Annotated in this window: 47 protein-coding genes and 3 tRNA genes (1 of these 50 running past the window's edge); 13 read left to right on the forward strand and 37 right to left on the reverse strand. The window is 39.7% G+C overall.

Annotated elements, in window-relative coordinates:
• Nucleotides 1-605: 605 nt before the first annotated feature.
• Entirely contained in the window at nt 606-1,382 is a 777-nt protein-coding gene (locus tag M3O96_RS11395; RefSeq protein ID WP_249720718.1) for a class I SAM-dependent methyltransferase, read from the reverse strand.
• Nucleotides 1,383-1,431: 49 nt separating this feature from the next.
• Here M3O96_RS11395 and M3O96_RS11400 point away from each other — a divergent pair, with 49 nt between their 5' ends.
• Nucleotides 1,432-2,682, forward strand: coding sequence for a GWxTD domain-containing protein (locus M3O96_RS11400; RefSeq protein WP_249720719.1), 1,251 nt, complete (start codon nt 1,432-1,434; stop codon nt 2,680-2,682).
• Nucleotides 2,655-3,431, forward strand: coding sequence for a 23S rRNA (guanosine(2251)-2'-O)-methyltransferase RlmB (gene rlmB / locus M3O96_RS11405; RefSeq protein ID WP_249720720.1), 777 nt, complete (start codon nt 2,655-2,657; stop codon nt 3,429-3,431). The genes M3O96_RS11400 and rlmB overlap by 28 nt, the downstream gene beginning before the upstream one ends.
• Nucleotides 3,432-3,440: 9 nt before the next feature.
• Here the strand turns inward: rlmB and M3O96_RS11410 are convergent, their stop codons facing one another.
• Nucleotides 3,441-5,951 (reverse strand): mechanosensitive ion channel family protein, encoded by a 2,511-nt coding sequence (locus M3O96_RS11410; protein ID WP_249720721.1) that lies wholly within the window; start codon nt 5,949-5,951, stop codon nt 3,441-3,443.
• Nucleotides 5,952-6,206: 255 nt separating this feature from the next.
• On the opposite strand from M3O96_RS11410, the gene M3O96_RS11415 reads away from it, so the two are divergent.
• Nucleotides 6,207-6,635: an Hsp20/alpha crystallin family protein gene (locus M3O96_RS11415; RefSeq protein WP_249720722.1), complete on the forward strand. Its 429-nt coding sequence runs from the start codon at nt 6,207-6,209 to the stop codon at nt 6,633-6,635.
• Nucleotides 6,636-6,812: 177 nt separating this feature from the next.
• Nucleotides 6,813-8,315 carry a trypsin-like peptidase domain-containing protein gene (locus M3O96_RS11420; RefSeq protein WP_249720723.1) on the forward strand — a complete coding sequence of 501 codons (1,503 nt, stop codon included), beginning with the start codon at nt 6,813-6,815 and terminating at the stop codon, nt 8,313-8,315.
• A 164-nt stretch (nt 8,316-8,479) separates the two neighbouring features.
• Here M3O96_RS11420 and M3O96_RS11425 read toward each other — a convergent pair whose 3' ends face one another.
• From M3O96_RS11425 to M3O96_RS11465, 9 genes are all read right to left on the reverse strand, one after another.
• Nucleotides 8,480-9,184, reverse strand: coding sequence for a sulfite exporter TauE/SafE family protein (locus M3O96_RS11425; RefSeq protein ID WP_249720724.1), 705 nt, complete (start codon nt 9,182-9,184; stop codon nt 8,480-8,482).
• A complete protein-coding gene (locus M3O96_RS11430; RefSeq protein ID WP_249720725.1) occupies nt 9,185-9,610 on the reverse strand; it encodes a FixH family protein in 426 nt (141 codons plus the stop codon).
• 132 nt (nt 9,611-9,742) lie between these two features.
• Nucleotides 9,743-11,164 (reverse strand): cytochrome c oxidase accessory protein CcoG, encoded by a 1,422-nt coding sequence (gene ccoG / locus M3O96_RS11435; protein WP_249720726.1) that lies wholly within the window; start codon nt 11,162-11,164, stop codon nt 9,743-9,745.
• Nucleotides 11,165-11,249: 85 nt separating this feature from the next.
• The gene (locus M3O96_RS11440) at nt 11,250-12,197 is read right to left on the reverse strand and encodes a cbb3-type cytochrome c oxidase N-terminal domain-containing protein (RefSeq protein WP_249720727.1); all 948 of its coding nucleotides are present in this window, start codon (nt 12,195-12,197) and stop codon (nt 11,250-11,252) included.
• Complete coding sequence (locus M3O96_RS11445) at nt 12,184-12,375, reverse strand: cbb3-type cytochrome c oxidase subunit 3 (RefSeq protein WP_249720728.1); 192 nt, start codon at nt 12,373-12,375, stop codon at nt 12,184-12,186. The genes M3O96_RS11440 and M3O96_RS11445 overlap by 14 nt, the downstream gene beginning before the upstream one ends.
• A gap of 12 nt (nt 12,376-12,387) precedes the next feature.
• A complete protein-coding gene (gene ccoN / locus M3O96_RS11450; protein ID WP_249720729.1) occupies nt 12,388-14,520 on the reverse strand; it encodes a cytochrome-c oxidase, cbb3-type subunit I in 2,133 nt (710 codons plus the stop codon).
• Nucleotides 14,521-14,522: 2 nt separating this feature from the next.
• Nucleotides 14,523-14,711 carry a cbb3-type cytochrome oxidase assembly protein CcoS gene (gene ccoS / locus M3O96_RS11455; RefSeq protein WP_249720730.1) on the reverse strand — a complete coding sequence of 63 codons (189 nt, stop codon included), beginning with the start codon at nt 14,709-14,711 and terminating at the stop codon, nt 14,523-14,525.
• A gap of 2 nt (nt 14,712-14,713) precedes the next feature.
• Nucleotides 14,714-17,152: a heavy metal translocating P-type ATPase gene (locus M3O96_RS11460; RefSeq protein WP_249720731.1), complete on the reverse strand. Its 2,439-nt coding sequence runs from the start codon at nt 17,150-17,152 to the stop codon at nt 14,714-14,716.
• Nucleotides 17,153-17,214: 62 nt separating this feature from the next.
• A complete protein-coding gene (locus M3O96_RS11465) occupies nt 17,215-17,850 on the reverse strand; it encodes a hypothetical protein (RefSeq protein WP_249720732.1) in 636 nt (211 codons plus the stop codon).
• Nucleotides 17,851-18,117: 267 nt separating this feature from the next.
• On the opposite strand from M3O96_RS11465, the gene M3O96_RS11470 reads away from it, so the two are divergent.
• Nucleotides 18,118-18,786 carry a 3-keto-disaccharide hydrolase gene (locus M3O96_RS11470; protein WP_249720733.1) on the forward strand — a complete coding sequence of 223 codons (669 nt, stop codon included), beginning with the start codon at nt 18,118-18,120 and terminating at the stop codon, nt 18,784-18,786.
• A 13-nt stretch (nt 18,787-18,799) separates the two neighbouring features.
• Here M3O96_RS11470 and M3O96_RS11475 read toward each other — a convergent pair whose 3' ends face one another.
• The 18 genes from M3O96_RS11475 to M3O96_RS11560 form a co-directional block, all read right to left on the reverse strand.
• Entirely contained in the window at nt 18,800-22,288 is a 3,489-nt protein-coding gene (locus M3O96_RS11475; RefSeq protein WP_502798911.1) for a DUF8818 domain-containing protein, read from the reverse strand.
• A gap of 118 nt (nt 22,289-22,406) precedes the next feature.
• Nucleotides 22,407-26,123 carry an ATP-binding protein gene (locus M3O96_RS11480; RefSeq protein ID WP_249720734.1) on the reverse strand — a complete coding sequence of 1,239 codons (3,717 nt, stop codon included), beginning with the start codon at nt 26,121-26,123 and terminating at the stop codon, nt 22,407-22,409.
• Between the two features lie 51 nt (nt 26,124-26,174).
• Nucleotides 26,175-26,438 (reverse strand): CAMCR motif-containing small membrane protein, encoded by a 264-nt coding sequence (locus M3O96_RS11485; RefSeq protein WP_502798912.1) that lies wholly within the window; start codon nt 26,436-26,438, stop codon nt 26,175-26,177.
• A gap of 32 nt (nt 26,439-26,470) precedes the next feature.
• Entirely contained in the window at nt 26,471-27,019 is a 549-nt protein-coding gene (locus tag M3O96_RS11490; RefSeq protein ID WP_249720735.1) for a DUF420 domain-containing protein, read from the reverse strand.
• Nucleotides 27,006-27,674 (reverse strand): SCO family protein, encoded by a 669-nt coding sequence (locus M3O96_RS11495; RefSeq protein ID WP_249720736.1) that lies wholly within the window; start codon nt 27,672-27,674, stop codon nt 27,006-27,008. Before M3O96_RS11495 ends, M3O96_RS11490 begins: the two co-directional genes overlap by 14 nt.
• A gap of 81 nt (nt 27,675-27,755) precedes the next feature.
• The gene (locus tag M3O96_RS11500; RefSeq protein ID WP_249720737.1) at nt 27,756-28,085 is read right to left on the reverse strand and encodes a cytochrome C oxidase subunit IV family protein; all 330 of its coding nucleotides are present in this window, start codon (nt 28,083-28,085) and stop codon (nt 27,756-27,758) included.
• An 18-nt stretch (nt 28,086-28,103) separates the two neighbouring features.
• On the reverse strand, nt 28,104-28,880 hold the full coding sequence (locus M3O96_RS11505) for a cytochrome c oxidase subunit 3 (RefSeq protein WP_249720738.1): 777 nt from the start codon (nt 28,878-28,880) through the stop codon (nt 28,104-28,106).
• A 19-nt stretch (nt 28,881-28,899) separates the two neighbouring features.
• Entirely contained in the window at nt 28,900-29,481 is a 582-nt protein-coding gene (locus tag M3O96_RS11510; protein ID WP_249720739.1) for a cytochrome c oxidase subunit 3, read from the reverse strand.
• A 3-nt stretch (nt 29,482-29,484) separates the two neighbouring features.
• Nucleotides 29,485-30,387, reverse strand: a complete 903-nt coding sequence (gene cyoE, locus M3O96_RS11515; protein ID WP_249720740.1) for a heme o synthase — start codon at nt 30,385-30,387, stop codon at nt 29,485-29,487.
• Entirely contained in the window at nt 30,384-31,466 is a 1,083-nt protein-coding gene (locus M3O96_RS11520) for a COX15/CtaA family protein (RefSeq protein WP_249720741.1), read from the reverse strand. Before M3O96_RS11520 ends, cyoE begins: the two co-directional genes overlap by 4 nt.
• Nucleotides 31,447-33,339 carry a cytochrome c oxidase subunit I gene (locus M3O96_RS11525; protein ID WP_249720742.1) on the reverse strand — a complete coding sequence of 631 codons (1,893 nt, stop codon included), beginning with the start codon at nt 33,337-33,339 and terminating at the stop codon, nt 31,447-31,449. The genes M3O96_RS11520 and M3O96_RS11525 overlap by 20 nt, the downstream gene beginning before the upstream one ends.
• A gap of 16 nt (nt 33,340-33,355) precedes the next feature.
• Complete coding sequence (locus tag M3O96_RS11530; RefSeq protein ID WP_249720743.1) at nt 33,356-34,390, reverse strand: cytochrome c oxidase subunit II; 1,035 nt, start codon at nt 34,388-34,390, stop codon at nt 33,356-33,358.
• A gap of 21 nt (nt 34,391-34,411) precedes the next feature.
• The gene (locus M3O96_RS11535) at nt 34,412-35,704 is read right to left on the reverse strand and encodes a quinol:cytochrome C oxidoreductase (protein ID WP_249720744.1); all 1,293 of its coding nucleotides are present in this window, start codon (nt 35,702-35,704) and stop codon (nt 34,412-34,414) included.
• Nucleotides 35,705-35,706: 2 nt separating this feature from the next.
• The gene (locus M3O96_RS11540) at nt 35,707-36,333 is read right to left on the reverse strand and encodes a c-type cytochrome (RefSeq protein WP_249720745.1); all 627 of its coding nucleotides are present in this window, start codon (nt 36,331-36,333) and stop codon (nt 35,707-35,709) included.
• A gap of 12 nt (nt 36,334-36,345) precedes the next feature.
• A complete protein-coding gene (locus tag M3O96_RS11545) occupies nt 36,346-36,876 on the reverse strand; it encodes a DUF3341 domain-containing protein (RefSeq protein WP_249720746.1) in 531 nt (176 codons plus the stop codon).
• A 3-nt stretch (nt 36,877-36,879) separates the two neighbouring features.
• Nucleotides 36,880-38,244, reverse strand: coding sequence for an NrfD/PsrC family molybdoenzyme membrane anchor subunit (gene nrfD / locus M3O96_RS11550; protein WP_249720747.1), 1,365 nt, complete (start codon nt 38,242-38,244; stop codon nt 36,880-36,882).
• 18 nt (nt 38,245-38,262) lie between these two features.
• Nucleotides 38,263-41,349 (reverse strand): TAT-variant-translocated molybdopterin oxidoreductase, encoded by a 3,087-nt coding sequence (locus M3O96_RS11555; RefSeq protein ID WP_249720748.1) that lies wholly within the window; start codon nt 41,347-41,349, stop codon nt 38,263-38,265.
• Nucleotides 41,350-41,388: 39 nt separating this feature from the next.
• Nucleotides 41,389-42,651 (reverse strand): c-type cytochrome, encoded by a 1,263-nt coding sequence (locus M3O96_RS11560; RefSeq protein ID WP_249720749.1) that lies wholly within the window; start codon nt 42,649-42,651, stop codon nt 41,389-41,391.
• Nucleotides 42,652-43,206: 555 nt separating this feature from the next.
• On the opposite strand from M3O96_RS11560, the gene M3O96_RS11565 reads away from it, so the two are divergent.
• The 3 genes from M3O96_RS11565 (at nt 43,207) to M3O96_RS11575 (ending at nt 43,670) form a co-directional block, all read left to right on the forward strand.
• Nucleotides 43,207-43,274, forward strand: a tRNA-OTHER gene (locus tag M3O96_RS11565).
• Between the two features lie 123 nt (nt 43,275-43,397).
• Nucleotides 43,398-43,470 (forward strand) — tRNA-Cys (locus tag M3O96_RS11570).
• 129 nt (nt 43,471-43,599) lie between these two features.
• Nucleotides 43,600-43,670: transfer RNA gene (locus M3O96_RS11575), tRNA-Cys, on the forward strand.
• Between the two features lie 116 nt (nt 43,671-43,786).
• Here M3O96_RS11575 and M3O96_RS11580 read toward each other — a convergent pair.
• From M3O96_RS11580 to M3O96_RS11615, 8 genes are all read right to left on the reverse strand, one after another.
• Nucleotides 43,787-44,920, reverse strand: coding sequence for a hypothetical protein (locus tag M3O96_RS11580; RefSeq protein ID WP_249720750.1), 1,134 nt, complete (start codon nt 44,918-44,920; stop codon nt 43,787-43,789).
• Entirely contained in the window at nt 44,917-46,050 is a 1,134-nt protein-coding gene (locus M3O96_RS11585) for a hypothetical protein (RefSeq protein WP_249720751.1), read from the reverse strand. Before M3O96_RS11585 ends, M3O96_RS11580 begins: the two co-directional genes overlap by 4 nt.
• On the reverse strand, nt 46,047-47,231 hold the full coding sequence (locus M3O96_RS11590; protein WP_249720752.1) for a hypothetical protein: 1,185 nt from the start codon (nt 47,229-47,231) through the stop codon (nt 46,047-46,049). Before M3O96_RS11590 ends, M3O96_RS11585 begins: the two co-directional genes overlap by 4 nt.
• 158 nt (nt 47,232-47,389) lie before the next feature.
• Nucleotides 47,390-47,992: a hypothetical protein gene (locus M3O96_RS11595; protein WP_249720753.1), complete on the reverse strand. Its 603-nt coding sequence runs from the start codon at nt 47,990-47,992 to the stop codon at nt 47,390-47,392.
• 259 nt (nt 47,993-48,251) lie between these two features.
• Nucleotides 48,252-50,051: a 30S ribosomal protein S1 gene (gene rpsA / locus M3O96_RS11600; protein WP_249720754.1), complete on the reverse strand. Its 1,800-nt coding sequence runs from the start codon at nt 50,049-50,051 to the stop codon at nt 48,252-48,254.
• Between the two features lie 239 nt (nt 50,052-50,290).
• Nucleotides 50,291-51,463, reverse strand: coding sequence for a DUF4934 domain-containing protein (locus M3O96_RS11605; protein WP_249720755.1), 1,173 nt, complete (start codon nt 51,461-51,463; stop codon nt 50,291-50,293).
• Between the two features lie 78 nt (nt 51,464-51,541).
• Entirely contained in the window at nt 51,542-51,760 is a 219-nt protein-coding gene (locus tag M3O96_RS11610) for a hypothetical protein (RefSeq protein ID WP_249720756.1), read from the reverse strand.
• 316 nt (nt 51,761-52,076) lie between these two features.
• Nucleotides 52,077-53,252: a DUF4934 domain-containing protein gene (locus tag M3O96_RS11615; protein WP_249720757.1), complete on the reverse strand. Its 1,176-nt coding sequence runs from the start codon at nt 53,250-53,252 to the stop codon at nt 52,077-52,079.
• A gap of 437 nt (nt 53,253-53,689) precedes the next feature.
• On the opposite strand from M3O96_RS11615, the gene M3O96_RS11620 reads away from it, so the two are divergent.
• The 5 genes from M3O96_RS11620 to M3O96_RS11640 all read left to right on the forward strand — a co-directional run.
• Nucleotides 53,690-54,418 carry a lysophospholipid acyltransferase family protein gene (locus M3O96_RS11620; protein WP_249720758.1) on the forward strand — a complete coding sequence of 243 codons (729 nt, stop codon included), beginning with the start codon at nt 53,690-53,692 and terminating at the stop codon, nt 54,416-54,418.
• A gap of 99 nt (nt 54,419-54,517) precedes the next feature.
• Nucleotides 54,518-55,813 carry a DUF2851 family protein gene (locus tag M3O96_RS11625; RefSeq protein WP_249720759.1) on the forward strand — a complete coding sequence of 432 codons (1,296 nt, stop codon included), beginning with the start codon at nt 54,518-54,520 and terminating at the stop codon, nt 55,811-55,813.
• A 51-nt stretch (nt 55,814-55,864) separates the two neighbouring features.
• The gene (locus tag M3O96_RS11630) at nt 55,865-56,503 is read left to right on the forward strand and encodes an acetyltransferase (RefSeq protein ID WP_249720760.1); all 639 of its coding nucleotides are present in this window, start codon (nt 55,865-55,867) and stop codon (nt 56,501-56,503) included.
• Nucleotides 56,504-56,557: 54 nt separating this feature from the next.
• Entirely contained in the window at nt 56,558-57,535 is a 978-nt protein-coding gene (gene trhO, locus M3O96_RS11635; protein WP_249720761.1) for an oxygen-dependent tRNA uridine(34) hydroxylase TrhO, read from the forward strand.
• Nucleotides 57,528-57,671, forward strand: partial view of a nucleoside phosphorylase gene (locus M3O96_RS11640; RefSeq protein WP_249720762.1) — the 5' portion only. Its footprint extends 726 nt past the window's final position; only the first 144 of its 870 coding nucleotides appear in the window; it begins with the start codon at nt 57,528-57,530; its stop codon lies off the right edge, out of view. The genes trhO and M3O96_RS11640 overlap by 8 nt, the downstream gene beginning before the upstream one ends.

Below are 57,671 nucleotides of genomic sequence, written 5' to 3' on the forward strand. Positions count from 1 at the left end.
TATCTATCGACGGATTTGGGATAATTGTATTAGAAGCCTAGAAAAAAGTCAGAAATAACAATATTTTCAAAAGACTTTAATTGCAAATTAAAAAATTGGATGGTGTAGAAATAAACTCATCTAGCAAGGGCTGACAAACTTCCTCCAAGGATGGCCATAATTATGGCACAACCAAAATACAATAAGACAATAGCTATATTTTTAAATCTTTTAAATTCAAGATGACAATAGCTTTTAAAATGCTTTTCAAAAATTTTTTCAAAATATTTAGCGCTAACTCTTTCGAGGAAAATTGCTATCGGAAATACTACAAAAATGAAAATATTTGGAATCTTCACTATAATTTGAAATAATGAAAATACACTTACCAAAACAAGTGTTATCAAGATTGATGATAGGAAGGAGATCAAATACATTGGATCTAATTGAGTCTTTCCATTAAAAAGAAAGTATGCCCTAAACATAAAATTTAAATAAATTTTCATCTCACAGGCTATTCACAAATTTGTAGAGGGCTTCTGCAATAAAATTTGACCTACTTCTTTTATTCAAGTTTAGATACAAACTTCACCAAGGGTTTATGCGAAATTACATGAAAACTGAGCTTACTTCTTATACAACACATAAAACAAATCCAAACCCTTATCCGGATGATCGACAAGGAGATAATCTTCGTGGCTGATGTCGGTGACGGAAGCGCCCTGCTGTTGGTGGAGTTTGTTGCGGTTCATCCTGTTCAGGATTTCATATGGCCATCGCAATACAAAAGCCGGAAGCCTGTATTGCAGATCCAAAATATCAAATCGCATGATTTTACGGACTGAGGCCCTGTTGGCTTCATGGTAGCTCCATACTTTTTCATTGCCTCCGATTCCCAGTGAATCCACTTTATCAAAAATCCCTTTGCAAAGATCGGTCAGTTGCGTTCCGGTGTATTCCCTGATATGCCAGGGATTGCGCGAAAGGGTATGACGGATATTTGGAGTTGAAATAATTGCTTTGCCTCCGGGCTTTAACACCCGGTATATTTCCTGCAAAAAAAGTCTGTCATTCTGAATATGCTCTATGACCTGAAAGCTGACCACGGAATCATAGGTATTGTCCTTTAACCTTGAAAATGGTGGGATGACAGCCTGTTCGAACGCGGAACCAGGAAACTTCGCAGTCAGGATATCTATGACTTCCTGGATTTTATCGATCCCAAAGTAGCTGTCTACATTCTCCAACAAAACCTCCACTCCTCTTCCTTCTCCGCATCCCACCTCAAGCAGCTTTCCACCGACCAAAGGTTTGGCGGCAATGTATGCTTTGAGCAGACGCTGATGGATGGGATTGTCACTCACCAACTTATCAGAAGCGATTTCCGTTGTATAGGTAGCCATTCAAATTTTGATTAATTTGGGCAAAAATAAGGTTAATTTTTAATACAAGATGATAGGACAAAAAATCAGCAACAAATTAAAGCCAATTACAGGCCTGTTATTATTCCTCTTTTTCATTCCATTATTCACCATCGCCCAACAAACTCTCGAAAATACCAACCAAGCCTTGAGGTATTCACGGTATTCGAGGCTTTCGCTAAAAATCATCCCCATCGAAGAACCGAATAGGACTTTCCTCCTTCAGATGCCTGTCGAAAAGATTGAGGATGAGATTGAATTTGACAATTACACACTGTCTTATGGCGTGGTTTCAAGTTTCCAAGAACCCATCACTGACCAAACCATGATCAAGCTGAACCGGGAAGACCTGATCCGGGAAACCGACTATCACTATTACTTCGAAAAAAGAATCACCATTCCTGAAGGACAGCAAATGGCCATTGCTTTGCTCAAAGCAGTAGACACGCGTCAAGGAGATGAATACTTTTACCACATAGATTTGATCAGTCCTTTCATTTTCGGTCATTCCAATTTTGGGACTTACTACGAAGATAACGTTCCATTTGACCAGAACTTTTTGATCCAAAATGAACCGATTGAATTCAAAGGCAGGGGAATTGTCAATCTTCATACTTTCTTTTATCCTACCACATTTGATGTCCCGATGCCGCCAATGGAAATCAGACCTGCACCCGTCCCACGGGAGGTTAAGGTGGAATATCGGGGCAATTTCTTGGCAAATATCCCGAAAGGATTTCCCGGAATTGGTTATTATTTTATTCAGGCCGACACCAATTCCACTCAAGGGGTATTGTTGAAAACCGTCCACGACATTTTCCCAAGGGTCAAGGATTACGATGAAATGGTGGATATGGTCACGTATATTTCGACAAGGAGAGAACATGAATTGCTCAAAGAATCTCCGGACAAAAAAATCGCTTTGGACCAATATTGGTATACCCTGACCAAGGACACTGTCTCTGCCAAAAAACTGATCCGCGAATATTTTAAGCAGATTGAATTTGCCAATATCCTCTTTACAGATTTCAAAGAAGGATGGAAAACAGACCGTGGAATGGTGTATGTGGTAATGGGACCGCCTAATGAAGTTTATTTTCGTCTTGACAGCGAAACATGGTCTTACGGAACCCCTGAGTCAATTTCAAAAATAACCTTTACCTTTGCGCGGGTCAAAAATATTCTGACACCAAGTTTTTACACACTCAACAGGTCAAGGGCCTTACAGCCCGAATGGTTTAAAAGCATTACATTATGGAGAAACGCGCAGATGGATTTCTGATCAACAAAGGCGAGCAGGAAAAGGATTTTATTTTTGGTACAAGGGCGGTGATGGAAGCAATCGTTGCCCATAAGGAAATTGATAAGATTTTGATTGACAAAGAAGTCAACAATGAACTTGTCAAGGAACTCCTAAAGCTGGCAAAGGACGAGAAAATCCCGGTTGTCCGTGTCCCTGACGCCAAGCTGAACAGGATCACCAGAAAAAACCATCAGGGTGTTGTAGCCCACATGTCTTCCATTGAATATGCTTCTTTGGACAATGTGATTGAAGAATGTTTTTCAAAAGGAATTGCTCCGTTGATTTTGGTATTAGATAGAATAACGGATGTGCGAAATTTTGGTGCTATTGCCCGGACTGCTGATTGTGCCGGCGTACATGCCATCGTGATTCCTGAAAAAGGCGCCGCCCAAATCAACTCCGATGCTGTCAAAACTTCCGCCGGAGCATTGAACCACCTTCCTATTTGCAGGGTCAAAAACCTATATTATACCGTCAAAGACCTTAAAAAAATGGGTCTCCATGTCATTTCTGTCAGTGAGAAAACGGAAAGGTTGATGTATGAAGCTGATTTTTCGATTCCTACTGCTTTGATTTTAGGATCTGAAGAAGATGGAATTTCTCCCGAGCTTACTGGACTGAGCGATGAATTTGTCAAGATCCCCATGTCAGGCAATATAGGAAGTCTCAACGTCTCAGTATCAGCCGGCGTGGTGATTTATGAAGCCATCAGGCAGAGGTCAAAATAGGCGAATCGCCTATTTTGAGTCTGGATCAGCAGCAGGTTTCGCTTTTGGCTTTTCTTCCGGACTGATTTCCCCAGGTTTTTTGATTTTTTCATCGATTAGTCCCGGAAAATTCTTGATATGTAAATCTCTCTGTGGAAAAGGAATTTCAATGCCATTTTCCTTGAAAGATTTGAAAATTCCACGCATGACCTGATCCCGGATTGTTATCCAAATATCTACATCATTGACCCAAAAAAGCACCCTGAAATTGACCGAGTTGTCCCCAAAAGTTTGCAAGAAAACCTTTGGCGCAGGCAAGTTTAAGATTTCATCTGCTGCCAATTGCTCCCTGATCAATTCCGTCACCAAATCCATGTCAGAATCATAAGCAATACCAATAAGGAGTTCTACCCTTCTTGTCTTATCAGAAAGTGTCCAATTGGTCAGGTGATGAGCCAAAAGGTCACCATTTGGAATTATCACTTCAGCGCCATCCCAGTTTTTAATTTTACTGGCCCTTATCCCGATATCTTTTACCACACCTTCGACAGTGCCTACCTGAATGGTATCGCCGATCTGAATGGGTCTTTCAAATGCAAGAATAATCCCGGAGACGAGGTTATTGACGATAGTCTGCAAACCAAAACCAATACCTACAGAGAGAGCACCGAGGATAATGGTGATTTTATCTACAGGAATACCTGAGGCCGCTATCGCCATTAAAAAACCCAAAGTAAAGATAGTCAACCTAATCAGGAGAATGGACGAACCTAACCGTTTGCTTCTCTCGGCACCTTGTTGTTCATCTTTGAGAGAAGCAATATATCCGATGGTATTCGCCAAAAAAGAGGACAGGTAAATGATCAGAATAAACACTGCGATCTGCGAATAGTTAAACGATGCATTCAAAATTTGTCTTGGTTTGTCCAAAAAGTAAAATAGTGATTCAAGAAATGAATCTCTCAGATGCAGGCTTTCCAGGAAGAAATACCCCCATATCAGGATGGCGAGGTAAGTAAAAAACTTGTTAACCCTTTTTTGGATATCATAAAATGCCACTACAGATGTAAATCCTTCCCCTGTCTTTTTGCTGACCTCAATCTGGATATAAATGATTTCTTTGAGAATGATCACAAAAATTATCAAGCTCACGGCATGAAGCAAACTGATAGATCCAACAATTCCGATCATTTTTGACAAACTGAATCTTCCAAATATGTTTGCCACGAATGAAACAGCTTCAAAAATCATATAAATGGCCACCATCTTATTGAGATATGGCGGAATATTTTCCTCTTTTTGTTCTTGTAGTTTGATAATTTTCCATCCCAAGAAAATCCCAAGAATATTAAATACCAATAAATGCCATCTTTCCTGAAAGGCCACTTGCCAATAAAGGTTGCTTAAAACACTGATGAAAAAAAGGAAATAAACCACCATCCAAAGCCTAAAGGCTTTTGAGGAAAGCCGATTTTTAATGAGAATCGTGGAGATGGTGACCAGAATAAATAGAAGCAGCGACAAAAAAACAGCTGGCGGATAGGGATAGAAAAATGGGGAAAGGGCGATTATTACCACCAAAGACGAGAGAAAAGGATGCCGGTGAAGGTATTTTAATCGGCCAAAAATAATCGCTGCAAATTCTTTTTCTACACGGATTTTTTTTATGTTTTGGCGGATATAATAGTGAAGCAAAAAAACCAGTCCTATTAGGAAAAAAGTCCTGGGAATATTTCTCGCCAGATAATTTCCTATAAACCACCAGTTGATCCGAAGAGCCTCATTAAAAACATCCAATAAGCGATTGGCATTTGGGAAATCCTTTGGTTCCCAAATAAAATTGTTTTCTTTATCAAATAGCGTTCGCTCCAATTGGATGCGGGCTTGTCTCAAATCCTCCACCCTCAAATCAATGTCATTCAAAATAGTGGAGACCCTTGTTTGAAAGACTGCGGTCAATATTCTTTGGGTGTTGAGTGCGCTATCGGTGTCATGGACTTTTGACTTCAAAGATTTAATGGAAACCTGGTATTCAACCAGCATGGTGGTATCTCTGAAGCTATATTTCAATAAATCATCATTTTGAATACTGTCCATTTTTTCTTTGAGAACCACCAATTCATCGATTCTGGTATAAATCAGAAGATCCACATCCTTAATTCTCCTATCGGTATAAGCCAAGACATTTTCCAAGGCGGTAAGGTACCGGAGGTTGATTATAGTATTCGCCGGAGAAAGTGTTTCCGTAATTCTATTCAAAATTCTTTGAGCATCAGGTATCACCTGCATGATTTGAACAGTATCAAGTCCTTTTTTCAATACCTGATTCATGCTGTTGAGTGCAATGGTATAAGCTTGCACCTTTTTGATACTTCCTTCCAAAGAAGGCCTCGTCTCTGTAACAGGCTCTTTCAATTGCTCTTCCACGTCCAGCTGCATCAAACTGTCTATAGAACCTATCACAGGAATATCCTGCGCTTTGCCTGAAAAGCAGACTAAAAAGGAAAAAAGAAGAAGAAAAATAATTCTACTGTTGTTCATGGGTGCAATTTTTTCATTCTAAATGTAAGGAGATTAGGCATTTCAGCCAAAATGTTATCGCCCATCCATATTTAAATTTTAAGGTATTCCACCAAAAGCAAGAAACACCTTAATTTAACAAATCACGTCATAATGACTGAATAAAAAGGGGAATAAGGAAATTAAGCGTCAAAATGGCTTGAATTATCAATTGGTACAAAATTTAATTAGGATGATGTTGTAGAAGATTACGAATTTAACTTAAACTTCACTACTATGAAACTTGTAAAACACAACCAACTTGATCCGGCTTATCCGGCTACATTCAGCACGCTTTTGGATAGATTCTTCAACGACTCCATTGGCCAAAACCTCAAGCAATTCACTCCAGCAGTGGATATTGTAGAGGATGAAAGCAAATATGAATTGCATGTTTCTGTTCCAGGAATGAAAAAATCTGACTTCAACCTTGACTTGACAGAAGGACGGCTTACTATCTCAGGTGAAAGGAAATTTGAAGAAAAGAAAGAAGGAAAAAATTACCATTCCCTCGAAACACACTTCGGTTCATTCAGCAGGTCATTTTATTTGCCGGAAGATGTCAATTCTGACAGCATAGAGGCTGTTTATGAAGACGGACTACTCAAAATTAATTTGCCCAAAGCTGAGAAAAAAGTCAATAAAGCAAAAATTGAAGTAAAATAAGGCAAGTGGGGAAACCCACTTCCTATTTTTTTGTTGTACTGATGTGGAAGACTTCCATTTTTACAGCATTCTGTTAATCCTTGTTAATTACTTAATTGAATTCAAAAAATAAGCTTGGTATTTGATAACAGGACAATGTAAATTTCGTGTACAAATCAGAACTTAAACAGTATAAAAATGAATAAAAAGCAGTTTTTCCTGGGAATTATCTTGGCTTCCCTCATCGGTGGAGTGATTGCCCTTGCAGGGGCAAGCTACCTATTCAGACCAAATTCAGTCTCCAATTTCACAGACAAACAGAATACCAGTTTGGTCAATATGTTATCTGATGAAAAATTCAATGTTCCTGACGGGATCAATTTTGTCGCCTCGGCAGCAGCAGTTACCCCGGCAGTGGTCCACGTGAAAAGCAGCGTGTCTATTACTCAAAGCCAAAGGGGAAGTGATCCCTTTGAGGAGTTCTTTGGATTCAGAAATCCTGAAAGAGAAATGCAGCCAAGAGAAGCGATGAGCTCCGGTTCGGGCGTAATCATATCCGAAGACGGCTATATCGTGACCAATAACCACGTGATCGAAAATGCCACAAAAGTTGATATTTCCTTGGAAGACAATACAAGATATACTGCACGGGTGATCGGAACAGACCCTACTACGGATTTAGCCTTATTAAAAATAGAGGCAAAAGGTTTGCGTTTTGTGAAGTTTGGAGATTCTGACAAGATGAGAGTAGGTGAATGGGTCTTGGCAGTAGGAAATCCTTTTGACTTGACCTCCACAGTAACTGCAGGTATCATCAGTGCCAAAGCGAGAAATATTGGCATATTAAGAAACTTGGAAAACAACCTTCAAATTGAGTCATTCCTTCAGACTGATGCGGTAGTCAATCGTGGCAATTCAGGAGGAGCTTTAGTGAATTTAGCAGGGGAATTGATCGGAATAAATACAGCCATTGCCTCTGATAATAGGTCAGGAACGTTTACAGGATATGCCTTCGCAGTTCCAAGTTCTATCGTCAAAAAAGTAATGGATGACCTTTTGGAATATGGCGCGGTACAAAGAGGCTTATTAGGTGTGAGTATTCAGGATGTTTCGCCTGAACTAGAGGATAGGATTTCTGAGAAATTATTCACTTCTAGGGGTGTATATGTAGCAGGTGTCAATGCAGGAAGCGGTGGTGAAGAAGCTGGATTAAAAACTGGGGATGTCATCATAGGCATCGATGGGGTAGAGACGAATAATGTAGCCAAACTACAGGAAATGGTTGCAAGAAAGCGCCCAGGAGACAAAGTAGAGGTCAAATACCTGAGAAAAGGTAAAGAAGCGAAAGCTACAGCTACGTTGAAAAACCTTTCGGGAGACACCAACATTGTAAAAGTTGTCCCTCCAAAAATCGTAAGCTTTAATGGAGTCGTCTTTGAAGATGTAAAATCGGAAATGAAACAAAGGCTCAAGATTGAGGGTGGAGCAGGTATAGTTTCAGTAAATGACGAAACTTGGAAAGAGTCAGGCGCCAAAGCAGGCTTCATTATCACCTCGGTGATTGGTTCAGGGGGCAGGTACAAAATTTCTAGTTCCGACCAATTAGTTGAAGTCTTGAAAGACAATATCGGAGAGGAAATTGTGATCCTAGGTTTATACCCGAATGGTCAGGAATACTATTTTGAGATAAAAGTAGAGTAAGGTTAAATGTCGATTTGATTGCCAAAGCCGGTCTGAAATTCAGATCGGCTTTTATTTTGCCTAAAGGCACCAAAATGCCATCGTAGGAAGTCTTAGGATAAATTTTTGAATCCAAAAAAAGGTAATGTGGTCAAATAAGAGCCCAACTATCTAAGGGAAAAAAATCAATCACAGACAGTGATTTCGGTGGTCAGGTTTCCTTCACCATATACCGGAAGTTTGGGACTGATGTAATGGATTCCCAGTCCTAGTCCTCTTACAATAAACAATATCCCGATGAACATCGCAAAATAAGGCAACGCATTGGTCAATTTGGTTCGGATAGAAAGGGAAAGAATCTTACCCGAAATCATGACCATTACTAACATCGGAGTAGTTCCCAATCCAAAAAAGAACATGTACATCGCACCTTCAATCGGACTCTGAAGCGCAAGTGAAGCAATCAAGGCAATGTAGACCATCCCACAAGGCAACAATCCGTTCAACAATCCTGATGCAAAAAAAGCGGGTGTTCCTCCTTTTTTAAGAAAATATCCTAATGTGGATTTCAATTTATTTACCCCACCGTATAATCCGGATTGGGTAATGAGCCTTTCGGAGCTTTTATAAAAAAATGCCATCAGCAAAATAAGTGCACCCATCACAATGGAAATCCATTGCTGTATGCCAGCCAAAGCGAGTGAAAAACCCACTAAACCTATCAAGGCACCTAACATGGAATAAGTGACTGTACGGCCTAAATTATAAATGATTTTATTGCGGAGAAATCGGGAATTGTCTTTGGCGGATACCGCCAAAGCAATGGGTCCACACATGCCTAGGCAGTGAAAAGAACCCAAAAATCCCAATAAAAACGCTGTCCAGATCATTTAAATATTGATTTTTTCTTCGTGAAAATAATCCACTCCATTTTCTGACCAAGTGAGTTTTAATTTCCAATAACCAGCTTTCAGGCTTTTCAAATCAAAAGCATTTGAATTTGTTGATGAAACATCAAAGTCAATTTTTTGATCCAACCTTGCGTCTGAAGGTCTGAAAAGATGCATGGTGCCTTTGGAACCGACAGGAAGGTGCAGATCCACTTTTTTGAGTTGGGTGTCATAGACTAATACTTTGTAATCAAGCGAATTGGCATTGATCATCTTTTCTATCTGCTCCTGGTATTTGATTTCCTCTTCGTAATAATTTTGGGTGACAAGATGAAGGTCATCCTGCTTCACGCAGATCGTCACCAAACCCACCATCAAGCTGATGAAGACTATTAATGTGATTACTATTCCTTTTCCCCAGTCCATTTTTTTGGTTATTTGATTAATTGATTATTTGGTTAATTGGTTAATGGTTATTTGGTTAACTGTTTAACTGACAACTGAACACTAAACTGATCACTGATTACTGCAAACTGATCACTGATTACTGCAAACTGATCACTGACTACTGAAAACCGGCCCGACAAAGCTTGTACTGATCCGATCGATGACTTCCCCGTTTTGCATCAGCAGCAAAGTAACATCTTCCTGATTGACTAGCATGTCCTTTTGGTCTTTTACCAAAAAGAACCTGCCATCAAATTTTGCCTGACCATTTAAGGTCCAATTCTGATCACCCACCACTTCCACAGTATATTTTTCATTTTCTGACACCAAGGCCACTTGCTGTGCATCAAATGTTTTATTGATGAAGCTAACTTCGTAAAGATTACTTATCTGACCGGTATCCCTAGCTTGATAAGTCATTCCTCTAAATCTCGTAACCGTAGCAGCCAAATCTTCCCTTGTTGCTATCAATGCGATAAATGCACCTATCAGAACGACTAACATCGCTGAATAAGCCTTAACCCGCGGGGTAATCAGCTTTTGGGTGCGGTGCATGACGCTATTGTCAGAAGCATATCGGATCAACCCTTCGGGTCTATTTACTTTGACCATCACTTCATCACAGACGTCTATGCAGGCGGTACAATTGACACATTCCATCTGCACACCATTACGAATATCAATCCCGGTAGGGCAAACCTGAACACATAGTCCACAATCTATACAGTCTCCTTTTGGCGGTTCTTCTATTTTATTTTTTCGGATCATTCCTCTTGGTTCGCCCCTGACATGGTCATAAGTGACATTGATCGAATTAGCATCCAGTAACACACCCTGCAACCTGCCATAAGGGCATACCACAATACAGGCTTGCTCCCGAAACCAAGCAAACACAAACAAGAATACTCCTGTAAATGCCATTAACCCAATAAAACCGGACATGTGCGCTGAGGGTGGCTGACTGACAATCTCCATTACTTGGTCCACCCCTATCAGGTAGGCCATCACCAAATGTGAAATCAAAAGAGAGATCACAACGAAAATGATCATCTTTAAACTTTTCTTCCAAATTTTCTCTCCAGTCCAAGGCATATCATTGAGCTTCCTTTGCTGATTGGCATCACCTTCTATGGCATATTCAATTTTTCGAAAAACCATTTCCAAAAATAAAGTCTGAGGACATGCCCATCCACAAAAAATTCTACCGAATACAGCCGTGAAGAGTATGATGAAGACAAAGAATATCAGTAACAAGAAAATAAGTAAATGCGTATCCTGTGGCCAAAATGCAGCACCAAAGATGATAAACTTTCTTTCGAAGATGTTAAAAAGCATGTAAGGCCTTCCTCCAACTTTAATAAAAGGACCTACAAATAAAATTGCCAATAGAACCCATGAAAGATAAGTCCTCCACCTGTAAAATTTACCTGATACTTTTTTTGGATAAATCCAGTTTCGTTTTCCTTCTGAACTGACAGTGCCCAAAGAATCTCTAAAATGTTCTGGATCTAAATTTGGATTAATCTTACTCATAACTCTTTGAATTGAAAATAAAATTACCCTTGTTTTGCTTAGGTAATTTTAACCCCTGAGAAGAATATCCTCTCAGGGGAAATTTTTATTTTGCTTCAGCTACTGCCTCTACTTTTACAGGAACAGCTACTGAATCAGGTTTAGCTGTTTCTGCTGGCCCTGCAGGCACATACCTATCTCCTTCCGCTTCCTTTGGATTGGCCGGAGTAGTTCCCTGCAGCGTCTTGACAAAGCTGGATACTTGCTGCATTTGTTCAGGACTCAACTGGTCTTGCCATGGTATCATGCCTTTTTCGGGCACACCATATTTGATTACTTTGAAGATGTCATTGATAGATCCACCGTGCTTCCAGTATTCATCTGTAAGGTTTGATCCTACGCCACCACCGCCATCTTGTGCGTGACATGCGACGCAGTTGGCACTGTAGATGCTCTGACCTGCCGCAATGGCTACAGGGGATTCGTCGAATACAACCGAAGTTTCATCAATGCTGCTCACAGCAAGTGCTTTATATTGCTCTATCTGGATAGCAGCAATCCTGTGTTCCTCAGCATATTCTTCCAGTTGGGTTTGGCCCAATCCGAGAACAGTATAGTAAGTGAAATAAATCACAGCAAAGCCTATGGTCAAAAAGAAAACATTTGCCAACCAAGGTGGCATTTTGTTATCCAGTTCTACAATTCCATCATAACTATGGTCCATCATGAGGGCTTTTTCTTCTTTACCTCCAACCGGCCTCATTTTTCCGGTGATGTATTTGAGCTTGAATTCATCCCACCATGAAGGCTGACTTGCTATTTCGGGGTTTTCTTTTCTAAATACCGCAGACATGAATGTCATCAGGTAAATCAATAAGACCAGCAACAATACAATTACACTAAGCACTATTCCGAGGATTACCAAAAGGGTAAGCTGGGTGCTGTCCATGCTTTGAAGATTGGCAAACCATGACGATTCGCTCGCTTGGGCGAAAGTGGGAAGTGCTGAAAACATCCCAAGCAATAGAAGTAATGAGGATTTAAACTTTTTCATAACCGTCTATATTTTGTGGTTCATCATTGAATGGCATCTCTTTCATGTGGTCAACATATTTTTTGTCAACATTGATCACCCAAATAAACATCCCGATAAAGAAGGTCACGAAGATCAATAAAGAGATGATGGGGTAGATTTCTATGTTCTCAATTGAACTTAATAATTCTTTTTTCATAAGTTCTAAAATTTATGGATTTGAAGCTGTAGTTTTTTTGATATCAGTGCCAAGGCGCTGTAAATAAGCGATCAAGGCCACCATTTCAGATTCAGGCATAACCTCTACGCCCGCTGTCTTTAAGTTGGCAGCTATCTTATTAGCTTGCAAAGTCAGGTCTGCATTGGCTTGCTGATCGTATCCTTCGGAATAGGGAACCCCTAATTTTTGTAAGGTTCTGATTTTTGCCGGAACATCAGCATGGTCCATGATATTGGTAGCCAACCATGGATAAGGCGGCATCAGCGATCCCGGTGACATCGAGGTAGGGTCTACCATGTGGTGATAATGCCAGCTATCTGGATATTTGCCTCCTTCTCTATGCAAATCGGGACCTGTACGCTTGGAGCCCCAAAGGAACGGCCTATCATAAACAAATTCACCTGCTTTGGAATATTCCCCATAACGCTCAGTCTCTGATCGGAATGGCCGGATCATCTGTGAGTGACATCCCACACAGCCATGAGAGATATAGAGGTCTCTTCCCTGAAGTTCAAGCGGAGTATAAGGCGTGACACTTGAGATAGTAGGCACATTTGATTTTACCAAAATGGTCGGAATAATTTCAATCGCTCCACCAATCAATATGGCTATGGTAGCTAATACAGTGAAGAACACGGGTTTCCTCTCCCATGCCCTGTGCCAGAATTCACCTTCTACAGGCACATGAGGTTTCAAAGCAGGAGCCTCATCAGCTTCGTATGCCATGAATGTACCTTGTTGTGCCGTTTTGATCATATTGTACACCAACAAGAATGCTCCTGATAGATACAATAATCCCCCAAAAGCCCTTAACATATACATTGGCTTGATCTGGATGACCGTCTCTAGGAAGTTTGGATAAGCTAACCTTCCAGCCTCGGTAAATTCTTTCCACATCAATGACTGGGTCAAAGCCGCAACATACATTGGCAATGCATAAAAAATAATACCTATCGTCCCCAACCAGAAGTGGGTTGTAGCAAGTTTTGTTGAGTAAAGGTTAGTCTTCCACATTTTTGGCCATAACCAATAGAGCATAGCAAAAGTAAAGAAGCCGTTCCAACCCAGACCTCCGATGTGTACGTGTGCGACAATCCAGTCAGTGTAGTGGGCTATGGCATTTACATTTTTCAATGAAAGCAAAGGCCCTTCGAAAGTGGACATACCGTAAGCCGTCACAGCAACGACCATGAATTTCAAGACCGGGTCAACCCTTACTTTATCCCAAGCACCTCTCAGCGTCAAAAGACCATTGACCATACCTCCCCATGAAGGGGCAAGCAACATGATGGAGAAAACCGTACCTAATACCTGAGCCCATTCAGGCAAAGCGGTATATAACAAATGGTGAGGTCCAGCCCAGATGTATAAGAAAATCAAGGACCAAAAGTGAACAATAGAAAGCTTGTAAGAATAAACCGGCCTATTGGCGGCTTTAGGCAAATAGTAATACATCAATCCCAAGAAGGGTGTGGTAAGGAAGAATGCAACGGCATTGTGACCGTACCACCACTGAACCAAAGCATCCTGAACACCTGCATAAGCCGAGTAGCTTTTAAATAACGAAACCGGTAAGGCGAGAGAATTGAAGATATGAAGAACAGCAACGGTCACGAAAGATGCCATATAGAACCAAATGGCAACATACATATGCTTTTCTCTTCTTTTGATCAAGGCGCCAATCATATTGGCTCCAAATGCTACCCAAACAACAGCTATCAAAATATCAATCGGCCATTCCAACTCTGCATATTCCTTAGAGGAAGTCAAGCCCAATGGAAGGGTGATGACCGCCAAAACGATGATCAATTGCCAACCCCAAAAGTGGAACCAACTAAGGGCTTTGCTCCACATGGGTGTTTTCAATAGTCTTGGCATAGAGTAATAAATCCCTGCGAAAATCGCATTGCCCACAAAGGCAAAAATCACTGCATTGGTATGAAGCGGTCTGATTCTGCCAAAGGTGGTGTAGGGATTTCCCAAATTGGCCTCGGGCAAAAACAGCTGGGTAGCTGCTAAGACTCCGACCAGCATTCCGATGAGTCCCCATGCTATGGTGGCGACGCCGAAGTACTTTACGATCTTGTTGTCGTAACTGAACTGTTCAAGTGTTGTTCCTGACATACTTACTTAGATTTTATTGATGTTGATTGTTCTTTTTTATCTTTAATTTTTGGTTCATTTTCAAATAGGATCCGGATGGCCGGTGTATGGCTGTCATCAAACTGCCCTCCTTTCATGGCCCTGAAAAACAGGAAAAGAAAAGATCCAGCGAGAATGAGACTGATTGCGATCAATAGAAATATGACTTCCATGGTTACCAGATTTTGTCTTTTAAGCCTCTTTTATATGCAAGGTAATTGGTGGTCAGCGTGGTAAACACCACAACTGAAATACTGCTAATCGGCATCAGGATGGCGCAGAATACCGGACTTACCAAGCCCTGTACTGCGAAATACACCCCGACTATATTGTAGGTAAAACTCAACCCAAAACTGGCTTTGATTATTTTTCTGCTGGTTTTTGTAAAATCCAAAAAAGCAGGAAGCTTCTGGATCATCGACGCATCCATGATCGCATCAGAGGCAGGTGAGAAATTGGTAATTTTATCAGTCAAGGCAATCCCGACCTGACTTTCCCGCAGAGCTCCAGCATCATTGAGACCATCTCCGATCATGAGGGTATGGGCACCGTTATCGTTTAGGTTTTTGATATAGGCGAGCTTGTCGCTTGGACCTTGATTGAAATTCATCAGAATATGATTTCCAAAAACCTTGGTCAGATTTACCCGCTCATGGTCTTGATCTCCTGAAAGAAAATGAACAGGTATCTTTTCCTTGATAGCAGCAACCACATTTTCAATTCCTTTGCGAAGCCCGCTTTGGATGAAAAAATATCCCAATAAGGTACCCTCAACAGCCAAAAATACATGGTTCCCACCTTCCTGCAATCCTTCTTTCTTTGCTCCCACAAAATCCGCTGAACCCAATCTTATTTCTTGTGATTTGTAAATCGTCCTAAGGCCTTTTCCAGAGATCTCCTCCACTTCTTCTAGTTTGATTCCTTTGACACCATCTAGCCAGGAATTGACTCGGTTGCTGAGTGCATGAGTAGATTGACTTACCAAGGATTTGATGATGGATTTTGATTCTGCGGAAAGAGGCTCTCCGAAATATTTCACTGATGCTTCCGCTGTAGAAGTCAAGGTTCCTGTTTTATCAAAAACCACTGTATCGACTTTGGCTAGCTTCTCGATGACATGAGAATTTTTGAGAAAGAATTTTCCTTGGCCAAACACCCGTAGCGTATTGCCAAGAGTAAAAGGAGTCGACATGGCCAACGCACATGGGCATGTAATGATCAATACCGAAGTAAATGCCAATACACCCATGGAAAGCTGTCCTGAGAATCCCCAAAACAACAAAGCGCCAAGTGCTATAGCCAATACTGTAAAGGTGAACTTTGCAGAAATCCTGTTTGCCAAAGATTCAAGACTGTTTACTTTTTCTTTTTCGAAAGAGTCGTTATTCCACAAATCTGTCAAGTATCCCTGAGAAGGGGATTTTTGGACAGTCAAGATCAATGCTTTCCCCTTCTGTCGCCCACCTGCATAGATCAGTTCCCCTTTTCTTTTGGCCACAGGAACTTCCTCTCCCGTGACAAAACTATAATCGACAAAAGCTTCTCCTTCTATCAATATGCTGTCTGCCGGAATCAATTCCTCATTTCTGACTTTGATAATGTCGCCGACATTCAACTTGATCAGAGGAATGACTTCTTCCTCATCCCTTACCAATTTGGTGACTGCAACAGGAAAATAAGATTTGTAATCCCTGTCGAAGGAAAGCGTATCGTAAGTTTTCTGTTGGTAATATTTACCGATCAAAAGAAAGAAAAGCAAACCTCCCAAGGTGTCCATGTAGCCTTCATTTTCCAAAATAAAAATATCGAATAAGCTATAGGTAAATAAGGTGACAATCCCGATGGCGATAGGCACATCCATATTGACAGCCTTGTTGCGGATCGAAAGCCATGCTGAGCGATAATAATCTGTGGCGGCGTAAAAAAATACCGGCAAGGAAAGCATGACATTGAGGTAATTGAAAGTCTTTTTGAAACCTGCCCCAAGGAGTTCAGCTTCCGCAAAATACTCGGGCAAACTGAAGAGCATCATATTGCCAAAGCAAAATCCTGCTACTGCAAGTTTGTAAATCAATTTTTTATCAGTGACAGGTACTATCTTTTTGTCAACATCTGCTAGGTTGATCGTAGGTTCATATCCGATTCTGGAAAGGAGCCTGACCAATTCTTTGAGGTTGATTTTGTCCTGCAGGTATTTGACCTGAACTTTCTTTTTGAGGAAGTCTACCCTACCAGAAATAATGCCTGAGTGAAGTTTATGGAGATTTTCAAGAAGCCAAATGCAAGAAGCACAGTGGATCAAGGGAATAGAAAAAGTGATATGGGTTTCCTCATTGTTTTGGAAATCGACCAGCTTCCTGACAATGTCCATGTCATTTAGGTAATCAAAACGGTTTTCCCTACCAGAAACCGATCTTTGGCTCAACCCTGGCTTGTCGGCTATTTCATAATAAGTACAAAGGTTACTTTCGCTCAGGACTTCAAATACCAGTTTACAGCCAGTGCAGCAAAAATTCTTTTCTCCGATATGGAGAATCTCATCTTTGCATTCTTCTCCGCAGTGGTAGCAGATGGAAATTTCCCGACTGATGGATGTTTTAATCTGATTTGACATTTGGTACAATTTAGCTAGATAAACCCCTTAAAAACAAGATAATAATCATCTAATTTAACGATTTAAAAGGCTAAATAAAACGACAGTCGATCATACCACATGCCTCCTTTGTAAAAATGGAAAAGGACCTTTGCTAAGTCTGCCTGGTAATTTTTCGTAGTCACAAGAAGTGTACATTCGTGCTTGACTGCATAGGACCAAAAGTCTCCGATCCTATTAAAATTAAATTTGATAAACGAAGTTTCGGCAGTCGAACTAGTCACCAATTGGACGAGTTCCTGTTCTTCTTTCATTTTTGACTTGGGAATAAAGCTGGGTGAAATGATGGTTGCCTTGCTATTTTTGATGATATCCTGAAAAAGCTCAATGAAATTCCTGATTAATCGGGCTGAAGCAGGCGTGCCGTCATAATGGAAAAGCAGTTTCTCGGTTGACATTTCTCTATCAAACAATAAGACCGGTGTAGCGCAGGGTTCATTTTCCATTGGCCTCGGTTTTTCCAATCCATGTAGCCAATCAAGAACTTCGGGTAGGTGGGCAGTTAATAATGCGGCTGACTGCTCCGGATTGCACATCAAACTCTTCCCTCCATTTGTAAGGTTGGCAGGAAAACCCGTTGGTAACCTGTCACAATAATGCGTCTTGATTATTTCCTCTGGAACCGCAAAATTTACCGAAATGTCAACTTTAGCTACCATAACATTTGAATACATAGCTACAAATCTATAGTAAGGGTCGATTTCATTGGGTGACAAAAGGTAGGTTTAAACATGATTAAAGTCATGTTTTGTGGAAATGGCCAATATTTGGAATAAATGGATTGGTGAAAAATCAAGATGCTTTTAAGTCCGTTTTTTTTTCAATAAATTGATATCCAACCATTTCAATTTAAACCAACCTTATTTTCATTGGATGATTGTAATCTAGAACTGATTTCTGCAAATTATGATCTCAAAGATTTATTTATGAAACATTTCCTTATTCTTCCATTACTGCTGATTTCCGCGGGCCTTTTTGCGCAATCCATTGCACTATTTGATGGAAAATCACTAGACGGCTGGCACATGGATGTCCCTGATCTGGAAAAAGACAGTAGCAATAGAATTCCATTTATTGTTAGAAATGGATTGCTCGTAAGCCTGGGAACTCCAAACGGGCATTTGCTTACCGACAAGGAATATGAGAATTACAGCTTGGAGGTGGAATACAGGTTTGCAGGTGAACCGGGGAATTGTGGGGTTTTGGTCCATGCCTCAGGCTCGAGAAATTTGTACAAGATGTTTCCAAAATCTATCGAAGTGCAAATGATGCATGAGAACGCAGGTGATTTCTGGTGCATCGTGGAAGATATCCAAGTTCCGGACATGGAAGCCCGCCGTGGCCCTAAGGGAAACTGGGGCATTACTGAAGGGAAAGGAAGACGGATTCTCAACCTGACTGATAACTCCGAAAAGCCAATAGGCGAATGGAACAAAATGACAATCGAATGTAAGGCAGACACCATCAGTGTATGGCTCAATGGAGACCTTGTCAACCATGGTTTTGGTGCTACCGCCACCAAAGGGAAAATCGCCCTACAGGCAGAGGGCGCGGAGGTGGAGTTTAGAAAGGTGGAGTTGACTCCTTTGAAATAAATAAACAGACCATTCAAAACAAAGCCGTCACCTGCATCCGGCCAATATGCACCAAACGGTCCAGTCCTTCTGAATTCCTTCCCTCGTAGACCATATTCATTTGTAGCCCCTCTCCTATTTTTTGCAGCCAATTGAGCGTCCAGGTCAGGTTGTTGCCGGGAGTTAATGCCTGAAGCATCTCGTATCCTGCGGGTGAATTTGGCAAGCCATTGTATTCTATGAAAGTGTATTTGAAATTGGCATTGATGGTCGTTTTGATAGCCTTTGCAAAACGGAAATCCAATCCCATTTGATGGATATTGGAACGCTCATTAATTTCTTGGTTGGCAAGATTTTGTTTGTCAATATAATGATACATCAAAGTAGACCGGAACAAGCTGCTTGGTTGCCACGCAAGTTCAGGTCCGATTCCATATTGTTCGATAAAATAATTTCTGTTACTGAGAAAATCCGAATTGGCGATTCTTTTTCCTGTCTGACCCAAAATCCTGAAGTTCAAAACTGGGCTGAAATTATACCTTGTATTCAGCCTCCAATCCTTTTGGATCAAGTCATCAAATCCACCTGATAGCAACTGTTTGTTTTGACTGTCAAATAGTGAAAGATCAAAACCATACTTTGCCGAGGAACGATTGAAGAAAAATGAGGACCGGATCACCTGCCTTACTGAAATCAGATCCTCAGCTGCAAATCCACCGACAAAGGGATTGACCCGGCCCCAAAACTCATTGGAAGTAATTTTCTTTTCAATACTCAGACTAGTCGTATTTGAAAACTTATATAAGAATTGCAACGCTCCGCCTGCTGAACTCCAATTGTCAGGAAACTTTGCATTAAGCCTATAATTGAAAATCGTCGTGTAAGCCTGCACAAAATCAGTTGTCGGTATAAAGACTTTGATGAAGTTTTTTTCTTCGGGATTGATCGCTATGTAGAATTCATTTAGCTGTTGGATCCCATCATTGTTGTCATCCCTCCAAGCATGTGTTCCCTCCCCTGTGGGAACAGGAAGGAAAACAAATTCCCTTCTAAACTCCCGTCCATTTCCAAGGGCATAACTGAGTTCATTTCTTACATTGCCTTTGGCCAAAGTGCCAAGGTAGTCGACTTTGCCGAGGACAGTGCTTTCATTTTCTTGATCCACCCTGAGAAATTCCAATTCCCGGTAAGTAAATGTGGCAGTCAGGTCATGCGCTCCAAATCTCCTTTTCAGTCCAAACATGGTCTGAAATGCTTCTGTATCTGGGGTAATCACGCCATTGACCGGAAACTTATCCTCACGAATCGAGGCATTGACGAAGAATGAATATGCCAGGGTATCGTTTGATTTGAGGTAAACAAGGTGTTCCAAGAAATTCATCGCCGTGCTCACTATGGAATCCTTTTCGATATCGCGGACAGCATTACGATCCAACATGATTCGATATCCTGGAACCAAAACTTTGGAGCGGTATTGGAAATCACCCGTGTATCGAAGCCAATCCGAATTGAGGTCCCTTACATTGGAATTCAAAAGGAAGAAACTGTTTTTGAAATAAAAACGCTTCCCGATCTGCTGATCCCATTTGGCAAGGTGCTGGGTTCCATCCAAAATCTGACCCCGATTTCTGAGGTTGAACCTATAGCTGAAGGAATTTTGAATGTCTTTATTCAATTCAATCTGGGTATTGAAAATCCGCTCATGTCCTACCTCTATTGCATCTTCGGGATCTAAACTCCAGTCCCTGTCAAATTCAATATACCGCAACCGGTCTATAAAACTGAAATATGCGGAGTTGTATTCATATTCTGCTAAGGCTCTGAATTTGTAATCCTTGAATAAATTTAACATCCGGTTTTCAGATATAATCCCTGATTTGACACCAAATCCCCTATTGGTCTCACTGTCAATATCAGAAAAGAGATTTTGGTCGGAATTTGAAAAGGCCACTTCTGTATAAACCTGCTCGTACTGATTCAATTTTACCCTTGTTCCTGTGGTAAACATTTGTTTTTTATTGGGTGCAGGTAGTTGGGATAAATTGGAATAATTACCTTGAGATACCCCATTCAATTTAGGAACAAATCCAAAAACAGGTCCATTTGATAACTGACTTTGCCTGATGTAATCGCCATTTCCCTGACCGACTTCACTGAAAGACACGGCATAAAAAGCTACTTCCGGGTCATTGGAATATTCATAATATTCAAAAGTATTTCCCCGGTCATCAATATCATTTACTATTTTGTACAAAATCCTATTCGGATCAAAAGCCACACTGTCCACCCTCGGAACAGAGGCCGACTCCAGATCATTGCCAACAGATGCAAGCAAAACTTTTTCCTGATCAGACAAGTCGAAAAAAAGTGGTCTGTTCCGATTGTCCTGCTCCCTGTATAAATTCATATAAACCGAAACCTTGTCGGATTCCTGAATATGATTGGCAGTGAGAATCGATCGGGAATAATTCCGCTCAGAATATTCAAAATCTATCCGGATTCTGGTGTATTGGGTAATCAGGACTTTGGGGGTAAAAGTAATCTCTCCCTGATTATAATCGATGACATAATCATAATTGAATCCTCTCTGCAGCTGCACCCCGTCCAAAAATACCCTTTCAGAATTTGCCATGATGATGACAAAGCTTTCATTTTGGGGGCCGGGTATCCTATAGGGTCCAAGTGTGCCTTCTGTTACCTCCAATAAAATCGAGGCAAACTTCCCTTTAGCAACGGATGCAGCTGCCTGTGTCGATGCCTGCCACTTTTCGCCCAAACGGTAATTGGTCGTGAATTGTGCTCCCTGAACATTTTTATAATACCTCAGAAACTCAGACTTTCGCTGCTGAAGTACGACATCCCCTGCTGACAAGCTGAATTTATCATTGTACAGCTCGACCAGAATATTATCAAAATCCTGTACTTGTTGGGTGTTGCCTTCGGGTTGAAAGGGCACATTCTGGTCTGTGATACTTGCTCTGATATTGAGATTTTCGGTCAGCTGCCCACTCATCTGAAGGTTCAATGATGAATTGACAAAGAGGTTTTGGGTGTTTCCAAAAGAGATGCCCCTGGTCAGGTTTCCGGATTTATTGAGGTTGGTGCTTGGAAAAAGTTCTTCACGGAAATCAAAAGCCGGTGCAGCCTGTACACGATTGTTTTTGAACATGGCTGTGGAATCATAGTCTACCAAAAGCGTCCTTTTGGCTGATGTCCGGTTCAATGCATATGGGAAAGTCCGGCAACAGACGAGAAGCGAATCAACATGGTCTTCGATGTTCCCTTGGATAGTAAGATTGCCTGTATTGAGGTCATAGCTGAAAGCATAGGGCTTTTCTGATCTGTCTTTCACACTGATGCTTTCTTCAATTACACTCAGCGAATCCAATATAAATGGCTTTGTGGCCTGGCTTTTTGGAATCCATTTGCAAGTAGAATTTTGGGCAAAAACACTCGTATAGAATCCCAAATTCAAAATTAGAACCAAGACAAAATACCTTACCCGAATCATTCTGTTAGACATATACCTTGCTAAGGTAATATTTTCATCAAAAAGATGGATAAGTCTCAGATTAAAAGCATTTTCCCAGATTCAAAAACAAAAAATTAAGTGAAAACAGGAATGAAACCTTGCAATATGGCTAGACAACCGGGATTTCTTCTACCAGATTGAAGGACAAAAAGAATGATGTTCCTTTTCCTTCTTCAGTTTCAAACCATATTTTGCCGCCTTCAGTTTCTACACCTCTTTTTGCAATGGCAAGCCCCAATCCTGAACCTTCGGATTTGGTGCTGAAGTTTGGTACAAATATTTTGTCTCTCAATGCCAGAGGAATTCCCTTACCGTTGTCTTTTATTTCTAGGACTACTTGGTGTTCTATTACCCTGAGGAAAAGTAGGATGATTGATTTTCGGGGTGGTTCGGTGGCCTGAAATCCATTGATGATCAGATTTGCAATGATTCTTCCAAAAAGTTGTTTGTCACCCATCACAGGCAAGTTACCTTCATCTGTAAGGTCTCCAAAGATAATTTTTTCATTTTCCCTATTCTTAAACAACTCCAAGGTACCCAACACCACTTTCTTGAAATCCATGAGTTCTTTCTTTGGTTTTGGCATTTTGGCAAAACTTGAAAAAGATGTGGCGATATCGCTCAAGGTATCTACCTGATGGATCAATGTTTCTAATGGTTGTTTGAGTTTTTTGGGATCATCCAGCTTTCCCTCAGATTGTAACCGCAGCAGATGTTGCAAAGTAAGTTTCATGGGTGTCAGCGGATTTTTGATTTCATGGGCGACCTGTTTTGCCATTTCTCTCCATGCAGACTCTTTTTCCGAATTGGCAAGGTCTTTCTTGCTAGCTTCAAGTTTGAACAGCATGTTGTTGTATTCATTTACAAGCAGCCCAATTTCATCATTGGTAGGCCAATACATCGGTTCATTGTTTTCCAAACCTGTCACTTTGAGTTTTTGGGTCAAGAGTTTGAAAGGAAAAGTAAGGTTTTTGGAAACAAAATAAGAAATGAACAAAAACAACACGAAGACCAATACGAATATGTTAATGATATTACTCAATACATCGGCGATCAACAAATCCAATTCTGTCTCCGATTCGAAAAATGGTACCGCCACAATGGCCTGAACATCCTGCCCGTCCTTAGACCTGATAGCAGAATACACAGATTTGAAAGTCAGGTTACCAATTTTTTCTTCTAAAAGAACAAGATTATTTTGACCTTCCACCAATTCCACTATGGCGTAAGGATTTATATAATTGGTGAGGACTTTTTTGTCAAAAATATTGGGCTGTGAAGTACTTACCAGGATTCCTTCTTTGCTGTAAAGATTAATGTCGGTGTTGGCATTTCCCGAGAGGTTATTCATAGTCTCCAATAGCTCGTCTTTTTCCAGGATTCCACTGTTTTTCTTTTCAAGTACCGGGGACAAGTTGTCCGTCACTAAGGAGGTTTTTTGGAGATACTGTCTATGAAGCTCTTCTTGATAAGAACTTGTAAACAAGCCAACTATGATTAGGCTGATGATCAGGATAGGAAAAAAGAAGGCGAAATTCAGGTAAAGCTGAAGTTTTGTAGCGTAATTAAACCTAAATGAACCTATCTTTTTCGAAAATGCAAAGACCATCAGGGCCACAAGTGTGAACATAATGAACCCTAAAAAAAACAAGGAAATGTCAGCAAGGATATAATATATCGGATATACTGGAGACGACACTACGATCACCTTATCCCCTTCTTTGACACCGACATGATGGAAACTACCTTTATATATCCCTGAAGAAAATAAGGTTGATTGGTTTAACAAACCCTCAATTCCAGCAGCCCGATAATTGAATAAGCCCACTCCATATTTCAATTCCCCTTCCTCATAGACTGCGTAATCAAACTTTTTGTCGTTAAGACCTGCCATGTACTTCTCATCTATCAGCAACTTGGGAAATACCGATCCGGGAACAATCCTCAATTGCCGCAATTCTAAAAATACTGTACCGATGTAAAAATTATCTTTAAACATCGGAATGAAGGCAAAATATTGGTTTCCGTCTCCTTCTGTCCCTTTTTGGATAAAATACAGGTCTTTCACGGAGGTGGCATAATCACTTTTGACAAACTGCATTTCGAAGTCATTGAGTGTACTGGAATTATATCTGTCCAGAATGTTTTCACCGAAATAGTTAAATACTTTTACTTTGAGCACATATTGATCAAAGTAATTGTTCATGTGGATTTTCCTGATCTTTTGCTCAATAGCTTCTTTCCTCATCAATGGATCAATCATTGAATTTTTGATAAAAATATCCTCACTAATCCGCTGCATGATATCCGAAAGAAAAAATTCACCTAGAATATCATTCTCTACCAACATTTCTGTTCCAAAACTTGCCTTGGATTTAAAATTCCGCTCAAGGTAAACCTGATGCGAAGCCACTCCGGTAATTACTGCCGCAACCAGGCATCCGAAGAAAAAAGTAAGAAAGGTGTTGAGCCCTATGGAAAAAATGTACTTGTATAAGGTAAAGTTGATAACAGCTATCAGGAAGATAAGATGGGCCAAATAAGCGACCATCCATATCCAATTAAAATAACCTAAGATTATTACTATGGGTAATGAAAAATAAAAAATGAGGGAGACCGCTTTCTTTTTGTTTAATGGATTTTTGTAAAATACCAATTCCAAAGCCAATACCGTGAACATAAAATAGGCGGCACCACCAAGAAACACAATAGATAGGCTGACGATTTTAAACCAATCCAAAGAAGGAAGACTTAGAATATTCAGGTCCCACTGGGAATTGCTCAAAATATCTAGATAAAGCGCATAAAACAATGCTAAAAAAAGTGTTGAAAATAAATATGCTACGACAATAAAAACTTTACTGTTCTTCTTGATTCTCCTTTTACTGAGCCAATTTTTAAAATCATGGCTGGCGATTATCCTGAGGACCATGGACAATAAAACTGCCAAACAGATGATATTTAGAAAGAGGTCACCCAAACTTGGATTGAACCAAGAAGAAGCGTATCCGGATGGATCAAAAAGGCGGTAGTCGAAGTAATCTTTTGGAAATCTAAAAACCAGCATTAAGGCCCTTATAGTGACCAATACAGCTGCTGCCGCAATTAATGCTTTCACTTGTTTACCTTTTGTCCATAAATTCAAAATAAGTTTTCTAGTCATCAAAATGATCAGGAAGAACAGTGAGAAAAAGAAAACCATCAAAGCCAATCGGCTTGATGGTTCTACTGGGACTTGCTCAGGATCAAAATAGACAGAAAATAAAAATTCCCCCTTGGACCCTTTTACCGCCATCAAACCAACCTCTTGTTCTGAGGAAATGCTCTTGGGATCAGTAGGGAAAATCTCGGAATTGAAACCTGATTCCAGATATTGGTTTTGAAAATCTCTTTTAAAGTATAAAGGGTATAACTGTATGATCCAATACCCTTGGTTGTTACGGGAAAACCGCCTTGCTTTTGAAAAATAAATCCCTCTCTTGTCCTCAAGGATCCGAAGTTTAGATTTTGAATTGACCCAATCAAAATCAGGCATGTAGGAGAAATCTGACCAATAAACGAGCCTGCCTGATTCCGAAAAAAGATAATAAGAATGAGAGGCGTCTATGGTGAGGTTGGTAAAAGAAAACTCTTCCTCAGGTCTGTTTTTAAGTAGGAGGAGCAGAAAATCTTCATCAAACTCCCTTTCTACCTTTTGGATTTGATTGGTTATCGGCTTGATTAATCTTTCCTCGTCATTTAAATCATCAAGAAAAAAATTAGAAATCAATAAAACCCCCAAACTAATCAGGGCTACAAAAAATAAAATTTTACGAGTATTTCGCATAACCATAAGTTACGCAAATAGCAAAATCTGTTCCCAGATCCCAATCATTATTTAATATTTTTCCCCATGAAAAAGAAATTTTGCTTTTCTCTTTTTTGCATTCCTATACCACAGATATCCCAATACCAAAGCAAGCAGGTAAGGCATACTCAAAAGATAAAGTATTCCCATGTTTAGACCTGCACCGATGGTGGTTTCACCATTACTCACATTGTTTTCAATTCCTGCCCTGCACATGGCACATTGTGCCATGACGGACACATGGGACATCAAAAAGAAAATTATAACAAGCACTGATATATAAATTGACCTCATATAATTGGAAACGCCAAGTTTTATCAATTGGTTTAGAAACTGTAATAGGGACTGATCATGAGATAGACAATGACCCCGGTAACGGTGACATATAGCCATATCGGAAACGCAAATTTAACAACTTTTTTATGTTTTGCCCTTTGATCTGTATAACCATAATAATAAGCCAAAAGAATTGGGAATAATGCCACTGCCGCAAGCACGATATGCGTGATAAGTATGAAATAATATACAGGTCTGATCCATCCTTCCCCTCCAAATGTGGTGCTTTCTGCAGTAGCATGATATATTACATAGGAAATCAAAAATATCGCACCTAACCCAAATGCGGCTGTCATCGCAGCCCTATGGTAATCAATCTTTCCATTTTTAATGAAAATCACTCCGGCAATCAAAGCTACAGTTGCAGCAGAGTTAATGACTGCATTTAAATGTGGCAAGAAATATACCCAATCACTTCCTACGTCAATTTTTGAAGGCATAAACAACAATACCGCAACCAATACCGGTACTATCACTGCGATCACAGAAATCCACCTGATCACACCCTTATCTGATGTCTGTAAGCTACTTGGTTCCATGTAATAAAATTTTTGTTTCTAATATCAATTTGTCAACATCTTCTCTATTTGTTCCGCTATAATAGCCTCTGATCCTTCCCTGTCCATCAATTAAGACAAACTTATCACTATGGACAAATTCCTCAGGCTGACCTTTTCCATCGATAGTCGGAAGGAGAAAACCACATCTGGCAAGATTATATATCAATGATTTATTCCCTGTCAGGAAGTACCACTTACCCGGCGTAGCCATGTGTAGTTTGGCATATTCAGACAGCACTTCAGGAGTATCATATTCAGGATCTATGGAAATGGAGTAAATCTGGATTTCACCATCATTCCTAAAAGCATCATCCACCCGTTCTAGTTCTGTAGACATGACAGGACATATACTTGGACAGGAAGTGAAGAAAAAATCGACAATAGTGATTTTTTCGGACATTTCATTTTTACCACGGATTTGGCCGTCTTGGTCAGTAAGGGTAAAATCAGGAATAAAATGCTGTCCAGATTCCACCATGTTGCAGTCACCAAGTGGATCCTCTACTCCATCTTGAAAAAGAATCGGAATATCATATTGGTTATTTCCAAAGGATCTCAAAAACAAAAAAATCACGACAGGAACAAGCAGAATACACACTAAAACAAATCCCTGTAGAATTCTTAAACTTTTCATTGCTTTACTTTTTACTTAAACAAAAAAAGAGGTTGAAGTTTCCACTCCAACCTACTTTTTTTTAATATTAATTTTAATCAACTACCATCTCAGATTGAATATATCACTTCCTTCTCTTACCAAGGCGATTACTAACCAAACAAGGAAAATCAAAGGCACAATTATGGAATAAAACAAAGGTTTTGCCTCTTCACCCAAGTGCATGAATTCCATCATAATATATTTTGCTTTCCAAATAGTCAAGCCGATGAAAATCGCATACAATAGCAAGCCTCTAGGCAGGGTAAATGCAAATACGAATTCTACTAAAGTCAATAAAAGTAGTATTCCTGCCGTTTTCCAGATTTTTTTTATTTTAGCCTCATCTCTCGGCAATACCTCAAGTGCGGATTTATTTTCTTGCAAAGCCATATCTTTTATTTTAAATTTTTAGATCAGATAGAATAAAGTAAATACAAATACCCAAACAAGGTCTACAAAGTGCCAATAAAGTCCGATTTTTTCAACCATTTCATAATGTCCTCTTTCCTCGTAAACACCAACTGCTGCCTGATAGAATGCCAAGAAGAGAAGAAAAACCCCAAGGGTTACGTGAAAACCATGGAATCCAGTAATAAAGAAAAATAACTGTGCGAAATTGGAAGGGCCGTATTCATTGACCGAGAGATTTGCTCCCGTAATGGTTTCAGTGACGGTTTGTCCAAGGTTATTGACATAGGTGATAAGAGAACCACCGGGTGTTCCATGAATAAAGTGTGACCATTCCCAAGCCTGACAGCTTAAGAAAGTAATACCTCCAACAAGTGTCCATAATAACCATTTGACCACATCCTTTCTGTCATTTCTATGTCCCGCTTCTACTGCAAGTACCATTGTAACGGAACTCAAAATCAAAATGAAAGTCATTAAACCAACAAATGCCAGGGGAATATGAACACCATGGAAAAAAGGAATGGCATCAAATACAAGTTCCGGAACAGGCCAATATTCATTTGAACCTATGAAAACATCCTCAGGACCTCCGTATGCCGGAAAGCTAACCCTAAGAGAGATGTAAGTGATCAATAAAGCAGCAAATGTAAAGATATCCGAGAGGAGGAAAAACCACATCATAAGTTTTCCATAACTGGCTTTGAGTGGCTCATTTCCGCCTCCCCAAACTCCTCTTTTGGGACTTACCCCAATTGCAGTTGCAGTCGTTGACATATATTCTAAAGTTTACTTTTTAATGATTCAATAACAAGAACATGAACAGGTATAACCAAAGCCCTCCCAGAAAATGCCAATAAGTGACGCACATTTCCATGGTATCAAGGTTTTTGGAATGGACCTTATACTTGAAGGACGAAATTAATACAATAATTAGAAATATCACACCGCTAACAAGGTGTAATGCATGCAAACCTGTGAAAACGTAAAGAAATGAACCTGCAGGGTTTCCAACAAAAAATACATCCCTATCTACCAAAGCTATCCAACTGTACCATTGACCTATCAGAAATGCCAACCCCAAGAAAGAAGTAATGACCATTCCAATCCTGAGTGATGATAAATCATCTTTTTTTGCAGAAATATAGGCCCAATGCAAGAAAATGCTACTCAAAACAATAATGCCCGAAGTGTAATAAAAAATAGATGGAAGATCAAATTCCAACCAATTTCCTTCTGATTGTCTAACTATATATGCACTTGTCAGAGAAGCGAAAATCATTACTACGGTGACAATAAAAAGCCACAGAGCAAATTTCTTTGGATGCATCGCTATTGGTTGCTCTGCATTTTCAATATATGCGAATTTTTCTTCCATGGATTAAACCTTATCTAATAAATACGCTATCTGCACAATCGGAAGATAGAGAAAGGAACCAAACATAATTTTTAAAGCTGATTTATGGGAGCAATCTTTCATCAACGAGAAAGTTTGTGCCAAAAACAATACACCACATATGGTTGCAACAATTCCGGAATTGATCCCTGTAAGACCAAAGTAAGTAGGAAGCAGACCTAAGGGAAGCAAAAACAGGGTATAAATCATAATCTGTATGGCAGTATTCAGGTCCTTTTGACCACCACTTGGGAGCAGTTTGAAACCTGCTCTTTTGTAATCCTCATCACTCACCCAAGCTATTGCCCAGAAATGTGGGAATTGCCAGATAAATTGAATTCCAAAGATTATAAGCGCTTCATGGGATATGGCACCTGTGGCGGCTGTCCAACCCAAAAGGGGAGGCATAGCTCCGGGAATGGCACCAACAAATACTGCAATCGGTCCGACTCTTTTGAGTGGCGTATATACAAAAACATATAAAACCATACTCAAAACTCCAAGTGCGGTAGTCAATGGATTTGTGAAGATCCAAAGAATGCTTATTCCTAACAATGCAATGATTGAGGTAAACCAATATGCCTCTTTCAAAGAAATAAGATTCAATGGCAAAGGACGGTTTTCCGTTCTTTTCATTAGTTTGTCAATATCTCTTTCCCAAATTTCATTGGCTGCACCGGAGGCACCACTAATTAGAAAACCTCCAACCATGAGGGCGAAGAATTTTCCCCAAGAAAACATTACTCCTGAGTCTCCAAGAATAAATCCGAAAACAGCAGAGAAGGTAACAAGCGCAGATAATCGGAATTTTATTAAATCCTTATAAGCGGCAATCCTTAAAACAAGGAAATCAGTTAATGAATTTTCGGAAATATTTATAGTTCTCATGAACCTGTATTTTCTAAATTTAACTTTCTCTCGGAATTAAGCTGCAATAAAATAACAAATTGAATCCCGACAATCACTGTACCTAACAAAAGATGAATTGGTTGTAAGAATGCCGGAACACTGAAATAGGCCATTCCGACACCTGTTAGTATTTCAACAAAGATAACAAGAACAAGTGCTTGAGACCATTTAAATATACTCACATGCCGCAGTGTATATTTGTAAACTTTGTAAAAGAACAAAATATGAACTGCAAGTAAGAGTATGGAGTAAGACCTGTGGATCAGAAATACCAACCCTAGGTGCTCAATCCACTCTCCACGCAAAAGGTTACCGAATTCAAATGCAACAACATCCATTTCTTCTCTAACCTGAGTGCCAAACACGATTTGCACCAACATCAAGAGGAAGCCAACTATTAAAATACCAAAAAGACTACTTGGTTTTTCAGTAGTAGTTTTCAAGGACTGTATTAATCTAAAGGAACGGAAGTGGATGTATAGCAGAATACAAACGATAACCAAAGCCAACATCATATGTAAGGTAATCATCCAAGGAAGTAGATTCGTCGAAACAACGATTGAACCTATCCAAGCCTGAAACAATACCAAAAACAGATTTAGCACTGACAAAATTACAATTGATTTGTCTAGTGACCAGAGTGGAAAAGACTTAAAGACAGTTAGGAGTACAAGAATCCCTATTACAGCGCCAATCAATCTGTTAACGTATTCAATCCATGTTTTTACCGGATTAAACTCCTGCTCAACCAAAATTGATTTATCGTTTTTAATTTGATCAGCCTTATCTTCAAAACCTAATTTTTCGAGTTGGGCGACAAATTTATTGTTCTTTTCTACTCTCTGTGCAGAGTAAATTTCCTGATAATCATTTGGGAGCTGATTCACACTTGTAGGTGGAACCCAGCTCCCAAAGCATTTTGGCCAATCGGGGCATCCCATACCTGAACCGGTACTTCTGACAACCCCACCGACTAATATCAGAAAATAGACAGCTATCACAGCGATTAAGCTGATCCTGCGAAAGCTGTAAATTTGATTAAGATTCTTTTGATACATTCGCTACAAGAACATCCTCTTCGTCTGCAATAATTGCTTTTTCCAATTTAACCAATTCCTGTTCGTGTGGAAGGTTGGATTCAGGAGTTGCAGACAGTGGAACTGTTTGAGGAATAAAATCATCTGCTGCACCAGGCTTGGAATAGTCATATGGCCATCTGTAGACAGTAGGTATTTCACCAGGCCAGTTACCATGCTTTGGATGGAGAGGAGTTGTCCACTCTAGCGTATTTGCTCTCCAAGGATTGAGGGAAGCCACCCTACCTCTGTACATGGAGTAAAAGAAATTGAACAAGAAAATCAATTGGGCTCCGAAAGTGATTATCGCAGCTACTGAAACGAACATATTCAAATCCGTATACATGTTTGAAAACTCAAAATTAGTCCAGCTGTAGTATCTTCTTGGGAAACCCGCAATACCAATGTAGTGCATTGGGAAGAATACCATATAAACTCCAATGAAAGTCAACCAGAAGTGGATATAACCTAACCTTGCGTCCATCATTCTTCCAAACATTTTTGGGAACCAATGATATACACCAGCCATCAGTCCAAAGAATGATGCAGATCCCATTACTAAGTGGAAATGGGCAACTACAAAATAAGTATCGTGCAATTGAATATCAATGGCGGAGTTGCCGAGGAAAATACCAGTCAAACCTCCTGAGATAAAGAATGACACCAAGCCAATGGAAAACAACATTCCTGGCGTAAAGATCAAATTACCTCTCCACAGAGTGGTAAGATAATTAAATACTTTTACAGCTGATGGAATAGCAATAATCAATGTAAGGAACATAAAGATTGATCCTAAGAAAGGATTCATTCCTGATACAAACATGTGGTGTGCCCATACAATGAAAGACAGGATGGTAATTCCAAGCATAGAGATGATCATCGCTTTGTATCCGAAAATAGGCTTTCTGGAATTTACAGAGATGATTTCTGAGGTTATACCAAGAGCAGGCAACAATACAATGTAAACTTCAGGGTGACCAAGGAACCAGAATAAGTGCTGGTAAAGAACAGGGCTACCACCTGTATTTGGTAACGCTTCACCCCCAATGTAAATATCAGATAGATAGAAACTTGTTCCAAAACTTCTGTCAAAAACCAATAACAGGGCAGCTGAAAATAAAACTGGGAACGAAAGCAAACCTATAACAGCTGTCAAGAAGAATGCCCAAATAGTCAAAGGAAGTCTAGAAAAGGACATTCCTTTAGTTCTCAAGTTGATTACTGTGGTGATGTAATTGATCCCGCCTAGCAAAGAAGATGCTATGAAGAAAGTCATTGCAACCAACCACATAGTCATTCCCAGACCAGAACCGGGCATGGCTTGTTCTAGCGCTGATAACGGTGGATAAACTACCCAGCCACCGGATGCAGGTCCTGTTTCGATAAACAAGGAAATAAACATGACTACTCCTGACAAGAAGAAGAACCAATAAGATAACATGTTCATAAATCCTGAAGCCATGTCTCTAGCACCAATTTGGAGAGGAATAAGGAAATTGGAGAATGTTCCACTCAGTCCTGCAGTCAAAACAAAGAATACCATGATGGTACCATGCATCGTAACTAATGCCAGGTAGAAATTTGGATCCAATTTCCCGGCATCATCAATCCAACCTCCAAGTATCGGCTTAAGCCAATACAATTCCATATCTGGAAAGCCGAGTTGTAATCTGAAAATGATCGATAATAATCCACCGATAATAGCCCAGAATATACCTGTCACCAAGAATTGTTTACCGATCATTTTGTGGTCGGTGGTGAAAATATATTTGGTTATGAAATTATCGTGATGCTCGTGATCATCGTGATGATCATTTGCACTAGCACTGTGAGTAGCTGTATGAGCTGTTGCCATAATAATGATAATTTAATTACTTATGTTCGCTGATGGTAATCTCAGCCAATTCTTTCATTTCAGGAGATAAATTCTCTACAAGAGCAGGATTATTGACAATGTATGGTTTTTGATCTGCCAACCATTTTCTGTATTCGGCCGGCTCAACAACATTGATAACTCTTCTCATTGAAAAGTGACCTCTGCCACAAACCTCAGTACATGCAATTTCATATTCGAATTCAGGATCATTCAATTCGGCTCTCATTTCCTCGGTAGTCTTAGTAGCTACAAACCAAAATTTGGTTGGCATACCTGGAACCGCATCCATTTTTAATCTCATGTGAGGAGCAAAGACAGAATGAAGTACATCCCTAGCTCTAATTCTGAATAATACGGGTTCTCCTTTCGGAATTACTACCACAGGAGAATTGAAGTCATCATGTGAATTTCTGTCTGAAAAATCAATTCCAGAAACATTGGAAGCATTGGTAAGTCTGTAATCATTTGCTCCAAGAACATTATCCATGCCCGGGTATCTTACCTCCCACGCAAATTGGTATCCCATCAATTCAACAACATGAGCATTTTCAGGCGCAGGTCGGGTGATATCAGACCAAGCCTTCCATCCACCAATCACCAACAAGGCTAAAACGATAGCCGGAACTACAGTCCAAATAACTTCAAGTTTGTTGTTATCAGGATAAAAGGCAGCTTTTCTATCTTCATTGTACTGGTACTTGTATGGAAACCAGAATAAGAGTATATGGGTGATGATAAAAATCACACCGGTTACAGCCATAGTAATCCAGAATAACTGGTCGGTAGCTACACCATGTTCTGATGCTAAAGGAAGATTGTAATTGTCAAATTCCTTGATAGAATACCAAAACATTAAACCTCCTGTTCCCAAAAGAAAAAGGACGAACATAAAAGCGTTCACCTTATTACTTCCGGAAGCAACTTTTTTGTCACTACCCTTAACCACTGAGACAAGGGACTGTATTTTATATACCATCCAAATAATGGATATGAGCAATAAAATACCAACTACGATAAGAAATCCGTACATAATTATTAGTTTATCGGATAATTAAATTTGATGATGATAACTTTCTTCCAACATAGGATGGTTTTTAGCAATAAGGTTTCGTTTAGACAAATTGTTTAAAACAACATATGTCACCAAAGATCCAAATACTAAAAGCATTCCAAATTCCATCAAGCCAAATCCACCATTTTGGCCTAGAGTACCTGGCTGAACCATCAGGAAGAAGTCAAACCAATGGCCCAAAATTATCAAGGAGCAAATAACCTTCAGGAATATACCATGTCTTTTTGCGTCTCTTGTCATAAGAACAAGGAAGGGGAGGAAGAAGTTTAGCGCTAGATTTACAAAAATGAACGGGCTATACACGTCACTTTCCATTCTCTCTATAAAGTAAACTGACTCCTCAGGTATATTTGCATAATAGATTAACAAGAACTGAGAAAACCAGATATATGTCCAGAAAATAGAGAATGCGAAAACAAATTTTCCCATGTCATGGATATGATTGGCATTGACCATTTCCAGATATCCTCTTTCCTTTAAAAATATCGTGACCAAAGTCATTGCAGATAATCCGGCTACAAACCATGATGCAAATACATACCATCCAAACATTGTAGAAAACCAATGCGTGTCAATAGACATTACCCAATCCCACGCCGAAATAGATGAAGAAACAGCGAAGAAAACAAGGAATAAAGCAGACCATTTTCTAATCTGAAACCATGATTGATTTCCAGGATTAATATCCTCTTTATAAGATAAGTTTTTAAGTTTATTGAAGAACAATACCCAAGCTCCAAAGAAAAATACCATCCTGATAATAAAGAAAGCAGGGAAAGTTCCTTTTTCAAGCGGCCAAAAGAAGAAAGCTCCTTTGCCATCTATGATCTTATCATAATCGGGGCTGCTCAGGTCAAAAAGGCTTTTGTGTGTCCAGTGGAAAATATCATGACCTACAATGAAATAACTAACAATCATGATAACACCTGCAAATGGCAACCAATATCCGAAGGAAAGGAAAATCCTCAACAACGGTGCTGACCATCCTGCCTGAGCGGCATATTGTATCGCAAAGAAGAAAACTCCAATGACAGCAATACCTGTAAAATAAACATTGTTGATCCAAAGGTTAGCAAATAGTCTTTGGTACCAGTGAAAAGCATGTCCACCTTCGGCATGTGCTTCATCATGACCTCCACCTAAAGCTGCCATCAAGATGCCTGCAGCCAGGATAACTGCACCAATGATCAAAACAGTAAGTATCGATTTTTTCAGACCTGCTGTAAAATCAAATTTTTGATCCAAATTATAATTTGTAGTACTGTGCCCCATGATTATTGTTTCTGAATTTCTTGTTTAACATAATGGACAATTTTCCAAATTCTCTCCTGAGGAATCTGTGAACCATGTGCTCCCATTCTTCCTTTTCCTTTCATAATAACATGGAAAATATGACCTTCAGGCAGATTGATATAAGCTCCACCTTTTAGGTTGGCAACCCCACCGATTACTTCTCCAGCTTTTCCATCACCTTCTCCACCTTGGCCATGGCATGTCGAACAATATTGCGTGTAAAGCACCTTACCTTCTGCCAAAACCTGAGGCGAAAATTCCAAAGGATTCTCATTCAAGGCAGCGGCTTCAAGTTCAAATTGCTTTAACCTGTATGGAAGAGAACCATCTTTAGATCTAGGAACAGTATTGGCAACAGGCTCTCGCATGTTCATACGGTTAGGATTATTGATGTTGCTATTGAAAAACTCCCCCTTACCGTCTTCTCTTGATGACAACCATGCTCCTTCGTCTTCATTTACGATCTGAGTAAGAGGTTCGTATGCAATGGAATTATACATTTGAGGTGCAAATTCATAACCGGGATTCTCACCCGAGGCACCACAGGAGACCAACCCGAAGGAAGCCCCTATAAATGCAAACGTGTATATAGAATGTGTGATTTTCATATATCTATTTACCTATTCAAAACTTTTAAAATTTACTTCAGATGCTCCAGAATTTTTCAAGACATCAGATAATTGACTTTCTTCCAAAGATGAATTCACTGCCAAATCAATTGCCATGACATGCTTGTCATCTGTGATCCTAATATCAAATATTCTGGGCTGTCCCCATGGCTTAAGGTTACTGGCTATCATGAAAACACCCACCATTCCGAAAGCAGCTAACAATACTGTAAGTTCGAATGTAACAGGAATAAAATCAGGGAAAGCGGCATGGTCTTTACCCCCAATGATCATTGGCCAGTCAATCTTCATCATATAGAACTGCATGACCAAGGCAAGTGTAGTACCCAGGATGCCAAACAAGAATGCTGCAATTGGGAGCTTACTTCTTTTATATCCCAAAACATCATCAATACCATGAACAGGGAATGGGGAATATACCTCATGGATTTTGACACCGCTACCTCTTACTTTTGATATTGCATCCAATAAAACATCCTCATCGTCATATACTCCCAGGATGAAATTTTTATCTCTTTCCATGCTTTATTTAATTACTTTTTCTGATGAAGATTTCACAATTGATTTAATTTCAGCCATGTTGACCACAGGGAAAAACTTCGCAAACAAGAAGAACAATGTGAAGAATAATCCGAAGGTGAATAGATAAACCCCAATATCTGAAATAGTCGGATAGAACATGGCCCAAGATGATGGCAGATAATCTCTGTGCAACGAAGTTACGATGATTACAAATCTTTCAAACCACATTCCGATATTCACCACCAATGACAATATGAATGTTGCGACTATGGAAGTTCTGATTTTCTTAAACCAGAAAAGCTGAGGGGAAATCACGTTGCAGGTCATCATAGACCAATATGCCCACCAGTACGGTCCGAACATCCTGTTCATGAAAGCATACTGCTCGGCAGCTACACCTGAATACCATGCAATAAAGAACTCTGTGATGTAGGCAATACCTACAATTGATCCAGTGATGATGATTACGATATTCATCAACTCAATATGCCCGATAGTGATGTAGTCTTCCAAGTGAAACACTTTTCTAGTAACAATCATCAAAGTCAAAACCATCGCAAATCCTGAGAAGATCGCCCCAGCCACAAAGTATGGAGGAAAAATCGTCGTGTGCCAGCCTGGGATAACCGAGGTGGCAAAGTCAAAGGATACAATAGTGTGTACTGAAAGTACCAATGGGGTAGCCAAACCTGCCAATATCAATGCAACTGATTCGTACCTGCTCCAAGTTTTGGCAGCGCCATCCCATCCAAATGAAAGTGCACCATAGATGGTTTTCCTGATTCCGGAAGCCCTGTCTCTGATGGTTGCAAAGTCAGGAATCAATCCTATGTACCAGAATACCAAGGATACAGCGAAATAAGTTGAAATCGCAAACACGTCCCAAAGGAGAGGCGAGTTGAAGTTTACCCAAAGTGATCCAAATGTATTAGGAAGTGGCAAAGCCCAATAAGCACCCAACCATGGTCTCCCCATGTGAATAACAGGGAACATGGCCGCACAGATTACAGCAAAAATCGTCATCGCTTCCGCAGCTCTGTTAATTGCCATTCTCCATTTCTGTCTAAACAATAAAAGTACGGCAGATATCAATGTGCCTGCGTGACCGATACCAACCCACCATACGAAGTTGGTGATATCCCAAGCCCAACCGACAGTTTTGTTGAGTCCCCACATACCGATACCTTCCCAAAGAGTCGCTACCAATGCAATGGATCCTAATAACAATACACCTACCGAAAATAAAAAGGCCAAAAGCCAACCCAGGCTGGGTTTTGCTTCTACTTGCCTTGATATATCATGAGTGACGTCTTTCAGAGTTTTACCCCCTGTAATCAGAGGCTCGCGTACGGATGAAGTAACATGCATATCTTATAAAATTATTTATTACGCTTCTGATTTATCCTTATTTCTGATTTTGGTAAAGTACCACACGTTAGGGCTGACATTGATTTCTTCCAAAACGTGGTAAGCTCTTTCTTCATTGACTTCTTTGATCGCGGATATCGTTTCCTCTTGGATTTTGAGCATTTGAGTGATTTTACTATTGGTATCATTCATGTCCCCAAATACAATGGCAGTAGTAGGACAGGCTGAAGCACAAGCTACGTTGATTTCCCCATCATTTACTTTCCTTCCTTCTCTCTTGGCAGTCAACTTGCCTGCCTGAATTCTTTGCACGCACATAGAGCATTTTTCAATTACACCTCTTGCTCTCACTGTCACATCAGGATTCAACACCATTTTACCCATATCATCGTTTTGCGCAACGTTCACCGCAGCAAAATCTTTGTTGTCATGGTACTTGAACCAGTTGAATCTTCTCACTTTATAAGGACAGTTATTGGCACAATACCTTGTTCCAATACATCTGTTATAAGTCATTTGGTTAAGCCCTTCAGAAGAGTGTGTCGTTGCAGCTACCGGACAAACCGTTTCGCAAGGAGCATTATTACAATGCTGGCACATCATGGGTTGGAAAGTAACTTCCGGATTATCCGCAGCAACTTCCAATTCTTTGTTAGACGTAGCATCAGCAGGAGAGCTATAGTATCTATCTATCCTGATCCAAGCCATCTCTCTTCGGTTTAGCACTTCTTGTTTACCAACGACTGCCACGTTGTTTTCTACCTGACAGGCAATGGTACAAGCACCGCAACCGATACAGGAATTCATATCAATTGCCAATCCCCAATGGTGTTGGCTGTATTTGTGGCCTTTCCAAAGTGAGATTTTAGAAGGTTTCACAAATTCACCTTCCTTGTAAACTTTTGGATGATACCTTCCTGCGGAAGCATTTTCCTTATATTCTCCAAGAGTGGCTTCTTGAATCACAAACTCTCTGCCCATGTAAGTTTGATGGGTTTGGGTCTGTGCAATTTTATAAGTATCGGCAGTGATTTCAATAGAAACCCCTTCGGTCACATCAAAATTTGTAAAACCTTTAGAACTATCAGCCAACTCATACGCATTGACACCGACACCATCGGCTACCCTACCTGCCTTTGTCCTTCCATAGCCCAACGCCAATCCTACTGTTCCTTGTGCTTGTCCCGGTTGCACCAAAATAGGCACAACTAGAGTTTTTCCTCCAATTGTGACTTTCGCCTTTTTGGTCTCTCCTTCATACATTTTCAGACTATTTTCATTAGCCCATTGCTGCGAAACGGTCAAGTAATTATCCCAAGTTGCTTTGGAAATCGGGTCAGACATTTCTTGTAGCCAAGGGTTATTGGCAAATGTTCCGTTTCCAATTCCGACTTTTGTATAAATGGACAGTTCAGTCGCAGTATTATCGCTTTTATAAGCTTTCGCAACAGATGAAGCAGCTAAAGCCACATCAGAAATATTGGCTACAGGAGCTGATTCGGAAGGGACTGAATACACCCCATTAAATAATGACCTATCCCAAAATTCCTGAAAATTGGATGTTTCAGATTGGGCTGTAAATAAGGTTGAATTCCAGTTTTTCTGTAAGAAATCGTAGTAATTGGTAGTAGCACCTGCCCAAACTAGAAAAGTATCCTGGGCTTGTCTCGAATCAAAAAGTGGAGAAATTGCAGGCTGACTCAAGCTATATTCTCCTTTTCTTGGATTAAAGTCATTCCAAGACTCAAGATAATGATGATCAGGGGCCACATATTGGACCAAAGAAGCGGTCTCATCCATGGCGATATTCGTAGCAACAGAAACTTTTGCCTTCGCAATTCCTTCTGCTACTTCTGCACCTTTTACAAAGTCATACACAGGATTACAGTTGTAGAAAACAACTCCTCCTATCCTGCCTGCCTTCAAATCAGCAACAAACTGATTCATTTTAGCATCATCACCTTTTCTGAAATAGGACGGCTTAGAAAAATCTACTGTTACGCCATTATTTCCTAGCAGGTCGTTGATGGCATTGATTATCACCTGTACGTTTGGATCATTTGAACCAGATACTACAATAGATTTACCTTTATTGGCCAAGAGTTCTTTGGCTGCTTTGTCAAGGTGTGTGATTTCTATTGCACCACCTGCAACTGTCGCCGCTCCTGATTGCTTGGCAATCGCATTGTACAATGCCAATATAGCAAGGCCGCTTTGAGAAGGTTTTATAGGAGTTCTATAGTCTGCATTTGCTCCAGTAAGCGATAAGTTTGACTCGAACTGAAAATGACGGGACATTGTAGGTTTTTCTTTCGAAATTTTTCTTCCCTGACCATACTGTCTTGCAAATTCTATCGGAGAAATCCAAGTTCCTAAAAAGTCAGCTCCAAAGCTCACAATTACGCTTGCTTTTTCGAAGTTATAAGTTGGTAGCACTGCTGTACCATAAGAAGTTTCAGCTGCTTTGGTAATACCGTAATTAGAAATTGGATCGTAAGAGATGATTTCTGCACCCCCAAAAGCCGCTGAAAATTGCTGAATAACGCTTTCGGTAGAAGGAGAAATCACTGTATTGGTAACAATCTTCACTGTACCTGCTGCGGCTAGCTTAGCCTTCACTTCAGAGTCAATAGTCGCCCAATCAGATTTTGCTCCATTGATATGTGGACCTGCCAGTCTTTGCTTGTCATATAGAGAGAGGACAGACGCTTCGACAATGGCACTTATTCCTCCCTTATTTATTGGAGAAAGCTCGTTTCCATCAATTTTGATAGGTCTTCCTTCCCTGGTTTTTACTACAATCGAGGCATAATCCCCTCCTGAGGAAAATGTGGAGGCATAATAATTAGGAATGGAAGGATTGACATCAACAGGTTTGTTGACATATGGAATAGCCTTTCTTACAGGAGCTTCGCAGGCTGCCAAAGAAGCCGCTGCCAAACTGAATCCCATTAATTTTAGGAAATCCCTTCTCGAAGAACCTTCCTCATTTCCACCATTGATGGGTACATAATCGGGAAATTCCTTTTCTGCATTTTTAACAAATTCGGGATCATTTGTTAATTGCTCTAAACCTTTCCAATAGGTCTTTTTATTTTCTGTCATTGTATATTCAAGAAAAGTAAGTTCTGAATTGTTTTTTTATTAATAATGGCACTTGGCACATTCCAATCCACCAATGTCTTTTACCTTGAGTGATTGCTTAGAACTGCTGTGTAACTGTACCAATTTATCGTAATATTCATTTCCTTTAGAATTGATGTCTGTCTGTCTGTGACAATCAATACACCATCCCATCGTAAGGGAACTATGCTGATAGACAACTTCCATTTCTTGGATCGGACCATGGCAGGTCTGACATTCTATTCCACCAACAGCCACGTGCTGCGCGTGGTTAAAATAAGATAGGTCAGGAAGGTTGTGGATTCTTACCCATTCAATAGGCTGGTTGTTATCTACAGCTGCATAGATTTTTGCGATTTCGGGTGAAATCCCTTCTTTACCTCCAACATTCTGGATATGGGTATGGCAATTCATACAGATGTTTGCAGATGGAATATTAGCTGATTTTCCTATTTCGACTCCCGTATGGCAATATTGACATTCAACCTCGTATTGTCCTGCATGAAGCTGATGAGAAAAAGCAATTGGTTGCTTTGGTCCATAACCTTGCTGAACACCAATTGTCAATAATTGATCCAAGGCGGTTTTAACCGTAAATGCAATAACCACTGTTGTTATAATTATTACAAATGCGTCTGATTTGATTAATTTTTTAAAATCAAATTTTTGATTGATGTATTCTTCATCAACAACATCTAACTTTTGGTTATTAAGATATTTGGTCAAAATCGAGATAATCAGACCTAAAACAACCAAAATCAATAATAAGACAAGTACAAGAACTGATAGAATTATCGTGAGGTACTCGCTCGGTATACCAGTACCTCCTGATGCAGTCTGAGTACCATCGGCAGCTACCGCGGAGGCGGCTGCAGGATCTACTTTATCCCCATATTCAATATATGATAACAAATTCATCAAATCGGCATCAGAAAGAAATTCCATTGCCGGCATCACAAGGTTATTAAATTGAGCTGATATCGCAACCGCTTCTGCATCCCCTGAGGCAATCAGAACCTGGGAATTTTTAATGAACTTTTTTGTCCATTCAATGGAATGACGGTCAGTAACTCCTCTCAAAGCGGGCCCAACGTTTTTGGCATCCAATCTGTGACAAGTTTTACAGTTGGCATTGAACACGGTTTTCCCAGCTGATATCGCCTCTTCACTGTTGGGCACATCGGGATTGACCGCGTAAACTTGTGTTCCTGACAACTGGAAGAATAGCATCATCAAGAGGCTAAATCTCAAAGGAACACTTAATAATGAGCGATTGATCGACATATTTATTACTTATTAAACAGTTTAATGCACGTTTTTTGATAAACACTGCAAATGTACTATCGCAATTCTATTTTTCAAACTTGATTCAATTCGAAAAGATTCCCTGAGAATCAGAAGCAATCATATTGTAAGTATCTGTCTTTCAATTGTTTAAATACTCAATATTTTGAAAGATTATAATTTAGATTCATTATAAATAAAATTATATTTGGATTAAAACCGCAATAATCATTGGAGAAAAAAATACTCCATGTTCATTTGAACAAATAAGGAAATTTGGGGCCAAAGAAATTGAACTTTAAATTTAAAATATTTGAATAAAAACTTGTCTATGTTAAAGAATGTGATTTTCTTTGATCAACTATAAGGTCGAGTGGCCGAGTGTTAGGCAGTAGTCAGCAAGACTTCTCACGGTGGTTCAAATCCATCCTCGACCTCAAAAAATAGGACGTTTTAATCACCCAAATTAAATCGCTCCCAAGAATTTTATTAAGTGGTAATATAAGCTTAATGCATCTTTGCATTATGCTCACTTGATACCTAAATCTTTTACTAGGTCGAGTGGCCGAGTGTTAGGCTACGCGGCAAGACTTCTGACGGTGGTTCAAATCCATCCTCGACCTCAAGCCGGAATTGTTCTTATATTGGAAGAACAATCTTCATTTAGCTCAAATAATTTTGTTTTTGCTCAAAACGAAGGTATTATTGTGATTAATGATTAATTTTGATCTTCGAAAATCTGATAAGGTCGAGTGGCCGAGTGTTAGGCAAGAGTCAGCAAGACTTTTCACGGTGGTTCAAATCCATCCTCGACCTCCAAAAGCTTCCCAATTGTGGGGAGCTTTTTTTATTCTACCAAAAAAATGAATTTTACCTGAACCAAAATTTGGTTCCGCTCCGTTTGATTTAATTGGTAGAATCCCTACATTTGCATTCCGTAAAAAAAACGGTCGAGTGGCCGAGTGGCTAGGCAGAGGTCTGCAAAACCTCGTACAGCGGTTCGAATCCGCTCTCGACCTCAATCGAAAAAGCATCCTCCAAAGGGATGCTTTTTTGTTTTCAGGGCAAAGCTGATAAACTTTGAATCACAAAAAATTCTAAGGCAAGGATAAGAAAGAAACCGATTGTTGGTTTTTTACTTTTTGACCAATTGAAGTTTATAAAAGGTGATGTAATCTTGCTCTTCCCCGAGATAATCATCATCCCTTAAAGCGTAGAAGGGCTTGTCCAACTCCTCAATATTCATAAATCTTCCTATTCTATAGGGGATTTGTATTTCATTGGAGAGGCTGGAATCTGGCAGTATAATTTTCAAGATCTGATTTTGAAAATCCTTGTACCTAGGAAAGTTTTTTGGAATGTTCAATTCATTTTGGATGAAAATTTCCTCCTCAATTCCTTCAAGAAAAATGATTACCGTTCCTTTCTGGGTTACAAATAACTGTCTGATATCTCCGTCTAGCATTCTTTTTCGGGAAATGTATTGATATGGCTCTTGTTGTTCACCATTGTCTAAAAATTTAGAAGGCTTAAAATCAACGGTATTTATATAACTCCCTCCATTGCTTAGATCAAAAGTATGGACCATTGTCTCATTGCTTAGAGCCATATGAAGTATATTTCCATTGATGCCAAATTGAATCCAAGGCCGTTCGAAGTATTTATCTGTGGAATATCTGGAGGTAGTTGGGATTTTAATTATCGGCACTGAGCCTCCTGTTTTTGGGTCAATTTTTTCCAACAGAAAGTGATCTCTGAAGAAATGTGGATCGTAAGGATTTGCTCCGTCTCTGCCCGGGTAATAACTGATTAAAGAATCATTCCAATGTTCGAGATTTCTAATAAAGCCTCCCCCGTCATGTGCCTGACTTGGAAATGGAAGCTTGATTTCTTGTTTCAAAGTCAGATCCGGATTCAATTCATACAACCAACCCATAAAACTCGCTGCAAAAAGTTTTCCGTCTTGTGTGTATCTCAATTGAGTTGGGTATTGGACTTTTCCAGGTCCATCCTTAGGATAAGAAGATTCGTGGAGGATTTTTCCATTAGCATCAAATTCAATCAATTTGTTTTCCTGAAAATTGAAAAACACTCCCTTTCCATTTCTAAAATCTCCTCCGCCTACAGTTCCCAAATAATCCACTTGGATGGAATCCAAGATCACAAGTTCCCATTCGTTTGAAAAAGTCTCAAAATCTGAACTTTCCTTTGGGGAACAAGCTATTAGCGAAAAGAATAGCAACAACAATACAGGAACCTTAGAATTCATTTTTTGACCAATTTGAGTTTATAGAATGTGATATGGTTTTGCTCTTCCTCTAGAAAATCATCATCTCTTAAGGCATAGAATGGCTTATCCACAGATTCGATATTGAGTATGAAATCAATTTTTGAAGGAAGCATTACCTCGTTTGACCAACCATATCCGTACCGGTAGATTTTGAGATAATTCTTAACGAAATGAGGGTACAGGTAAAAATTTTCTCTTTCTTTCAAGTTGTTTTTTACAAAAGTATCGCTATCAATTCCTCCATGATAGGTGACGATGATATGGTTCGAATCCGAAAATACGCCACGGATCGCCGCTTCATACATCTTGGTCATTTCTTGGTACGTCACAGGCGTTTTTTGCCCGGGCATCAATTTAAAGTCGATGGGATTGATATCAATACTCCTTTTCCAAAGAATACTATCCCCCAAAGCATATATATGCAAAATGGGCTCATTGGAAAAGGTAAGATACAAGCTGTCGTTTTGGATGGTGAAGTTTAGGTACGGCCGATTAAAAAAATCATCGCTGCTAAATTTGGATGTCGCCGGTGTTTTAACAACAGGGATGGATGTTTTTGTCTTCAAATCATACAATTCCAAAAGAGGGTAATCTCTATAAAAATGGTCAATATAGGGACTGACACCATTGCGCCCAGGATACCATAGCAGTATTTTTTCTTCCCAAAAAGCAATGTTTCTTCTATTGTAGGCACCGCCTCTTGCCTCACCCAAAAAAGGCATTTCCAACCTTTCCTTCAAATTAAGATCAGCATCAAATTGATAAATATTTTTAGCTGAAGTTGTTCCAAAAAATTCACTGTTATGCTCAACCAAAGTCTCCAAAAACGATATGGACCCGGGGCCTTCTAGAGGAAATTCTTTCGTTGTCAAAATATTACCTATAGAGTCAAACCTAATTAAAGCTCCACTGACCATGTCTTTAACCAGTCCAATTCCATTATTAAATATTCCCTCTCTAACATTCCCCAAATAATCCACCTGGATAGAATCCAAGATCACAAGTTCCCATTCGTTAGAATCGGTGGTATTGCGAGCGTCTTTTTCCCTTTCTGAGCAACTACAGATAAACGCAAAAATGAACAGTATAGCAATCCGGTTTTTTATCATTCCCCTACCAATTTTACTTTGTAAATTCTTAAAAAATCTTCTTCTTCTTCCTCGTTTGGCGCTTTTTCCATCCATAGAAATCCGCCGCCTGATGCGAAACCACTTATGTTTACTCCTCTGGGAAAATCAAGGTTTCCGATTACTTCCAAAGTCTTTTGATCCAATATCAAAATCCCTTGATTGACTTCACTTTCAATTTTTTCATAGAGCAGTTCAGCTTCCTCTTCACTTCCAGAACTATAAAGTGCTTCTAATTCCTTCATTTTCTCCTCGGGAATTCCTCCATAGTATTGCAACAGAATTTTGCCCTCCACGACATGTATGTTTCGAATAGCAGGAGTGCCACCTTTTATAATAACTGTACCTTCGGCAAATTCTGCCCTTGGAGTTACAGACAGTTTGCCAAAGCCAGGCAAATCGAGCATGACCACCGTATCCAACTTTGCTCCTTCAGGACTCAGGCCGTACACATTCAACCGCTGCTCCCCACCCAAGGCGATGTATAGTTTGTCCCCGGCGGCTTCTAATGCCGGAGCATAATCACTTTCAAAATAGCCGTTTCCATCCAAAAACTGACTTCCTTGCTCAAAGGGTACAATTTCGATGAAATTTTCATCCTCAATATCGATAAGTTCCAAAGCCCTGAAGGAGTCATAAAACTTTTGTTCTCCGGCGAAAGTCTCCCGCGTACGGACAGATTTACTAAGCAAATATTGCTTTCCATGAAGTGTTGCCGTTTCCATTCCCTTACCCGAAAAACTCATGAATCCCGCTCCTGCCAAAGTCTCAGGATGCGCAAGTTTTTTAATCATATTTCCGTCTAAATCATAGATAAAAATCCCATTCATTCCGGCCAAAGCGAGTTGGTTTTCAGTTACGAAACCGGGGGATTCCATCAGGAATCCATAAGAATCAGGGGTGTCTTCATTTTTCGAAAATCGGCTCAAAATAGCTCCTGAGTTGTCCGTGATGATAAATTCGCTGTTGGCAAAATCATAGAAAGCAAATCGGTCTGCTTTTGGGCTGACGTCCGTAATCAAGGGATCGCCCAAAATCTTCAAATCCAGCGAATCAATTACCTCAAACGAATAAATGGCAGGAATTTCCTGCTCCTTTTTTTCTGGGCCTGAACATGAGCAAAAAATTATAAGGACGAGTAAATAAAGTTGGAGATGTTTCATAACTCAATTTTAAAAAATAATTTTCAAAAATCAATTTTATTCTTAGTTGATTTGTTCAAATTTGATCTAAGCCTCTATTTGCTCCCAATTCAGACCAAGCAAGAAATTGGGATGGGCATAAAAAAAGTGTCCACCTTTCGGCAGACACTTTTCTATTTTTAAAACTTATACCCAACCCCCACTTGTAAACTGAATACTTCCAACACTTGGCGGGAATCAAATTCCTGTTTTTTGAAAGGAATCCATGAATGCCTGCTGAAATTCGGAAAAACGAAAAGGCTCAGATTTTCTTTTTCGATTCTTCCTCCGATACCAACAATGTATCCGATTCCTCTTTGATCCTGAGATTTGAACATGTCATCAGGCAGTTGAAAATCTAATTGCGGGCCTGCAGAAAGGTAGAAATATTTGAGAAAATCAAAGTGTGCCAATAAAGGGATAGAGAGTAGTTTTAGAGGCTCTTTAAATTGAGAAGGACCAAGAGTAGGCATCCCGGTTGGCATAAGGGTTATGATTTTCTCCGCCTGAAAGTACTGAAGTCCCGTAGTAAATCCCCAGCTTTCATTAATCTGCCTTCTATACCTGATTCCAAAATCCAAAGCTGAATTCAATTGGTTAGATGAAGCACCGATTACTTCAACATTCCACCGCATCCGGGCCTCAGGAAGACCATAATAAACCTGGATTTCATTGTTTTTTTGGGAAAGGGCTGAAAAACTTGTACCCATCATCACTATTATGAATAAACATCTTTTTGTCATTTGCCTTAAAACTTGGAATACCAATTTATGACGAAAAAAAAATTAGAAATGCGACAAATTAAAGTACGATGCTAATTATTTTTATTTGGAGCTAAAAAAGGTTAATCCTTCGAGGTTTTAAAAACCTCAAAGGATTAGTTATAAAAAAAGTGTCCACCTTTAGGCAGACACTTCTTTAAATTTATCTCAAATCTTCAAATTCCATGAGTATCTATCTCATGTCTTGAATCTTGTCCCGATAGCTATCGGGACTTGCGTCTTATTTCTTTCCGCCTTCCATCTTCTCCTTCAGCTCAGCCAAAGCATCGATGTCACCGAAAGTTGATTTCTCTGCAGCAGCAGGGGCTTCAACCTTGGGTTCGTCTGCTTTTTTCTTGCCACCGGCTTTCTTGGCAGCAGCCGCTGCCGCTGAAGTTGCGGTAGATTTAGCATCTTCTCTGTAAGTAGAAGAATGGGAAAGCACAATCCTCTTGTCATCTTTAGAGAATTCGATTACTTTGAAATCCAAAGATTCACCGACTTCTACATTAGATCCGTCTTCTTTCTCTAGGTTTTTGGAGGTCGCAAAACCTTCAAGACCATAAGGAAGCTCAAGAACTGCACCTTTATCATTTTTAGAATTCACGGTACACTTATGCACTGATCCGATTGGGAATACAGTTTCGAAAGTATCCCAAGGGTTTTCTTCCAATTGCTTGTGTCCAAGTGCCAATCTTCTGTTGTCAACATCAAGTTCCAAAACAGCTACAGCCAATTCGTCACCTACTTTTACAAACTCAGATGGGTGTTTGATTTTCTTGGTCCAAGAAAGGTCAGATACGTGTACCAAACCGTCGATTCCTTCTTCCAATTCAAGGAACAAACCGAAGTTTGTCAAGTTTCTTACCACTCCTTTATGTTTGGTAGCCACTGCGTATTTGGTAGACATGTCACCTTTTGTCCAAGGATCTTCTGTCAATTGCTTGATGCCAAGAGACATTTTTCTTTCGTCTTTGTCCAAAGTCAAAACAACAGCCTCGATCTCGTCACTGACTTTTACGAAGTCAGCAGGATTTCTAAGGTGCTGTGACCAGCTCATTTCAGAAACGTGGATCAAACCTTCAACGCCAGGAGCCAATTCCAAGAATGCACCGTAATCGGCCACGTTGACGATTTTACCTTTCACTCTTGAGCCAACTTCCAATTCAGCTGACAAAGCATCCCAAGGATGTGAAGTCAATTGCTTCATACCCAAAGAAATTCTCTTCTTGTCATCATCGAAGTCAAGTACCACAACCTGAACTTTGTCGTCAAGGTTAAGAACTTCTTCCGGATGGTTGATTCTACCCCAAGAGATATCAGTGATGTGAAGCAAGCCATCTACACCACCCAAATCGATGAATACACCGAAGTTGGTCATGTTCTTGATGACGCCTTCCAATACCTGACCTTTTTCAAGGTTGTTGAGGATTTCAGCTTTTTGCTTCTCAAGGTCTTTTTCGATCAAGACTTTGTGCGAAACAACTACGTTATCGTTGGTGTGGTTGATTTTAACCACTTTTACTTCCATTTTCTTGCCTACATAGATATCAAAATCCCTGATAGGCTTCACGTCGATCTGAGAACCTGGCAAGAAAGCCTCCACACCGTAGATATCCACGATAAGACCACCTTTGGTTCTTCTTTTTACAAGACCTTCGATCACGCTGTCATTGGTAAGAGCATCTTCGATATCAGTCCATGCACGTACCATTCTTGCTTTTTTCCTTGAAAGGACAAGCTGTCCCAAGGAGTTCTCCTGCTCTTCGATGAATAGTTCTACCTGATCACCGATTTTAAGATTAGGAAGATCACGGAATTCAGATACTGGAACCAAGCCATCAGATTTGAAGCCGATGTTGATGATCACGTCCTTGTCATTGATACCTACTACAGTACCTTTGATGACTTCTTTTTCTGTGATCGTGTTCAAAGTTCCGGCATACATGGCTTCCATGTCGGCCTTTTGTTCTTTGGAATATCCGTCACCAAAACCTTTGGTGGAGAAATTATCCCAGTTAAACTCTTTTTGATTAGACATAATGTTTGATTGACCCTGACATTCCTCCATCCTAGGGTCATGGGATTGAGGCTTTTAGTTGATGAAAAGTCGCTGAGAATCAGTCGCAGAGACCCCGTTCACCCGAACGGACTGCAAATGTAAGGTTTTTTTGGAAAAGGAGAATTATTGAAAGGAAAAATGTATTTGTTTTGCGACCACGAATATCTGGTGAAAAAACGAAACCCCTGAAATCGCTCTCAGGGGTCAAATAATGAAGTTTACTTTTTCAATTTATACTTGGCCAAAATCAAAAAATCATCCCTATTGATCTGTCTTGCAAGTTTTGTGAAATTATTGTCTTGGTCTTTTAATTGATCAATGTTCTTTTCATAATGCTGGAGAATTTCCTCAGGTTCAAAGTAAGCGTAAAAATAATTCTCGTCCATCCCTTTGATAATTCCAAAACCTAGCCCGCCATCCACATCATTCACCGTTTTTGAAGAGACATAGGGTATTTTCTCTTTCATGTCGTATAAGAAAAAATCAAATCCTGTCCTTTTTCTAAATGCAGAGGTTAAAAACCGTGAATTACCAAATAAATGGGGAACATGGATTACTATATAATTGAAAACATCGCTATTCACATAGTCTCTCCTATCGTTATGTGATAATCCATACATTTTGGATAAATCATTCTGTGCGGAACCAAAATCAAGATAGACCTTTTTATAAACAGCATTATTGGAAATGTAATAAACCGTATCACTATAAGTGGATGAGAAAATAACTGAATCTCCAATCTTAAGAAGATTGTTTTTATCCCCAATAAAATTCAAAGATCCTGGGAATATAGGATTTAGCAGAGGGGTCATTACATCTGTATCTGGACAGAAATTGTAAAGTATTGCTTGATCAATTCCGGATCTTAATTCAGAAGCCAATACTTCAGGGAAATAAAACAGATAACTGTTACCATCTAATTTCAAAAAGTTGGTTGGCCGGTTTTTTAATGGAATTTCATCAATAAATACTCCATCTATACTGTAAGTGATTAGGTGGTTTCTGGAGATGATAATCAAATTTCTACTTTTATCATCAAAATCCACATCCGTAATCTGAACATATTCACCCGGTCCTTCTCCATACCTGCCTATTGGATTGAGAAATTTCCCATTTTGATCGTACCTCAATAAGGTATGATTGCTCCAGTAGTCCGCCAAAATTATCCCTCCGTCAAAAACAAATAATTTGTCAGCTTTAACAAAAGGCTTATTGGGGTTTTCCAAAACAACATATTCAATATCCTCTACAATTTTTGATAAGATTTCAGCTTTAGCTTTATCGATGTGGATTACTTCTACATTCTGGTCATTTGACTTTGATGAACATGCAATAAGAAACAATAGACTATAAGCAAAACAATAATTGAACCTGAAAGAATGATTGGTCATGTTACTAACTCGTTGGTTTAGAAAGTAATTTAAATAGCAGAATTTGGGGCAGATAGATAATTTAATCTGCCCCAAACATTAATCCCCGCAGGCTTCCTCGCAAGGAATTTGACTTGAAACTTCACAAGGGGATTCACCGTCATACCGACATTTATCTACTTCTATTCCGCAATAACAAAATTCAGAGCTTACATAATAAGATCCTGGCAAAGAAGCTTGTCCCTGAACTTTCCCAGAAGAAAACAACATTGCCACCATTGCAAAACCGAAGGTGGCTGATAAAAGGTACTTTTTCATAAGCTTTAATAATTAATGGTTAAAGATAAATTAATCCTATGAATGTAAAAAAAAAATAAACTGCCAAATTTTTATATATAATACTTATAAAAAAAAATAGGAATTTTTTCGTTTTTAAAAATAACAATATACCTAAAAAGCTATAATATTCGGAATCCGTAGTTTAAATAAAATTTTTCGGGCTCATTATTTTGAAGTATATGCGAAAAACCAAATAACAACCTGTATATTAAGTTTTCGTTAACACCCTTCTAATCTCGAAACCATTTAAAAAACGAAACCCCTGAAATCGCTCTCAGGGGTCAAATAATGAAGTTTACTTTTTCAATTTATACTTGGCCAAAATCAAAAAATCATCTCTACTGATCTGTCTTGCAAGTTTTGTGAAATTATTGTCTTGGTCTTTTAATTGATCAATGTTCTTTTCATAATGTTGGAGGATTTCTTCCGGTTCAAAAAATGAATAGATATAATCTTCATCCATTCTTTTGATGATACCAAAACCAAGCCCTCCATCCACGTCATTCACCAATTTTGATGAGACATAGGGTGTCTTTTCTTTTATGTCATAGACAAAAAAATGGACTCCATTTTTCCTATATGCGGAGGCCAAATACCGTTTATTGCCAAATAAATGGGGAGAATGAGTAGATATGTTATTAAACCCATCTCCATTTAATTTATTTACTAATTCAAGTATAGGAATCCCGTACAACTTGGACAAATCATTTTGGGAGGAACCAAAATCAAGAAAGAGCTTTTTACTAATTTTATTTTCAGAAATGAAATAAATAGTGTCGCAAAAATTTAATGAAAACAAGATTGTTTCTCCCATTTTAAAGAGATTATTCTTTTCTCCCATGTAATTTAATACTTCCGGAAAAATAGGATCTAAAATTGGTTCTAAACTATCCTCTTCAGGTGAGTAATTGTATAGAATTGCTTTATCAATCCCAGATCTCAATTCGGGAGCCAAGACCTCAGGAAAATAAAATAAATACCTGTCACTATCCAGTTTTAAAAATTTATAAGGTCTGTTTCTTATTTGAATTTCACTGCTGAAATTCCCTTCCAAATCGTATTTAATGAGGTGATTTCTGGAAATGACAATCATATTTTTATTAATTTCATCGAAATCGACATCCGTAATCTGAAGATATTCACCAGGTCCTTCTCCATAGTGGCCAATAGAGTTGAGGAAATTCCCATAATGATCATACCTCAATAAAGTATGATTACTCCAAAAGTCAGCTAAAATAATCCCCTCTTCAAAAACGAATAATTTATCGGCTTGGACAAAAGGCTTATTGGGGTTTTCCAAAACTACATATTCAATATTCTCAATGATTTTTGAAAGGTATTGTGGTTCCGAATCTCCGATATTAATTATTTCTACATTCTGGTCTATTGGCTTGGAATTACATCCGAAGAGAACCGATGCACAAAAAGCAATGACAAGGAGGGTTTTAAAAGCAAGATTGTGTTTTGACATAGAATTATTTTTAACTCAAAAAGGACATTAAATTTCTAAGGCGCCTCAAATTAACTAAAAGACAATGTACAATATAATTCTAAGGCCAAGTCTATGAAAGTTGAAAATTTTTCGTTGTATGTTTTGACTCAATTGTTAAAAAAAATCAGTCCATAGTCCACGGTCGACAGCCCACTGTTTTCAGTGGTCAGTGGGCAGTTTTCAAAGGTCAGTTTTACGGTAATAAGTACACAGTCCTAGCCTACTGAGTGAAAATTAGGAAAGGGTTATTTAAGCCTTCTTTTGCGGTTTTGCGACTTTGCGAGAAATGAAAAATTTTTATGGAAATTAAATCCTAAAAAAACGAAACCCCCGAAATCGCTCTCAGGGGTTGTTTGCAAGCAAAGAGTTAGTAAATTTATTTAACGATTGCCAAAATTACCCAAACCTTTCCTAAAATGAAAATCATTCTGTGGATTTATACCCTTTATGCAGCTGTATTGTTTGTCCTAGTGATGTTGGTCTTCGGATTGTTTATTGTCATCCCACTATTGGTCAGTCCGAGGGGAGGCAAGGTTTCCTTTATATTTATCCGCTTTTGGGCAGGAATTTGGTATTTTTTGGTAGGCATCCGCTATGAAATCCATGGTCGGGAGCACATTGACCCAAAGCAGGCGTACATTTATATTTTCAACCACAGGTCTTTTATCGATGCTCCGGTGATTCCCATGGCCATCAGACAGGAAGTGCGGGCTATCGGCAAGAAGGAACTTTCCAAAATCCCTGTTTTCGGGTTCGTGGTTTCCAGGGTGGCGGTTTGGGTAGACAGGAAAGATACCGCTTCGCGAAAAGCCTCCGTGGAGCGGCTGATGCAAATTCTCAAAAAAGGCATTTCTATTGTTGTCGCTCCGGAAGGAACAAGAAACGATAGCGGGCAGGCATTGCTGCCCTTTCAAAAAGGGGCTTTCAGAATCGCTATCGAGACAGGGACACCCATTATGCCGATGGCAGTCATCGGTGCCGACCAAATCATGAAGCGGGGTTCGATCATGTTGAGGCCGGGAAAAGTACAGGTTTATTTTTCAGCAGCCATTCAGCCCGGTTCTTTCTCTGGAGAAGATGGTTTTTTGAAGTTGGCCGACAAGTGCTACAACAGGCTTGAAGCAATGATTTTGACACACGAATAATATTAGTCGACTAAAATCGCCTCCTGACGGCCTTGGGTTTTTTAATCATTGGAATAATCATGAAATTGTTTTTTCCATTTTCAACCCAATTTTTAAGCCATGAATTTTCAGGAAGACTTCCTTCAGACAGTATGGAAATACCAGTATTTTGACAAAAACTCATTACATACCACTGAAGGACTTCCGATTGAAGTCAAGAGAATCGGTTACCACAATTTCCATGAAGGGCCGGATTTTCAGGAAGCCCACATCAAACTTGGCAAATTGGATCTTTTCGGACATGTGGAAGTACACCGCAAAGCCTCAGACTGGAAATCCCACGACCACAATGCTGAACTCAGGTACAATTCTGTTGTGCTTCATGTAGTCTGGGAAGAGGACAAAACAATACTCAGAAATGACGGAAGCAAAATCCCAACTTTGGAACTCAAAGGAAAAATCCTGCTCGATGTCATCCGCAATTATGAAAGGCTGGCAAGTAGCCGGGACGAAATCCTTTGCGGCAATCTGTTGGAAAAGATCCCTCCTATCATCCAATTCTCTATGTTGGAAAAAACCCTTGTGGAGAGGTTGGAAAATAAATCTTCTTTGCTCTTGCAGCTATTGGAATCTACCAACAACAATTGGGAAGAAACCGCCTACCGATGGCTTTTTCAGTGCTTTGGATTCAAGACCAATGCCAACACCATGCTCAAACTAGCTGGAAGCGTGCCTTACAAAATTCTGCAAAAACACGGGAACCAACCGCAGGTGATCGAGGCCATCCTTCTTGGACAAGCTGATTTGATACCGGCAGAAGCATTGGATGATTACAGCCTTTTTCTGCAAAAAGAGTATGATTTTTATCAGAAAAAGTACCTCCTCCAAAAAACCATCCACCACCACGAATGGATCATGATGGGAGTCAGACCTCAAAACTTTCCCCAGCTTAGAATCGCCCAATTGGCACAAGTATTCACCAAAAATCCAAACCTGTTTTCATCTGTCATCCACCACAATGAGCATTTTGATCAGTTCAAAAAAGTCTTCGATATCGAGACTCCGGAGTATTGGCTTTTTCATATCAAAGTCGGGATTATTTCTCAGAAAAAATTAGCCAAAAAACTCAGCAACAACACCTTATCCCTTCTCACCATCAACTTTGTCATCCCGCTTTGGTATACCTATGGACAATATATTGAGGAAAGCGATTGGAAAGAAAAATGCTTTGACCTCCTTCAGGAAATACAGGCCGAAGAAAACTTTATCATCCGCAAATATGCAACCCACCAATGGAAGGCCAAAACAGCTTTTGACAGTCAGGGGATGATCGGACTTTACCATGATTATTGCAAGCCTAAAAAGTGCCTTGACTGCAAAATCGGGCAGAACCTCCTCAAGCCGGATAGGAAATGATTTTTGTTTAAAACCTGATTTGCGTACTTTTGCGATCCGAACAGGAAAAAAATGGAAAAACCAGTTATCATTCTTGGAGCCAAAGGCATCGCCCATCCAGCATTAGAGATTTTCAACAGCAACAAAGTCATTGTCTATGGCTTTTTGGATGAGGATGAAAAGCTTCACGGCACAGAAATCAATGTCGTCACTGTTTTGGGAAATCCTGAAGATGACGGTTTTTTGAAACTTATCGGACAAAAGTGTGAAGCTTTTGTGGCGGTGGATGACAATAAATACCGTCAGTTTCTGGTCAAAATGCTCAACGAGCGAAGGAAAGTCCAGCCGATCAATGCCATCCATCAGTCTTCTTATGTCTCTACGGATGCGGTATTAGGACACGGCAACTTTATCAACGGCAGAGTCAATATCGGCGCGGGAACCAAAATCGGTAGCCATTGTATATTCAATACCGGAGCAATTGTAGACCACGAATCAGTCTTGGAAGATTTTGTCCAGATCGGAGCGGGTTCTATTGTCAACTCAGGCGTGACAATAAAGGAAGGTGCCTTCATCGGTTCCGGAGTCACATTGGTATCCGGCATCACTATTGGTAAAAATGCCAGAATCGGTGCCGGTTCAGTCGTGATCTCCAATGTCAAAGACGGGGAAACCGTATTCGGGAATCCTGCCGCTCCGATCAAAAAGTAATTATTGAAATCTTATTTATAAACCAAAACACCCTGCCGAAACAGGGCTCAAGTTATGGAAAACCAACCCTACAGCATTCTGCTCTATTATTGCTATGCCACCATCGAAGATACGGAGGCATACCGCGAGGAACACCATCTTTTTTGTATTGAAAACAACATCAGGGGCCGGATTATCATTTCTCCTGAGGGGCTTAATGGAACCGTTTCCGGTCTGAAAGAAGATTGTGAAAAGTACATGGCCTATATCCATGCCGATCCGAGATTTGCGAAAACCGAGTTCAAAATTGAGGGATTTGACAAGCATGCTTTTGCAAAAATCCATGTCCGCGTCAAGCCTGAGATCGTTCATAGTAGCCTCCGACACTTGGACCCCAATGTCAAAACCGGCAAACACTTAGCTCCCGAAGAATTCAAAGCACTCAAAGACCAAGAAGACGTAGTCATCCTTGATGTCCGATCCAACTATGAACATGAGCTTGGAAGGTTCAAAGGAGCCCTTACTTTGGACATCGATAATTTCCGTGATTTCCCCGAAAAGGTAAAAGAACTTGAGCATCTCAAAGGCAAAAAGGTTTTGACTTATTGCACAGGTGGCATCAAATGCGAAAAAGCATCGGCTTTTCTTTTAGAACAAGGTTTCCAAGATGTCTATCAACTCCATGGTGGCATCATCAAATATGGCCTAGAGGCAGGTGGTGAAGATTTTGAAGGCAAATGCTATGTATTTGACAACAGGATCGCTGTCGATATTAATAAGGTAAATCCAAAGGTGATTTCTACCTGCCATGTTTGTGGCACGGAATGCGACCGCATGGTCAATTGCGCAAACTCCACCTGCAATGCCCACCTTCCGATCTGTGAAAAATGCGGATGGGAAATGGAAGGCGCCTGTTCTGTGGAGTGTAAGGAAAATCCCGAAAAGAGACCTTACAACGGAACGGGCTATTACCAAAAAAACACCAACGGCTACAATCCTTACAAAGGCCTGATACGCAGACAGGATAAATCAAAACAACCACTCCATGAGTAAAAGGATCCCGGAATCAGAACTGATCATCAATCCTGACGGAAGCATTTATCATTTGAACCTGAAGCCGGAGCATTTGGCTTCGACAGTTATTGCTGTTGGCGATCCCGAAAGAGTCTCTAAAGTCTCTCAATATTTT

It is taken from the genome of Aquiflexum sp. TKW24L, from assembly GCF_023502205.1.
Taxonomy (GTDB): domain Bacteria; phylum Bacteroidota; class Bacteroidia; order Cytophagales; family Cyclobacteriaceae; genus Cognataquiflexum.

Coding starts and splice junctions, on each gene's coding strand:
- M3O96_RS11395 (WP_249720718.1), bottom strand. CDS start 1,382: ATGGCTACCTATACAACGGAAATCGCTTCTGATAAGTTGGTGAGTGAC.
- M3O96_RS11400 (WP_249720719.1), top strand. CDS start 1,432: ATGATAGGACAAAAAATCAGCAACAAATTAAAGCCAATTACAGGCCTG.
- rlmB (WP_249720720.1), top strand. CDS start 2,655: ATGGAGAAACGCGCAGATGGATTTCTGATCAACAAAGGCGAGCAGGAA.
- M3O96_RS11410 (WP_249720721.1), bottom strand. CDS start 5,951: ATGAACAACAGTAGAATTATTTTTCTTCTTCTTTTTTCCTTTTTAGTC.
- M3O96_RS11415 (WP_249720722.1), top strand. CDS start 6,207: ATGAAACTTGTAAAACACAACCAACTTGATCCGGCTTATCCGGCTACA.
- M3O96_RS11420 (WP_249720723.1), top strand. CDS start 6,813: ATGAATAAAAAGCAGTTTTTCCTGGGAATTATCTTGGCTTCCCTCATC.
- M3O96_RS11425 (WP_249720724.1), bottom strand. CDS start 9,184: ATGATCTGGACAGCGTTTTTATTGGGATTTTTGGGTTCTTTTCACTGC.
- M3O96_RS11430 (WP_249720725.1), bottom strand. CDS start 9,610: ATGGACTGGGGAAAAGGAATAGTAATCACATTAATAGTCTTCATCAGC.
- ccoG (WP_249720726.1), bottom strand. CDS start 11,164: ATGAGTAAGATTAATCCAAATTTAGATCCAGAACATTTTAGAGATTCT.
- M3O96_RS11440 (WP_249720727.1), bottom strand. CDS start 12,197: ATGAAAAAGTTTAAATCCTCATTACTTCTATTGCTTGGGATGTTTTCA.
- M3O96_RS11445 (WP_249720728.1), bottom strand. CDS start 12,375: ATGAAAAAAGAATTATTAAGTTCAATTGAGAACATAGAAATCTACCCC.
- ccoN (WP_249720729.1), bottom strand. CDS start 14,520: ATGTCAGGAACAACACTTGAACAGTTCAGTTACGACAACAAGATCGTA.
- ccoS (WP_249720730.1), bottom strand. CDS start 14,711: ATGGAAGTCATATTTCTATTGATCGCAATCAGTCTCATTCTCGCTGGA.
- M3O96_RS11460 (WP_249720731.1), bottom strand. CDS start 17,152: ATGTCAAATCAGATTAAAACATCCATCAGTCGGGAAATTTCCATCTGC.
- M3O96_RS11465 (WP_249720732.1), bottom strand. CDS start 17,850: ATGGTAGCTAAAGTTGACATTTCGGTAAATTTTGCGGTTCCAGAGGAA.
- M3O96_RS11470 (WP_249720733.1), top strand. CDS start 18,118: ATGAAACATTTCCTTATTCTTCCATTACTGCTGATTTCCGCGGGCCTT.
- M3O96_RS11475 (WP_502798911.1), bottom strand. CDS start 22,288: ATGTCTAACAGAATGATTCGGGTAAGGTATTTTGTCTTGGTTCTAATT.
- M3O96_RS11480 (WP_249720734.1), bottom strand. CDS start 26,123: ATGCGAAATACTCGTAAAATTTTATTTTTTGTAGCCCTGATTAGTTTG.
- M3O96_RS11485 (WP_502798912.1), bottom strand. CDS start 26,438: ATGAGGTCAATTTATATATCAGTGCTTGTTATAATTTTCTTTTTGATG.
- M3O96_RS11490 (WP_249720735.1), bottom strand. CDS start 27,019: ATGGAACCAAGTAGCTTACAGACATCAGATAAGGGTGTGATCAGGTGG.
- M3O96_RS11495 (WP_249720736.1), bottom strand. CDS start 27,674: ATGAAAAGTTTAAGAATTCTACAGGGATTTGTTTTAGTGTGTATTCTG.
- M3O96_RS11500 (WP_249720737.1), bottom strand. CDS start 28,085: ATGGCTTTGCAAGAAAATAAATCCGCACTTGAGGTATTGCCGAGAGAT.
- M3O96_RS11505 (WP_249720738.1), bottom strand. CDS start 28,880: ATGTCAACGACTGCAACTGCAATTGGGGTAAGTCCCAAAAGAGGAGTT.
- M3O96_RS11510 (WP_249720739.1), bottom strand. CDS start 29,481: ATGGAAGAAAAATTCGCATATATTGAAAATGCAGAGCAACCAATAGCG.
- cyoE (WP_249720740.1), bottom strand. CDS start 30,387: ATGAGAACTATAAATATTTCCGAAAATTCATTAACTGATTTCCTTGTT.
- M3O96_RS11520 (WP_249720741.1), bottom strand. CDS start 31,466: ATGTATCAAAAGAATCTTAATCAAATTTACAGCTTTCGCAGGATCAGC.
- M3O96_RS11525 (WP_249720742.1), bottom strand. CDS start 33,339: ATGGCAACAGCTCATACAGCTACTCACAGTGCTAGTGCAAATGATCAT.
- M3O96_RS11530 (WP_249720743.1), bottom strand. CDS start 34,390: ATGTACGGATTTCTTATCGTAGTTGGTATTTTATTGCTCATATCCATT.
- M3O96_RS11535 (WP_249720744.1), bottom strand. CDS start 35,704: ATGGGGCACAGTACTACAAATTATAATTTGGATCAAAAATTTGATTTT.
- M3O96_RS11540 (WP_249720745.1), bottom strand. CDS start 36,333: ATGAAAATCACACATTCTATATACACGTTTGCATTTATAGGGGCTTCC.
- M3O96_RS11545 (WP_249720746.1), bottom strand. CDS start 36,876: ATGGAAAGAGATAAAAATTTCATCCTGGGAGTATATGACGATGAGGAT.
- nrfD (WP_249720747.1), bottom strand. CDS start 38,244: ATGCATGTTACTTCATCCGTACGCGAGCCTCTGATTACAGGGGGTAAA.
- M3O96_RS11555 (WP_249720748.1), bottom strand. CDS start 41,349: ATGACAGAAAATAAAAAGACCTATTGGAAAGGTTTAGAGCAATTAACA.
- M3O96_RS11560 (WP_249720749.1), bottom strand. CDS start 42,651: ATGTCGATCAATCGCTCATTATTAAGTGTTCCTTTGAGATTTAGCCTC.
- M3O96_RS11580 (WP_249720750.1), bottom strand. CDS start 44,920: ATGAATTCTAAGGTTCCTGTATTGTTGTTGCTATTCTTTTCGCTAATA.
- M3O96_RS11585 (WP_249720751.1), bottom strand. CDS start 46,050: ATGATAAAAAACCGGATTGCTATACTGTTCATTTTTGCGTTTATCTGT.
- M3O96_RS11590 (WP_249720752.1), bottom strand. CDS start 47,231: ATGAAACATCTCCAACTTTATTTACTCGTCCTTATAATTTTTTGCTCA.
- M3O96_RS11595 (WP_249720753.1), bottom strand. CDS start 47,992: ATGACAAAAAGATGTTTATTCATAATAGTGATGATGGGTACAAGTTTT.
- rpsA (WP_249720754.1), bottom strand. CDS start 50,051: ATGTCTAATCAAAAAGAGTTTAACTGGGATAATTTCTCCACCAAAGGT.
- M3O96_RS11605 (WP_249720755.1), bottom strand. CDS start 51,463: ATGACCAATCATTCTTTCAGGTTCAATTATTGTTTTGCTTATAGTCTA.
- M3O96_RS11610 (WP_249720756.1), bottom strand. CDS start 51,760: ATGAAAAAGTACCTTTTATCAGCCACCTTCGGTTTTGCAATGGTGGCA.
- M3O96_RS11615 (WP_249720757.1), bottom strand. CDS start 53,252: ATGTCAAAACACAATCTTGCTTTTAAAACCCTCCTTGTCATTGCTTTT.
- M3O96_RS11620 (WP_249720758.1), top strand. CDS start 53,690: ATGAAAATCATTCTGTGGATTTATACCCTTTATGCAGCTGTATTGTTT.
- M3O96_RS11625 (WP_249720759.1), top strand. CDS start 54,518: ATGAATTTTCAGGAAGACTTCCTTCAGACAGTATGGAAATACCAGTAT.
- M3O96_RS11630 (WP_249720760.1), top strand. CDS start 55,865: ATGGAAAAACCAGTTATCATTCTTGGAGCCAAAGGCATCGCCCATCCA.
- trhO (WP_249720761.1), top strand. CDS start 56,558: ATGGAAAACCAACCCTACAGCATTCTGCTCTATTATTGCTATGCCACC.